53 protein-coding genes (2 of these 53 running past the window's edge) are annotated in these 56,984 nt (G+C 61.6%); 22 read left to right on the forward strand and 31 right to left on the reverse strand.

The genetic code is table 11. From position 1 onward, the window contains the following. Positions 1-204 carry the 3' portion of a DUF6124 family protein gene (locus M5B97_RS18740; protein WP_248732289.1) on the forward strand. The gene continues 48 nt to the left of window position 1, outside the view, so 204 of the gene's 252 nt are visible here — the last part of the coding sequence; the start codon falls outside the window, past its left edge; it ends in the stop codon at positions 202-204. A 35-nt stretch (positions 205-239) separates the two neighbouring features. Here the strand turns inward: M5B97_RS18740 and M5B97_RS18745 are convergent, their stop codons facing one another. After that, positions 240-974 (reverse strand): cobalt-precorrin-6A reductase, encoded by a 735-nt coding sequence (locus tag M5B97_RS18745; protein ID WP_248732290.1) that lies wholly within the window; start codon positions 972-974, stop codon positions 240-242. After that, positions 971-2,176 (reverse strand): precorrin-6y C5,15-methyltransferase (decarboxylating) subunit CbiE, encoded by a 1,206-nt coding sequence (gene cbiE, locus M5B97_RS18750; RefSeq protein WP_248732291.1) that lies wholly within the window; start codon positions 2,174-2,176, stop codon positions 971-973. Before cbiE ends, M5B97_RS18745 begins: the two co-directional genes overlap by 4 nt. Before the next feature lie 38 nt (positions 2,177-2,214). Between cbiE and cobG the strand changes: the two genes are divergently transcribed. From cobG to M5B97_RS18775, 5 genes are all read left to right on the forward strand, one after another. Then, complete coding sequence (gene cobG, locus M5B97_RS18755; RefSeq protein WP_248732292.1) at positions 2,215-3,561, forward strand: precorrin-3B synthase; 1,347 nt, start codon at positions 2,215-2,217, stop codon at positions 3,559-3,561. Next, positions 3,554-4,180 (forward strand): precorrin-8X methylmutase, encoded by a 627-nt coding sequence (locus M5B97_RS18760; RefSeq protein ID WP_123716057.1) that lies wholly within the window; start codon positions 3,554-3,556, stop codon positions 4,178-4,180. Before cobG ends, M5B97_RS18760 begins: the two co-directional genes overlap by 8 nt. Continuing rightward, a complete protein-coding gene (locus tag M5B97_RS18765) occupies positions 4,180-4,911 on the forward strand; it encodes a precorrin-2 C(20)-methyltransferase (RefSeq protein WP_123716056.1) in 732 nt (243 codons plus the stop codon). The genes M5B97_RS18760 and M5B97_RS18765 overlap by 1 nt, the downstream gene beginning before the upstream one ends. After that, the gene (gene cobJ / locus M5B97_RS18770) at positions 4,911-6,548 is read left to right on the forward strand and encodes a precorrin-3B C(17)-methyltransferase (protein ID WP_248732293.1); all 1,638 of its coding nucleotides are present in this window, start codon (positions 4,911-4,913) and stop codon (positions 6,546-6,548) included. Before M5B97_RS18765 ends, cobJ begins: the two co-directional genes overlap by 1 nt. 236 nt (positions 6,549-6,784) lie before the next feature. Further along, positions 6,785-7,564 carry a hypothetical protein gene (locus tag M5B97_RS18775; protein WP_248732294.1) on the forward strand — a complete coding sequence of 260 codons (780 nt, stop codon included), beginning with the start codon at positions 6,785-6,787 and terminating at the stop codon, positions 7,562-7,564. On the opposite strand, the gene M5B97_RS18780 is transcribed toward M5B97_RS18775, so the two are convergent. From M5B97_RS18780 to M5B97_RS18840, 13 genes are all read right to left on the reverse strand, one after another. Beyond that, the gene (locus tag M5B97_RS18780) at positions 7,561-8,157 is read right to left on the reverse strand and encodes a MarC family protein (protein WP_060755028.1); all 597 of its coding nucleotides are present in this window, start codon (positions 8,155-8,157) and stop codon (positions 7,561-7,563) included. The two genes, M5B97_RS18775 and M5B97_RS18780, sit on opposite strands and share 4 nt — an antisense overlap. Positions 8,158-8,320: 163 nt before the next feature. Then, on the reverse strand, positions 8,321-11,092 hold the full coding sequence (locus M5B97_RS18785) for a hybrid sensor histidine kinase/response regulator (RefSeq protein ID WP_248732295.1): 2,772 nt from the start codon (positions 11,090-11,092) through the stop codon (positions 8,321-8,323). Positions 11,093-11,207: 115 nt separating this feature from the next. After that, positions 11,208-12,500 carry a phosphoribosylamine--glycine ligase gene (gene purD / locus M5B97_RS18790; RefSeq protein WP_248732296.1) on the reverse strand — a complete coding sequence of 431 codons (1,293 nt, stop codon included), beginning with the start codon at positions 12,498-12,500 and terminating at the stop codon, positions 11,208-11,210. A 170-nt stretch (positions 12,501-12,670) separates the two neighbouring features. After that, positions 12,671-14,278: a bifunctional phosphoribosylaminoimidazolecarboxamide formyltransferase/IMP cyclohydrolase gene (purH, locus tag M5B97_RS18795; RefSeq protein ID WP_123716052.1), complete on the reverse strand. Its 1,608-nt coding sequence runs from the start codon at positions 14,276-14,278 to the stop codon at positions 12,671-12,673. An 82-nt stretch (positions 14,279-14,360) separates the two neighbouring features. Continuing rightward, entirely contained in the window at positions 14,361-14,681 is a 321-nt protein-coding gene (gene fis / locus M5B97_RS18800) for a DNA-binding transcriptional regulator Fis (RefSeq protein ID WP_002555375.1), read from the reverse strand. Next, positions 14,678-15,691: a tRNA dihydrouridine synthase DusB gene (dusB, locus tag M5B97_RS18805; RefSeq protein ID WP_248732297.1), complete on the reverse strand. Its 1,014-nt coding sequence runs from the start codon at positions 15,689-15,691 to the stop codon at positions 14,678-14,680. Before dusB ends, fis begins: the two co-directional genes overlap by 4 nt. A 185-nt stretch (positions 15,692-15,876) precedes the next feature. Continuing rightward, positions 15,877-17,106, reverse strand: coding sequence for a DUF3426 domain-containing protein (locus tag M5B97_RS18810; protein ID WP_248732298.1), 1,230 nt, complete (start codon positions 17,104-17,106; stop codon positions 15,877-15,879). A 30-nt stretch (positions 17,107-17,136) separates the two neighbouring features. Further along, positions 17,137-18,015, reverse strand: a complete 879-nt coding sequence (prmA, locus tag M5B97_RS18815) for a 50S ribosomal protein L11 methyltransferase (RefSeq protein ID WP_134660954.1) — start codon at positions 18,013-18,015, stop codon at positions 17,137-17,139. A gap of 158 nt (positions 18,016-18,173) precedes the next feature. Continuing rightward, a complete protein-coding gene (gene accC, locus M5B97_RS18820) occupies positions 18,174-19,535 on the reverse strand; it encodes an acetyl-CoA carboxylase biotin carboxylase subunit (RefSeq protein ID WP_248732299.1) in 1,362 nt (453 codons plus the stop codon). 17 nt (positions 19,536-19,552) lie between these two features. Then, positions 19,553-20,017, reverse strand: coding sequence for an acetyl-CoA carboxylase biotin carboxyl carrier protein (gene accB / locus M5B97_RS18825; RefSeq protein ID WP_134660952.1), 465 nt, complete (start codon positions 20,015-20,017; stop codon positions 19,553-19,555). A 24-nt stretch (positions 20,018-20,041) separates the two neighbouring features. Next, positions 20,042-20,497 (reverse strand): type II 3-dehydroquinate dehydratase, encoded by a 456-nt coding sequence (gene aroQ, locus M5B97_RS18830; protein WP_010213488.1) that lies wholly within the window; start codon positions 20,495-20,497, stop codon positions 20,042-20,044. A 228-nt stretch (positions 20,498-20,725) separates the two neighbouring features. Further along, positions 20,726-22,687 (reverse strand): methyl-accepting chemotaxis protein, encoded by a 1,962-nt coding sequence (locus tag M5B97_RS18835; protein ID WP_123716046.1) that lies wholly within the window; start codon positions 22,685-22,687, stop codon positions 20,726-20,728. A 53-nt stretch (positions 22,688-22,740) separates the two neighbouring features. Next, positions 22,741-24,411 (reverse strand): PleD family two-component system response regulator, encoded by a 1,671-nt coding sequence (locus M5B97_RS18840; protein ID WP_248732300.1) that lies wholly within the window; start codon positions 24,409-24,411, stop codon positions 22,741-22,743. A 299-nt stretch (positions 24,412-24,710) separates the two neighbouring features. Here M5B97_RS18840 and M5B97_RS18845 point away from each other — a divergent pair, with 299 nt between their 5' ends. The 4 genes from M5B97_RS18845 to speA all read left to right on the forward strand — a co-directional run bounded on the left by M5B97_RS18845 (position 24,711) and on the right by speA (position 28,926). Next, positions 24,711-25,778: a DUF2333 family protein gene (locus tag M5B97_RS18845; RefSeq protein WP_134660950.1), complete on the forward strand. Its 1,068-nt coding sequence runs from the start codon at positions 24,711-24,713 to the stop codon at positions 25,776-25,778. A gap of 2 nt (positions 25,779-25,780) precedes the next feature. Continuing rightward, complete coding sequence (locus M5B97_RS18850; protein ID WP_248732301.1) at positions 25,781-26,317, forward strand: NUDIX hydrolase; 537 nt, start codon at positions 25,781-25,783, stop codon at positions 26,315-26,317. A 182-nt stretch (positions 26,318-26,499) separates the two neighbouring features. Beyond that, positions 26,500-26,871: a translation initiation factor Sui1 gene (locus tag M5B97_RS18855; protein WP_123716043.1), complete on the forward strand. Its 372-nt coding sequence runs from the start codon at positions 26,500-26,502 to the stop codon at positions 26,869-26,871. A 141-nt stretch (positions 26,872-27,012) separates the two neighbouring features. Further along, positions 27,013-28,926: an arginine decarboxylase gene (gene speA / locus M5B97_RS18860; protein WP_123716042.1), complete on the forward strand. Its 1,914-nt coding sequence runs from the start codon at positions 27,013-27,015 to the stop codon at positions 28,924-28,926. A 242-nt stretch (positions 28,927-29,168) separates the two neighbouring features. Here speA and M5B97_RS18865 read toward each other — a convergent pair whose 3' ends face one another. Continuing rightward, positions 29,169-30,512, reverse strand: a complete 1,344-nt coding sequence (locus M5B97_RS18865; RefSeq protein ID WP_248732302.1) for an MATE family efflux transporter — start codon at positions 30,510-30,512, stop codon at positions 29,169-29,171. 3 nt (positions 30,513-30,515) lie between these two features. Further along, entirely contained in the window at positions 30,516-30,809 is a 294-nt protein-coding gene (locus M5B97_RS18870) for a hypothetical protein (RefSeq protein ID WP_123716040.1), read from the reverse strand. Positions 30,810-30,988: 179 nt separating this feature from the next. Between M5B97_RS18870 and M5B97_RS18875 the strand changes: the two genes are divergently transcribed. The 5 genes from M5B97_RS18875 (at position 30,989) to M5B97_RS18895 (ending at position 35,389) form a co-directional block, all read left to right on the forward strand. Beyond that, positions 30,989-31,297 carry a MazG-like family protein gene (locus tag M5B97_RS18875; protein WP_034095697.1) on the forward strand — a complete coding sequence of 103 codons (309 nt, stop codon included), beginning with the start codon at positions 30,989-30,991 and terminating at the stop codon, positions 31,295-31,297. Next, a complete protein-coding gene (locus tag M5B97_RS18880) occupies positions 31,290-32,039 on the forward strand; it encodes a methyltransferase (RefSeq protein ID WP_123716039.1) in 750 nt (249 codons plus the stop codon). Before M5B97_RS18875 ends, M5B97_RS18880 begins: the two co-directional genes overlap by 8 nt. A gap of 24 nt (positions 32,040-32,063) precedes the next feature. Further along, on the forward strand, positions 32,064-32,666 hold the full coding sequence (locus M5B97_RS18885) for a DUF4136 domain-containing protein (RefSeq protein WP_123716038.1): 603 nt from the start codon (positions 32,064-32,066) through the stop codon (positions 32,664-32,666). A 44-nt stretch (positions 32,667-32,710) separates the two neighbouring features. After that, positions 32,711-33,268 (forward strand): DUF4136 domain-containing protein, encoded by a 558-nt coding sequence (locus M5B97_RS18890; RefSeq protein WP_123716037.1) that lies wholly within the window; start codon positions 32,711-32,713, stop codon positions 33,266-33,268. A 144-nt stretch (positions 33,269-33,412) separates the two neighbouring features. Beyond that, a complete protein-coding gene (locus M5B97_RS18895; protein ID WP_248732303.1) occupies positions 33,413-35,389 on the forward strand; it encodes a pilus assembly protein TadG-related protein in 1,977 nt (658 codons plus the stop codon). On the opposite strand, the gene M5B97_RS18900 is transcribed toward M5B97_RS18895, so the two are convergent. Both M5B97_RS18900 and M5B97_RS18905 read right to left on the reverse strand, forming a co-directional pair. After that, entirely contained in the window at positions 35,386-38,106 is a 2,721-nt protein-coding gene (locus M5B97_RS18900) for an ATP-binding protein (RefSeq protein ID WP_248732304.1), read from the reverse strand. The genes M5B97_RS18895 and M5B97_RS18900 overlap by 4 nt on opposite strands. Continuing rightward, complete coding sequence (locus tag M5B97_RS18905; protein WP_134660943.1) at positions 38,103-38,543, reverse strand: TadE/TadG family type IV pilus assembly protein; 441 nt, start codon at positions 38,541-38,543, stop codon at positions 38,103-38,105. The genes M5B97_RS18900 and M5B97_RS18905 overlap by 4 nt, the downstream gene beginning before the upstream one ends. 72 nt (positions 38,544-38,615) lie before the next feature. On the opposite strand from M5B97_RS18905, the gene M5B97_RS18910 reads away from it, so the two are divergent. Both M5B97_RS18910 and M5B97_RS18915 read left to right on the forward strand, forming a co-directional pair. After that, a complete protein-coding gene (locus tag M5B97_RS18910; RefSeq protein WP_248732305.1) occupies positions 38,616-39,089 on the forward strand; it encodes a prepilin peptidase in 474 nt (157 codons plus the stop codon). A gap of 119 nt (positions 39,090-39,208) precedes the next feature. Beyond that, positions 39,209-39,991, forward strand: coding sequence for a response regulator transcription factor (locus M5B97_RS18915; RefSeq protein WP_349292532.1), 783 nt, complete (start codon positions 39,209-39,211; stop codon positions 39,989-39,991). A gap of 58 nt (positions 39,992-40,049) precedes the next feature. On the opposite strand, the gene M5B97_RS18920 is transcribed toward M5B97_RS18915, so the two are convergent. Genes M5B97_RS18920 through cpaB form a run of 8 tightly spaced genes read right to left on the reverse strand, consistent with a single transcriptional unit; the run spans position 40,050 to position 47,456 of the window. Beyond that, positions 40,050-40,322, reverse strand: coding sequence for a DUF3613 domain-containing protein (locus M5B97_RS18920; RefSeq protein WP_123716033.1), 273 nt, complete (start codon positions 40,320-40,322; stop codon positions 40,050-40,052). Positions 40,323-40,324: 2 nt separating this feature from the next. Continuing rightward, positions 40,325-41,047 carry a tetratricopeptide repeat protein gene (locus M5B97_RS18925; protein ID WP_134660940.1) on the reverse strand — a complete coding sequence of 241 codons (723 nt, stop codon included), beginning with the start codon at positions 41,045-41,047 and terminating at the stop codon, positions 40,325-40,327. 10 nt (positions 41,048-41,057) lie between these two features. After that, positions 41,058-41,951 (reverse strand): type II secretion system F family protein, encoded by an 894-nt coding sequence (locus tag M5B97_RS18930; protein WP_248732307.1) that lies wholly within the window; start codon positions 41,949-41,951, stop codon positions 41,058-41,060. Position 41,952: 1 nt separating this feature from the next. Beyond that, positions 41,953-42,834 carry a type II secretion system F family protein gene (locus M5B97_RS18935; RefSeq protein WP_248732308.1) on the reverse strand — a complete coding sequence of 294 codons (882 nt, stop codon included), beginning with the start codon at positions 42,832-42,834 and terminating at the stop codon, positions 41,953-41,955. Positions 42,835-42,847: 13 nt separating this feature from the next. Continuing rightward, a complete protein-coding gene (locus M5B97_RS18940) occupies positions 42,848-44,116 on the reverse strand; it encodes a CpaF family protein (RefSeq protein WP_248732309.1) in 1,269 nt (422 codons plus the stop codon). Then, positions 44,113-45,303: a pilus assembly protein gene (locus M5B97_RS18945; RefSeq protein WP_248732310.1), complete on the reverse strand. Its 1,191-nt coding sequence runs from the start codon at positions 45,301-45,303 to the stop codon at positions 44,113-44,115. The genes M5B97_RS18940 and M5B97_RS18945 overlap by 4 nt, the downstream gene beginning before the upstream one ends. Beyond that, positions 45,300-46,520 carry a type II and III secretion system protein family protein gene (locus tag M5B97_RS18950; protein ID WP_248732311.1) on the reverse strand — a complete coding sequence of 407 codons (1,221 nt, stop codon included), beginning with the start codon at positions 46,518-46,520 and terminating at the stop codon, positions 45,300-45,302. The genes M5B97_RS18945 and M5B97_RS18950 overlap by 4 nt, the downstream gene beginning before the upstream one ends. Positions 46,521-46,535: 15 nt before the next feature. Continuing rightward, on the reverse strand, positions 46,536-47,456 hold the full coding sequence (gene cpaB, locus M5B97_RS18955) for a Flp pilus assembly protein CpaB (RefSeq protein WP_248732312.1): 921 nt from the start codon (positions 47,454-47,456) through the stop codon (positions 46,536-46,538). A 335-nt stretch (positions 47,457-47,791) separates the two neighbouring features. Here cpaB and M5B97_RS18960 point away from each other — a divergent pair, with 335 nt between their 5' ends. The 3 genes from M5B97_RS18960 to M5B97_RS18970 are packed head-to-tail and all read left to right on the forward strand — an operon-like array spanning position 47,792 to position 48,670. Next, on the forward strand, positions 47,792-47,980 hold the full coding sequence (locus M5B97_RS18960; protein ID WP_248732313.1) for a Flp family type IVb pilin: 189 nt from the start codon (positions 47,792-47,794) through the stop codon (positions 47,978-47,980). 35 nt (positions 47,981-48,015) lie between these two features. Further along, positions 48,016-48,204, forward strand: a complete 189-nt coding sequence (locus M5B97_RS18965) for a Flp family type IVb pilin (RefSeq protein WP_248732314.1) — start codon at positions 48,016-48,018, stop codon at positions 48,202-48,204. A 58-nt stretch (positions 48,205-48,262) separates the two neighbouring features. Continuing rightward, on the forward strand, positions 48,263-48,670 hold the full coding sequence (locus M5B97_RS18970) for a response regulator (RefSeq protein WP_123716024.1): 408 nt from the start codon (positions 48,263-48,265) through the stop codon (positions 48,668-48,670). 85 nt (positions 48,671-48,755) lie between these two features. Here M5B97_RS18970 and M5B97_RS18975 read toward each other — a convergent pair whose 3' ends face one another. The 4 genes from M5B97_RS18975 to M5B97_RS18990 all read right to left on the reverse strand — a co-directional run bounded on the left by M5B97_RS18975 (position 48,756) and on the right by M5B97_RS18990 (position 54,816). Then, entirely contained in the window at positions 48,756-50,438 is a 1,683-nt protein-coding gene (locus M5B97_RS18975) for a POTRA domain-containing protein (protein ID WP_248732315.1), read from the reverse strand. A 185-nt stretch (positions 50,439-50,623) separates the two neighbouring features. Continuing rightward, positions 50,624-52,318: a collagen-like triple helix repeat-containing protein gene (locus tag M5B97_RS18980; protein WP_248732316.1), complete on the reverse strand. Its 1,695-nt coding sequence runs from the start codon at positions 52,316-52,318 to the stop codon at positions 50,624-50,626. A gap of 303 nt (positions 52,319-52,621) precedes the next feature. Beyond that, entirely contained in the window at positions 52,622-53,470 is an 849-nt protein-coding gene (locus tag M5B97_RS18985; protein WP_248732317.1) for a MaoC/PaaZ C-terminal domain-containing protein, read from the reverse strand. 2 nt (positions 53,471-53,472) lie between these two features. Further along, the gene (locus tag M5B97_RS18990; RefSeq protein ID WP_248732318.1) at positions 53,473-54,816 is read right to left on the reverse strand and encodes a 3-oxoacyl-ACP reductase; all 1,344 of its coding nucleotides are present in this window, start codon (positions 54,814-54,816) and stop codon (positions 53,473-53,475) included. Between the two features lie 114 nt (positions 54,817-54,930). Here M5B97_RS18990 and M5B97_RS18995 point away from each other — a divergent pair, with 114 nt between their 5' ends. Continuing rightward, positions 54,931-56,208 (forward strand): acetyl-CoA C-acetyltransferase, encoded by a 1,278-nt coding sequence (locus tag M5B97_RS18995; RefSeq protein ID WP_248732319.1) that lies wholly within the window; start codon positions 54,931-54,933, stop codon positions 56,206-56,208. Positions 56,209-56,332: 124 nt separating this feature from the next. Continuing rightward, on the forward strand, positions 56,333-56,984 hold the 5' portion of the coding sequence (locus M5B97_RS19000; RefSeq protein ID WP_123714318.1) for a PA4780 family RIO1-like protein kinase. It continues 245 nt past the right edge of the window; only the first 652 of its 897 coding nucleotides appear in the window; the start codon lies at positions 56,333-56,335; its stop codon lies beyond the right edge, outside the window.

Genomic DNA, 56,984 nt, shown 5'->3' on the forward strand with positions numbered 1-56,984 from the left:
GATGGAATCAGCACCGAAGACCTGTTGGTCAACCTCAGCGAAACACTCGCCTCGGCCAATGCACTGAGTTGTGACATTGCCTTCAACCTGGAAGGCGCACCACGTGAAGAATTGCTGGGCGTTGCGCAGTTGATAGAACTGGCGCAGTTGCTCGCTGGCAGGGTGCACGATGGCTTCGGCCAGGCGACAGCAGCAGGCCGCTAGCAGCACAGTACAAGTGTGGGAGGGGCGGTGCGACATTAAGTTGTTGTTGCTCCGCGAGTGTGTATTGCCTGTAGCAGCGATGACACTGCCGTGAATTCTCGATCCACTGCAGCCAACACCGGCCGCTTCAACACCAGCACCGGCATACCTCGCTCCCGCGCTACTTCCAGCTTCGGCTCCGTCGCAGCGCTACCGCTGTTCTTGCTGATCAACACATCAATCGCGCGCCGTTCAAACAACGCGCGTTCGTCTTCGATTAAAAACGGCCCACGCGCACCGATTACTTCACACCGCTCATTCCCCGGATACACATCCAGCGCGCGCAGCGTCCAGAACTGGTCAGCCGGGATTTCATCGAGGTGCTGCAACGGTTCGCGGCCCAATGTGAACAAGGGGCGTTTGAAGGGTTTCAGGGCTGCGATCAAGTCGGCCCAATCGCTGACCTCACGCCAATCATCCCCGGCCTGCGGCTGCCATGCCGGACGCCGCAGCGCCCAGCAAGGGATGCCACTCAACTGTGCAGCCTCGACGGCATTGCGGCTGATCTGTGCCGCGTAGGGGTGGGTCGCGTCGAGAATCAGGCCAATCCCTTCGTCCCGAATAAACGCCGCCAGACCCTCGGCCCCGCCGTAGCCGCCAACCCGCACCTGGCAGGTGAGATCGGCAGGCACACGGCCCACGCCCGCCAAACTGTAGATATGCTCCGGCCCCAGCGTACGGGCGATGGCCAGCGCCTCGGTCACACCGCCCAACAGCAAGATGCGTTTCATAGCGGCTTGACCACTTCCAGCAAGGTAATCGGCAACGCCTGGCGCCAGGTATCGAATTCCCCGAGCGGTTGCGCCTGCGCCACATGGATGCGGGTCAACTCACCGCCATGTTGCGCACGCCAGTTCATCAGGGTCATTTCACTTTGCAGGGTCACGGCATTGGCGACCAGCCTTCCACCAGGCCGCAGCTGTTGCCAGCAGGTGTCGAGCACGCCGTCGCGGGTCACGCCGCCGCCGATGAAGATCGCATCCGGCGCTTCCAGGCCGTGCAGCGCTTCGGGGGCTTTGCCGCGGATCAATTGCAGGCCGGGCACACCCAGGGCATCGCGGTTGTGTTCGATCAGGCCCTGGCGGCCTGCATCGGCTTCAATGGCCAGCGCGCGACAACTGGGGTGGGCACGCATCCACTCGATACCGATGGAGCCGCTGCCCGCGCCCACATCCCACAGCAGTTCGCCGGGCATCGGGGCGAGGCGGGCCAGGGTCATGGCGCGCACATCGCGCTTGGTCAGTTGGCCATCGTGTTTGAAGGCAGAATCCGGCAGGCCGGCAAGGCGCGACAGGCGCGCAGTAGCGGCGTCGGCCATGCAGTCGATAGCGACCAGGTTCAAATCGGCGACTGAGGCGTGTTGCCAATCAACAGCCAGCCCATCCAGACGTCGCTCATCCGTGCCGCCCAGGTGTTCAAACACGCTCAATCGGCTGAGGCCAAACCCGGATTCAGCCAACAACGAGGCAATCAAAGCCGGGCTGCGGCCGTCATTGCTCAACACCAGCAACCGCACACCACTGGCCAAGTGCGCATTCAGCGCGGCCAGCGGCCGGGCCACCACGGATAACGTCACCACGTCCTGCAATGGCCAGCCCAACCGCGCCGCCGCCAGGGACACCGACGACGGCGCCGGCACTATCAGCAACTCCTCAGCCGGCAGCTGTCGCGCCAAACTGGCGCCCACGCCATAGAACATCGGGTCACCACTGGCCAGCACGCACACCGGTTGACCCCGCTGCGCCAGCACCGCTTCCAGGGAAAATGGGCTTGGCCACACCTGGCGCTCACCCCGGATACACACCGGCAACAGGTCCAACTGGCGCGGGCTGCCTATAATCCGCGTGGCGCGCAACAGGGCATGCCGGGCATTTCTGCCCAGCCCCTTGAAGCCGTCTTCACCGATGCCTACTACCGTCAGCCAGGGCGACATATAAATTCCTTGAACGACATCCGACGGGCAGGCTTTTCATGCCGCCGGACAAAGCAGGCATAATACCGCGCCTTTACCCGTCAACCGGTAGCCCCGTGAACCCAACGCCCGCTGTGAATACCTTGCGCCCCTCGGCTTGTCCGGGGTTGCTGCGTATTGTCCAGGCGTTGGATGGCGGCATTTGCCGGGTCAAATTGGCGGGTGGTTCGATAACGGCCGCCCAGGCCAGGGCCGTGGCGGACGCAGCCCTGGCCCATGCCGGTGGGGTGATCGAGGCGACCAACCGCGCCAACCTGCAGATTCGCGGGATCGGTGCCGAACAGGATGCCTTGATCGCGAAGCTGCTGGCTGCCGGCCTTGGCCCCAGTAACGCCAGTGGCGATGACGTGCGCAATTTGATGCTCAGCCCCAGCGCCGGTATCGACCCGCAGATGCTGTTCGACACTCGCCCTTTGGCCGATGAGATCCTCGCCACTTTGCAAACCCATCCGCGCTTCCATGAGCTGTCGGCCAAGTTCGCGCTGCAATTGGATGGTGGCGAAGCCCTGGCGATGCTCGAACATCACCACGACCTCTGGCTGTCGGCGTTCGTACGCGATGGCCAGACGCTCCTCGCGTTCGGCCTGGCCGGTTGCCCGGGGCTGGATGCGCCGTTGGCCGCCGTCCCGCTGGAGCAGGGGCATGCCCTGGTGGTGGCTGTCCTGGAAGCGTTCCTCGATCTGGCGAGCCCTGCGCAAACCCGTATGCGCCATCTGCCTGTGGATAACGTGCTGGGTCATCTCAACCTGCCCCTGCTGCCCATCGATGGCTTCAAGCGTTCGCCCAGCGGTGCGTCGCTGCCTATCGGAACTTATCCACAGGCGCAAAAGAATCAGTTTTATGTCGCCGCCCTCGCACCTCTGGGACGCCTGGATGCGACGATGCTCGAGGGCGCCGCACAACTGGCCAGCGACCTGGGAGATGGCACCTTGCGTTTCACGCCCTGGCAAGGCGTGCTGCTGCCCAACGTCGAAAAACCTCACGCCGTGACCCAACGCCTGGCGCAATTGGGCTTTCTCTGTTCAGTCGACCAACCGTTGGCGCACATGATTGCCTGCACCGGCTCCAGCGGTTGCGGCAAAGCCCTGGCCGACACCAAGGCCGACGCCGTGCAACTGGCCGCGTTGTACCCCGGTCATGACGTGCATCTGTCCGGCTGCCCCCGTTCCTGCGCCGCCGCGCACACCGCGCCGGTCACCATGCTGGCCGTAAGCCCAGGCCGCTACGACGTCTATTTTCGTGACCCAGCCCAGCCCGGTTTCGGTCGACTGCACGCGCACAACCTTTCCATTGAAGCGACGGGCGCTTTGTTACGCGCCCGCCCACGGAGCAACACCGATGATTGATTACATCCGCGACGGTCAGGAGATCTATCGCAACTCCTTTGCCATTATTCGCGCGGAAGCCAGGTTGGACCGTATTCCGGCCGACCTGGAAAAACTCGCGGTGCGCGTGATTCATGCATGCGGCATGGTCGAGGCCATCGACGGCCTGCAGTATTCCGAAGGGGCGGGCAAGGCCGGGCGCGATGCGTTGGCCGCTGGCGCGCCGATTCTGTGCGATGCGCGGATGGTCTCCGAAGGCGTGACTCGAGCGCGCCTGCCGGCCAATAACGAAGTGATCTGCACCCTGCGTGACGACAGCGTGCCGGCGTTGGCGCAGGCGTTGGGCAACACCCGTTCCGCCGCCGCCCTGGAGCTGTGGCGCCCGCACCTGGAAGGTAGCGTGGTGGTGATCGGCAATGCGCCGACCGCCTTGTTCTACTTGCTGGAAATGCTCGACGCCGGAGCGCCGAAACCGGCATTGATCCTGGGGTTTCCGGTGGGGTTTGTGGGGGCCGCCGAATCCAAGGCCATGCTCGCTGCCGATAGCCGTGGCGTGCCCTTTGTGATCATGCAGGGTCGCCTGGGCGGCAGTGCGATGGCCGCCGCTGCGGTCAACGCCTTGGCCACGGAGATCGAATAATGCAGGCTCGCGGACGTTTGATCGGCCTGGGCGTCGGCCCCGGCGACCCGGAACTCATTACCGTCAAGGCCCTGCGCCTGCTGCGCGAATCGCCGGTGGTGGCGTACTTCGTGGCCAAGGGCAAGAAGGGCAACGCCTTCGGCATCATCGAAGACCACCTGGTGCCGCAGCAGACCCTGATGCCGCTGGTGTACCCGGTGACCACCGAGGTGCTGCCGGCACCGATGTCATACGAACAGGTCATCAGCGATTTCTACGACACGGCCAGTGTCGACGTCGCTGCGCACTTGGATGCCGGCCGCGATGTGGCGGTGATCTGCGAAGGCGACCCGTTCTTCTATGGCTCCTACATGTACCTGCACGACCGCTTGGCCGAACGCTATGAAGCCCAAGTCATCCCGGGTGTGTGTTCGATGCTCGGCGGTGCTTCGGTGCTCGGCGCGCCGTTGGTGTACCGCAACCAGAGCTTGTCGGTGCTTTCGGGCGTGTTGCCCCACGACGACCTCAAACGCCGCCTGGCGGATGCCGATGCGGCAGTGATCATGAAGCTGGGGCGCAACTTTCCCAAGGTGCGCCAGGTGCTGGAAGAGCTCGGCCTGGCCGGGCGTGCGTTATACGTGGAGCGCGCGACCATGGCCAACCAGAAGATCGTGCCGCTGGATCAGGTTGATCCTGCTTCGTCGCCGTACTTCTCGCTGATCATCGTACCCGGTGAACGGTGGCAAGGTTGATGAGCCCGGCGATTGTCATCCTCGGCCAGGGTAGCCTGACCACTGCGCGCAGGATCCAGCAGGTTTACCCCGGCGCTGTGATCCACGGCCTGGCCGCTCGTGTCGAAGGGGCAGACCAGGTCTACAGTGAGTTCGGCGCGACCCTGCGCCAACTCTATCAACAAGGCACGCCGCTGATTGCGCTGTGCGCCGCTGGCATTGTGATCCGTACCCTGGCGCCGCTGCTGCTGGAAAAAGGCGAAGAGCCTGCCGTGCTGGCTGTTGCTGAAGACGGTAGCGCCGTGGTGCCGTTGCTCGGCGGGCTGGGCGGTGTGAATGTCATGGCGCGGGAAATCGCCGCGGCGCTGGGCGTGGCCGCTGCGATCACGACCAGCGGCGAGCTGCGTTTCGGCACCTGCCTGCTCAACCCGCCCAAGGGTTATGAGTTGGCTGATCTGGAACTGGGCAAGCGATTTGTTTCGGACCTGCTGGCCGGCGAAAGCGTACGTATCGAAGGTGCGGCGCCGTGGTTGGACCTGGCCAATCTGCCCCAGGACCCACAGGCCCGCCTGTCGATTCATGTGGGCAGTGCCGAGCGCAACCCGGCGCGCCATGAATTGCTGATTTATCCGAAGAACGTGAGCGTGACTTGCACCCCAGGCGTGCAATTGGCCGAGCGTGTGCGCACGGCATTGCATGAAGCGGGCATTGCCGTGCAATCCCTGGCGTGCCTGCTGGCCAGCGAGATGCACATGGCCGACGCGTCGTTGCAGGAAGCGGCGTTGGAGCTGGGCGTGCCGTTGCGTTTCGTCAGCGTCAGCCGGGAGGCCGATATCGTCATTGATGTTGCCGAGCAACCGTTGGACCTGTCGCAAGTCGGCCGTGCCCGTGGCCGCCTTGCCGTGATCGGCCTTGGCCCGGGTGCAGCGGAATTGATGGTGCCGGCGGTCAAGGCTGAGCTGGCACGTTGCACCGACGTGCTGGGTTACGAAACCTACGTGCGCATGGCTGGCCCGTTTCGTGACGATCAGGTGCAGCACTGCACCGATAACCGCGAAGAAATGCAGCGCGCGCGCCATGCCTTCGAACTGGCGGCTCAAGGTCGCTCGGTGGTGGTGGTTTCGTCCGGTGACCCTGGCGTGTTCGCCATGGCCGCCGCGGTGATCGAAGCCTTGCACGAGTCCAGCGACCCGGCGTGGCATCAGGTCGACCTGGAAATCCTGCCGGGCGTCTCGGCGTCGCTCGCCACCGCGGCCCAGGCGGGCGCGCCGTTGGGCCATGATTTCTGCGTGATGTCATTGTCGGACAACCTCAAGCCGTGGTCGATCATCGAAAAACGCCTGGACCTCGCGTCCCAGGCCGATCTGGCGTTGGCGTTCTACAACCCGATTTCCCGTTCGCGCCCTTGGCAGCTGGGGCGTGCGCTTGAAATCGTTGCCGTGCACCGCACGCCTGAAACACCGGTGGTGCTGGGCCGCGATATCGGTCGCCCCGGGCAGACCCTGCGTGTCACCACGTTGGGGCAACTGACCCCGGAGCAGGTGGACATGCGCACCATGGTGTTGATCGGCTCCTCCACCACCTGCACATTCCCCCGTGCCGGTGGCGGTACATGGGTGTACACACCACGCTGGTACGGCGAAAAACCCGCCTCCTGAAAACGGCTCGCCGGTTGCCGGAAAGCTCCGAATGACCCAGGGATTTTCCTGGCGTCGTTCGGAGCTTTTTCTTTTTTTGGCGACGAAACCCGGACGCTTGCCGGGCACGCGGCGTTATTGCTGGGCAGTGCGGTTCGACGTGCAGGGGCAAGGGATTTTTATCGTCTGGAAAGCCCATCGGCCAGTGCACTAGGGTGGACATAAGCCCCGAGTCGGGGTGTTTGTGGAGAATCAAAATGGAGCGACATCACAGAGGGATCAGCAGTACAAAAAGGCGCAAGTTGATTGCGGCCTACAAACTGCCGGGCGCACCAGGCAAGCAGGCGGCGTTACCGCCAGACACCGAGGACGATTTCAATGCGGCCGTGGTAAACAACGGCGTCATCTCGTTTGCCGAAGGCCTGTCCGGCTTGAACAGGGAGTACGTGCGTAAAAGCTATTTGCTGGCCAGCAGCTACGTCAGCGATGTGTTGAAAGTGCACCGCGGTACCGAGGCCTGGTACGACGAATTCATCAAGGTGATGGTCAGCCTGGGGTGGTTGCCGGTACGCAGCAGCTTCGAGCGGGTTTCTCGTTCGGGGAAGGGCCTGACCGTGCAATTGGCGGCGCTGAACATGATTGCCGCCATGCTGGCGTCGAGCTCCTTGGCCGGGCCGCTGCTCACAGCGCTGCCGAAACTGGCGGCCGATGCATTGGAAGCGTTGAAGCAGACGCCTGCGTCGTTCGAGTTGTTCAAACGCAACAGCTCTGTGCACCAGGGCGGTGATTTTGGCCTGGCATCCTGTGCCGAGACCGAGGGAGGATTGATGATGGTGCTGGTGACCTACAGCACCCACGGCGTGAGCAAACAGGTGGGGTTGCCATTCCTGGAGTGGGACAGTTCTTCGTTCGAGGCCTTCAGCGGGCAGACATGCCTGGTACTGAACACTACTGTGGTCAACGAAAAGACCCTTCAGCTGATGCGCGAGAGTGCGGGAGACAAGGTGCAGCTGGCTATCGCCAAGTACCGGATCTAAGGCACCAGATAGCCACGCACGCCAGTGAAGATGATTTGCGCGGCCAGCGCGCAGACGAACAACCCCATCAGCCGGCTGACAATCTGTAAGCCCTGGTCGCCAAGAATGCGTTCGATACGGTTGGACAAATACAGCACCACGCCCACCGTGAGGCTGGCCAGGGCGATGCTGAGGATGGCCATGATCTTGTCATCCCAATGGGGTTGGCTCACGCCCATGACCAGCAGGGCGCCGATGGTGCCGGGGCCGACCGTGAGGGGAATGGTCAGCGGCACGATGGTCACGTCCTGCTGCACATTGTCGGCTTGCACTGCCGATTTGCCCTGGGCCATGCCCAGGGCGGAAATGAACAGCACGCTGCCGGCGCCAATGCGGAAAGCATCCACAGTGATACCGAACACACTGAAAATCACCCGGCCGAACAGGTAGAGCAGCACGCTGGATACCAGTGTCGCCAGGGCGACTTTCCACGCCAGGCGACGACGCTCCTTGCTGGAATAACCACGGGTAAGGCTGATAAAACAGGACAGCACGAAGAACGGGCTGTAGAGCACGAGCATTTTCAGGTAGACGCTGAATAACACGTGGAGCATGTGCGTGGCTCGCGGTGAGGGGAAGTGCGTGCAGTCTATCAGGCGATACCTACCAAATGTGGAAGGGGGCTTGCGCCCGATAACGCTGTGCCGGCCAACGTGTCTGTCGTTGAACCGCCGTCATCGGGGCCAGCCCCCTCTCCTATGTCGATGGTATTTCAAGTCAGGAAGGGGCGTGCTCCGGGCGCTGCTGCCGCTGCGCCACCCAATACTCCACCAGCTCACGCAACTGCGACAACTCCACCGGCTTGGCCATATGCCCATCCATCCCGGCCAGGCGTGCACGTTCTTTATGTTCCGACAGAATGTGCGCCGTCAGCGCCACTACTGGTGTGCGAATGCGCTGGTGGCTGACTTCCCACGCGCGCAGTTGCTGGGTCGCCGAAAACCCATCGAGGATCGGCATTTCACAGTCCATCAATACCAAGTCATAACGCTGGGCTTTCATTGCCTCCAGCGCTTCTTCGCCGTTGCTGGCGGTGTCCGGGTTGAGGTTGAGTTTGCCGAGCATGCCGCGGATCACTTTGGTGGAGATGCTGTTGTCTTCAGCCACCAGGATGCGGAAGTCCGCAGGTACGGTGATGGCTGCCGGGGCATTGAGCACAGGGCGTGGCGGGACGTTGCCTTTGCTGCGCTGTGTCAGTTCGTCGGCCAGGGTGGTCTTGAGCGTGTACCCGGCGACGGGCTTGGCGAGAATGCGCTTGATCCCGCTGTTGCGCGCAATGATCTTGCTCGGCGCATTGCTGATGCCGGTCAGCATGATCAACAGGATGTCGTGGTTCAGGCTCGGGTCTTCCTTGATCTTGGCCGCCAACTGCATGCCGGTCATGCCAGGCATGTTCTGGTCCAGCAGCACCACATCGAAGTAATCGCGCAGGTGCGCCTTGGTGCGCAACAGGGCCAGGGCCTCTTTGCCGGAGGGCGCGGCACTCACGTTCAGGCCCCAGGCCGAGCATTGCTGCACCAGCACTTTGCGGCAGGTGTCGTTGTCGTCCACCACCAGCACCCGTGCGCCCTTGAGCGGGCCATCGAGGTCGGAGGTCGGGTGTTCCAGGCGTTCCGGGTCCAGCGGCAGGGTCAACCACAGGGTACTGCCCTGCTGGCTGCTGCTCTTGATGCCGAACTCGCCGTTCATCAGCAGAATCAGTTGGCGGGCGATGACCAGGCCCAAATGACCACTTAAACGGGTGGCCGAGAGGAAGTTCTTGCTGTGCAGTTCACTGTGCAGCAGGGCATCGCGTTCGACGGCTTCCATGGGCACGCCGCTGTCTTGCACGGCAATGCGCAGGCGCGGCTTGGGGCTGCGCTCGTCCAGGGCGACGACGATCAGCACTTCGCCTTCGTCGGTTTTTTGCAGGGCGTTTTCCAGCAGGCTCAACAGCGCCTGGCGCAGCCGTGTCGGGTCGCCACTGATCACTCGTGGCACTTGGGGCTGGATAAAACTGATCAGTTCGACGTTTTGCTGCTCGGCCTTGGCACGGAAGATACTCAGGCAGTCTTCGATCAGTGCATTGAGGTCGAACTGCACGTCATCCAGCTCGATCTGCCCGGACTCCAGTTTGGAGATATCGAGGATCTCGTTGATCAGCGTGAGCAGTTCATTGCCGGCGCTGTGGATGGTCTGCACATAGTCCCGTTGCTTGACCGACAACGGCGTACCCAGCAGCAGTTCGGTCATGCCCAGCACACCGTTCATGGGCGTACGGATTTCATGGCTGATCTTCGCCAGGAACTCGGCCTTGGCCGCGATCTCGGCGTTGCTGGCGGCCAGGTCACGGCTGAGGCTGAAGCGGGTTTCAACAATCGCGCGCTGACGTTCGCCCAGGGCCAGGCTCATCAATAGGCCACTAAGGCAGATAAAGCTCAACAGGGTGACGATCAAACCCTGGGGCGCCACCAGTGTCAGGCCGAGCAGGGCGGGCAGGATGATCAGCGTGCCCAGGTTGAACACCACCATGGCCGCCACGAACAAGCGTGCCGGACGATAGCCTTTCTGCCAGTGGTAGGCCGAGATGAACAGCATGCTCAAACCGGCCAGCGCGACCAGGGCATAGGTGATGATGTTCAGCGGCAAGGTGTTGACGAACAAAAGCAGCAGGCCGCACAACACGATGAACAAGATATCCGCCATCAGCAGCTTGTTCAGCGGATGCGGGCCCAGTGGCATGAAGAAACGGTAGGCAAACATCAATCCGCAGGGGGCGGTCAGCAACAGCGCGAGGTAGGCGCCCGGGGTCTGGATCGCATGCCAGTTCGGTAGCCAGGGCCCGACCAGGTTGAGCAACAGCAGCAGGCTGAGCATCAACAGGAATTCGCAGGCGGCAAGCCATAGGCTGCTGCGCGAGCGGTGGTAGGCGAAGCGCGTGAGGTTGTGCAGGATCAGCATCAGGAGGACGCCGAACAGCAGCCCGTAGATCAGTGTCTGGTTCTGGTTGGCCGCCGCCAGCACGGCCGGCTCCAGGGTGATATACGGGCGCAGTTCATGTTCCGATACCAGGCGCAGGTAGACATCGAGGGGCTTCTGGCTCTGGGGCATCGGCAGCATGAAATCGCTGCTGGGCAGTGGCCGTTCCACCTGGGGTTGGCGGGTGCCGGTGGTCTGTTGTTCCACCAGCGTGTCGCCGTCCAGCACATAGAGGCTCAGATGGGCCAGGTCCGGGGCGAATACCCGCAGCACTTGTTCGTGTTTGCCGGGTTGCAGCTTGAAGCGCACCCACAACGCGCCGTCCGGTTCCGCAGCGGTAATCCGGTCCAGTTCGATGGGGCTGAATTGATTGGTATAGCGGGCGGAGCGGATGTCGCTCAGTTGCAGGTCGGCCTGTTCATCAAGCAATACTGCCCAACCACTGCCTTGCGCCGCGGCCTGGGCCGGGAACAAGCAGAGCAGTGTCAGCAGGCTGACTGTGAAACCTATGGCGATCCTGAGCCAGCGCACGGCGAAATCCCTTCGTAGGTTGATGCACGGGTTAACTATGCGCGGGGCGACATGGGTAGGGCAAGGGCCGAAGGCCCTTACCTAACCGAACGGATAGCTACTGGATTATAGCGGCTCAGTTGTTCTCGCCACGCTCACGGGCAATGGCGCGGTAGCCGATGTCCTTGCGGTAGAAACAGCCTTTCCAATCGATTTTCGCGGCCAGTTTGTACGCTTGTTGTTGCGCAGCGTCGACACTGGCACCCATTGCTGTGGCGCACAGCACACGGCCACCGGCTGTCACGACTTTACCATCCTTGAGCGCGGTGCCCGCGTGGAACACTTTGCCTTTCAGCGTAGCCGCCGCGTCCAGGCCCTCAATCACATCGCCCTTGGCGTAGTCGGCAGGGTAGCCACCGGCCGCCAGCACAATGCCGACGCTCGGGCGTGGGTCCCACTGCGCTTCAATCTTGTCCAGCGCCTGCGCCAGGGCCGCTTCCACCAGCAGTACCAGGCTCGATTGCAGACGCAACATGACCGGCTGGGTTTCCGGGTCGCCAAAGCGGCAGTTGAATTCGATGACTTTCGGGTTGCCGGCTTTGTCGATCATCAGGCCGGCGTACAGGAAACCGGTGTACACGTTGCCTTCTTCGGCCATGCCGCGCACCGTCGGCCAGATTACCAGGTCCATGACGCGCTGGTGCACCTCGCTGGTGACCACCGGGGCAGGGGAGTAGGCACCCATGCCGCCGGTATTCGGGCCAGTGTCGCCGTCGCCGACGCGCTTGTGATCCTGGCTGGTAGCCATTGGCAGTACGTTCTTGCCGTCGACCATCACAATGAAGCTGGCTTCTTCGCCGTCGAGGAATTCCTCGATGACTACGCGCGAGCCAGCTTCACCAAAGGCATTGCCGGCGAGCATGTCGCGCACGGCGTCTTCGGCTTCCTGCAGGGTCATCGCAACGATCACGCCTTTACCGGCGGCCAGGCCATCGGCCTTGATCACGATAGGCGCGCCTTTTTCACGCAGGTAAGCCAGTGCCGGCTCGATCTCGGTGAAGTTCTGGTAGTCGGCGGTCGGGATCTTGTGGCGTGCCAGGAAATCCTTGGTGAACGCTTTGGAGCCTTCCAGCTGGGCTGCACCGGCGGTTGGGCCGAAGCAATCCAGGCCACGACTGCGGAACAGGTCCACGACGCCGGCAACCAGCGGCACTTCCGGGCCGACGATGGTCAGGGCAACGTTCTTTTCGGCGAAGTCGGCCAGTTGCTCGAGGGCCAGCACGTCGATGGCGACGTTTTCGCACTTGGCTTCAATCGCGGTGCCGGCATTGCCGGGGGCCACGAATACTGTCTGGACGCGTGGGTCCTGGGCAACTTTCCAGGCCAGGGCGTGTTCACGGCCGCCGCTGCCAATGATAAGGACGTTCAAGTCAGACTCCTTCGGAGGAAGTTACAAGCCGCAAGCTGCAAGTTGGAAGCGATCTTCAGCGCTCCGAACTGCAGCATCCAGCTTTGAATTAGAGAGGCTGCAAACGAGAGCAAAAGGGACACGGTCCGGCTTTTACTTGCCGCTTGCAGCTTGAAACTGGCTGCTCCACGTTAGTGACGGAAGTGGCGCATGCCGGTGAAGACCATGGCGATGCCCGCTTCATCCGCGGCGGCGATCACTTCAGCATCGCGCATCGAGCCACCCGGTTGGATCACGGCGGTCACGCCGGCTTTCGCGGCATTGTCCAGACCGTCACGGAACGGGAAGAACGCGTCGGAGGCCATCACTGAACCTGCGACCTGCAAACCGGCGTGTTCAGCCTTGATCGCGGCGATACGCGCCGAGTTCACGCGGCTCATCTGGCCGGCGCCGACACCGATGGTCTGGCGGTTCTTGGCGTAGACGATGGCGTTGGACTTGACGTATTTGGCCACTTTCCAGGCGAAGATCAGGTCGTTGATCTCGTGCTCGGTCGGGGCGCGTTGGGTCACCACTTTCAGGTCGGCGCTGCCGATCATGCCGATGTCGCGACTCTGTACCAGCAGGCCGCCGTTGACGCGCTTGTAGTCCCAGGCCGCGGCCCGCTCGGCCGACCATTCGCCGCAGGCCAGCAGGCGCACGTTGGCTTTGGCGGCGACGATGGCACGGGCCTCTTCGCTCACGCTTGGCGCGATGATCACTTCGACGAACTGACGATCGACGATTGCCTTGGCGGTCTCGGCATCCAGCTCACGGTTGAAGGCGATGATGCCGCCGAAGGCCGATTCGGTATCGGTCGCGTAGGCCAGCTCATAGGCCTGGCGAATGCCGCCTTCAGCGTCCGGGCTCACGGCCACGCCGCACGGGTTGGCGTGCTTGACGATCACGCAGGCCGGCTTGACGAAGCTCTTCACGCATTCCAGCGCGGCGTCGGTATCGGCCACGTTGTTGTAGGAAAGCTCTTTGCCTTGCAGTTGGGTCGCAGTGGCGATGCCCACTTCGGCCGGTTTGGCTTCCACGTAGAACGCCGCGCTCTGGTGCGGGTTCTCGCCGTAGCGCATTTCCTGGGCCTTGATGAACTGGCTGTTGAAGGTGCGCGGGAACTGGCTGCGGCCTTCTGTGCTCAGGGTTTCGGCTGCCTGGTTCACGGTGCCCATGTAATTGGCGATCATGCCGTCGTAGGCGGCGGTGTGTTCGAAGGCCTTGAGCATCAGGTCAAAGCGCTGGGCGTAGGTCAGGCCACCGGCTTTCAGGCTTTCCAGCACTTGGCCGTAGTCGCTGGCGTTGACCACGATGGCCACGTCTTTGTGGTTCTTGGCGGCGGAGCGCACCATGGTCGGGCCGCCGATATCGATGTTTTCGATGGCGGTCGGCAGGTCGCAGCCGGGCTTGTTGATGGTGGCTTCGAAGGGGTACAGGTTAACGGCAACCAGATCGATCGGCTTGATACCGTGCTCGCTCATGATGGCGTCATCGATACCGCGACGGCCGAGAATGCCACCGTGGATTTTCGGGTGCAGGGTCTTGACCCGACCGTCCATCATTTCTGCGAAACCGGTGTAGTCCGCGACTTCTACTGCGGCCACGCCGTTGTCCTGCAGCAGTTTGAAGGTCCCGCCCGTGGAAAGGATTTCCACGCCCAGAGCTTCCAGCTCCCGGGCAAATTCGAGGATCCCGGTCTTGTCGGAGACACTGATCAAGGCACGGCGGATCGGAAGGCGGGTAGTCTGGTCGGTCATTTCAATTTCCATCAAAAGCAAAGGAAGTCAGCAAAAAAGGCGACCGGTTTTACGCGGGCGCCTTTCTGGTTTGATTGAATGCTTACAGCAAATCGTATTGCTTGAGCTTTTTGCGCAAGGTGCCCCGGTTGAGGCCCAGCAGCTCACTGGCTTTGGTCTGGTTGCCCTTGACGTAGTTCATCACGCTCTCGAGCAAGGGCGCCTCGACTTCCGAGAGCACCAGGTTGTACACGTCCGTGACGGAAGCGCCCTCAAGGTGGGCGAAATAATTGTGCAGCGCCTTCTCGACACTCCCGCGAAGGGTCTGGCCTTCTTCGCTCGGCGTGTTGAGGTGCTGTTTCAAATTGACGTTGTCGCTCACGGGTGTCGTTCCACTCACTAAAGTCTCGGTCATCATCGTCATGCGGCCACCCCTTCTTCGTCCCCTGTCCTCAGGCTCTTTTCACGCTCGCTGAAGTACTCTCGAACGGTGGCGACCTGTGCTTGCGTATCATCCAAACGATTGAAGTGGGCGCGAAACTCCCTGGCGCCCGGCAGGGTTGCGAGATACCAGCCGACATGCTTGCGAGCAATGCGTACTCCCATCACGTCTCCATAGAAGGCGTGCAGGGCGGCCAGATGCTCTAGCAGAATACGTTCCACCTCGATCAGCTCCGGTGCCGGCAAGACCTCGCCGGTACGCAGGAAATGGTCGATCTCACGGAAAATCCACGGCCGCCCCTGGGCGGCCCGGCCAATCAACAAACCATCGGCACCGGTTGCGTGCAGCACGCGCCGGGCTTTCTCGGCTGAGTCGATATCGCCGTTGGCAAAGACCGGCATCGACACCGCCTGCTTGATCGCGGCAATGGTGTCGTACTCGGCTTCACCGGTATAAAGGTCGGCGCGGGTGCGGCCATGCACCGCCAGCGCTGTAATTCCTGCCTGTTCGGCGATCTTCGCCACCGTCAGGCCGTTCTTGTTGTCCCGGTCCCAGCCGGTGCGAATCTTCAACGTGACCGGCACATCCACTGCGGCAACAACGGCCTGCAGGATCTCGGCAACCAACGCCTCATCTTTCAACAGTGCGGAACCGGCGGCCTTGTTGCAGACCTTCTTGGCCGGGCAGCCCATGTTGATGTCGATGATCTGCGCACCCAGTTCCACATTGGCCCGGGCCGCATCCGCCAGCATCTGCGCATCACCACCGGCGATCTGTACCGAGCGGGGCTCGGGATCACCTTCGTGGATCATGCGCATCCGCGATTTGCGGGTGTTCCACAAGCTCATGTCACTGGTGACCATTTCCGAGACTACTAGACCCGCGCCCAAACGCTTGCACAACTGACGAAAGGGCTGGTCGGTGACGCCCGCCATTGGGGCGAGAATCAAGCCGTTCTGCAATGTGTATGGGCCGATGCGTACCGCCGACATAGGACTTCCCTGTTGTGGGGCCGGATCATTAGAGTTCGAAAAAGGGTTGGCATGATACCCGCTCTCGATGACTGGATAAAGGCTGAATTGGATAAAATCTGAACAGCTATTTCTTTATCGCCGTCGGTTTGGTCGGCGGCGATGCAGTCAATAATCCGTCGTCAAACCTTGGGCTGTGCAGCGTGTCACTCGGGCGAGTGAAAGCTCAGGCTGTAATTCACGGCTTTATTGCCTGGGTCAAGGATGTCCAGGGAGATATGGATCGGGGTCTGCGAGGGCATTTCGCTCACGCCGGCCAACTCGCCGTTCAGGTATTCGGCGGGCTTGAAGCGACGACTGGCGATCAGGTTGCCGTTCAAATCCGCGAAACGCAGCTCCAGTAGAGGAAACGGCTGGGAGAACGTCGCGCGGTTATAGATGATCGCATCCACCACCAGCGCTCCGGCGAATTCCGGATGGCTGCGCACCACCAGGTTGCTGCTCTTGATATGGGCAATGTCGACCCGTGATGGCACCGTGCATCCTAATTTCGGGCAAAACTGCTGGAACCAAGGGCGGTAGGCATCCTGGCGCGACAGGTCGTCGAATTGGTAGGCAATGTACTGGCCGGCGAGGCCGGCGGCGGCGATCAATACCAGCAGCAGCCAGAGCAGTCGACGGCCCCAGCCTGACGGACGTTTCTGCGTATACAGGTGCAGCGGATCATCTTCCAGGTCCTGGAGTACGTCATCGTGAACGCTTGCCTGCGACTGTGCCCGCTTGCGGCGGGGCTGCGCTGGTTCTTCGGGGGCGAGCTCATCCGCTTCGTCGCTGACTGGCGTCACCGGTGGGTCGAAAACGTCATCTTCGGGATGTGAGCTCAACGGCGGCTCATCATCCAGGTCATCGATAGCGTGCGACATGGACGGTTCGGTGCGCTGCCTGGTCGCAGGGGGTGGTGCGTCGTCAGTTGCCTGGGCGCGTTCTTCCGGCGGTTCGCTGAACAGGCTGGCGGCCCATTTTTCTTCCTCGGCCTTGGCGGTGTCGCGGCTGGCGCTGAGGGAGTCTTCTTTTTGCCGACGGTCGGCGCCGGCCTGGCGGCGCTCCGCGCTGAATGGCTGAGCATGCTGAATCTCGCGGCGTTCCAGCTTGGCCAGTTCTTCGTCCAGGTCCAGGTTGTCCAGGTCCAGCGCTTCGGCGGTCCACTGCTTCTGGCTGATGGCCCTGGGCGGCGCAGGTGCTGTCTCGACGGCTGCCGGTTGTTCAGGTTCCGGCGCAGGTGCCTGGGCGCGTTGCTCCAGCAACTGGCGGGCCGCATTGAACACTTGCAGGCACGAGCCGCAGCGAACCACGCCACGGGCCACGCTCAACTGGGCGTGGCTGACGCGAAAGCGGGCTTGGCAATGCGGGCACTGGGTGACGAAACTGTCGGTCATGCGGCCATCCGATTCAGGCAAGCGCTCATTCTAGCGCCGACGACCGCTGATGCGTACCCAGCCATCACGATTGGCGATCGGGTCCAGTTCGAAATCCTGAGCGTAAGCGGCAGCGACGTCCTCGCCTTGCTCGGCCAGGATGCCCGACAGCGCCAGGCGCCCGCCTGGCTTGACCAGGCTCGACAGTTGCGGCGCCAAGGCAACCAGCGGCCCGGCGAGGATGTTGGCCACCAGCACGTCGGCCTGCACCTGGGGCAATTGCTCCGGCAGGTAGAGTGGGAATCTGTCCTCGGCAATGTTGTTGCGCCCCGCGTTGTCGCGGGAGGCTTCCAGGGCTTGCACGTCAATGTCGGTGCCCACGGCTTCCTTGGCGCCCAGCAGCAGCGCGGCAATCGCCAGAATCCCCGAACCGCAGCCGAAGTCCAGCACGTTGCAGTCCTTGAGGTCCTGGCCGTCCAGCCATTCCAGGCACAGCGCCGTGGTGGGATGGGTGCCGGTGCCGAACGCCAGGCCCGGGTCCAGCAGCAGGTTGACTGCACCTGGCTCCGGCGCAGCGTGCCAGCTCGGCACGATCCACAGGCGCTGGCCGAAACGCATCGGCTGGAAGTTGTCCATCCAGCTGCGTTCCCAATCCTGGTCTTCGATCACTTCGCTGTGATGCTCCGGCAGCGGGCCACCGGTGAGCAGTTCCATATGCGCCAGGACGCTGGCGGCATCGGTGCCGTCTTCGAACAGGGCCAGCAGGTGGGTGTGGGACCACAGCGGCGTGGTGTTGAGTTCGGGTTCGAAGATCGGTTGGTCTTCGGCGTCCATGAAGGTGACCGAAACGGCGCCCACTTCGAGGAACGCGTCTTCATAGGTTTCGGCTTGTTCTGGGCTGATGGCGAGACGGACTTGCAGCCAAGGCATGGCGGGCACCTTTGAAAAAATGAGTGTACGACTACATGTGTCGCGAAAGCGCGCAAGTTTACGCGAGCGGCGGGCAGAAGACGACACCGCTGGTGATCTGCTAAAACCGGCCCACAAACAACAAAGCCGCCCTGAGGCGGCTTTGTTGGGTAGAGCACTTACTGGTTGGCCAGCTTGTGTTCCAGGTAGTGAATGTTCACACCACCTTCGCAGAAGCCTTCATCACGAACCAGGTCCCGGTGCAGGGGGACGTTGGTCTTGATGCCGTCAACCACGATTTCGTCCAGAGCGTTACGCATGCGGGCCATGGCCTCGTCGCGGGTCGCGCCCCAGGTGATCAGCTTGCCGATCAGCGAGTCGTAGTTGGACGGAACCTTGTAGCCGCTATACAGGTGCGAGTCGACGCGAACGCCGTTGCCGCCTGGAGCATGGAAATGCTTGACCAGGCCTGGGCTCGGCATAAAGGTTTTCGGGTCTTCGGCGTTGATCCGGCACTCCAGGGAGTGGCCGTGGATCTTCACGTCGTCCTGGGTGAAGGACAGCGCGTTGCCAGCGGCGATGCTCAGCATCTCCTTGACAATGTCGACACCGGTGACCATCTCCGTAACCGGGTGCTCTACCTGCACACGAGTGTTCATCTCGATGAAGTAGAAGCGGCCGTTCTCGTAGAGGAACTCGAAGGTGCCGGCACCACGGTAGTTGATGTCGATGCAGGCCTTGACGCAGCGAGCCAGGACTTCCTGGCGAGCCTTTTCGTCCAGGCCCGGTGCCGGAGCTTCTTCCAGCACCTTCTGGTGACGACGTTGCAGCGAGCAATCGCGGTCGCCCAAGTGCACGGCGTGGCCCTGGCCATCGGAGAGCACCTGCACTTCCACGTGACGTGGGTTGGTCAGGTACTTTTCCAGGTAGACCATCGGGTTGCCAAACCAGGCGCCAGCTTCAGCGCGGGTCTGCTTGGCCGCTTCGATCAGGTCTTCTTCCTTGTGCACCACGCGCATGCCGCGACCACCGCCACCACCAGCGGCTTTGATGATCACCGGGTAACCGACTTCGCGACCGATGCGCAGGGCGGTTTGCTCGTCTTCAGGCAGCGGGCCATCAGAACCAGGAACGGTTGGCACGCCGGTCGCAATCATCGCGTCCTTGGCTGACACCTTGTCGCCCATCAGGCGAATGGTATCGGCTTTGGGGCCAATGAAGGCGAAGCCGGATTTTTCCACCTGTTCGGCGAAGTCGGCGTTTTCCGCGAGGAAGCCGTAACCCGGGTGGATGCCATCAGCGCCGGTCACTTCTGCCGCGGCGATGATGTTCGGGATGTTCAGGTAGGAGTTCGAGGCCAGTGGCGGGCCGATGCAAATGCTTTCATCGGCCAGTTTCACGTGCATCAATTCGGTATCGGCCGTCGAGTAAACAGCGACGGTCTTGATGCCCTCTTCCTTACAGGCGCGCAGGATACGCAGCGCGATCTCGCCGCGGTTGGCGATCAGGACTTTTTGCAGTTTCTTCGCAGGGGTCAACATCGAAGGCGCTCCGCGGTTCAAACGATGGTGAACAGCGGCTGGTCGTACTCAACCGGCTGACCGTTTTCTACCAGGATGGATTCGATGACGCCGGCTTTTTCAGCGGTGATGTGGTTCATCATCTTCATCGCTTCAACGATGCAGATGGTGTCGCCCACTTTCACGGTTTTGCCGACTTCGACGAAGGCTGGCGAACCCGGAGCCGGGGTGCGGTAGAAAGTACCGACCATTGGCGACTTGACCACGAAACCATTCAGCGCTGGTGCGGCCGGGGCTGCAGGTGCGGCGGCGGCAACGGGTGCGGCGGCCGGAGCAGCGGCGGCTGGTGCCGGTGCCTGCATCTGTGGGGCGTAGTACTGTTGGGCCGGGGTCTTGCTGTGACGGCTGATCCGTACGGACTCTTCGCCTTCCTTGATTTCCAGCTCGTCGATACCGGATTCTTCCAGCAGTTCGATCAGTTTCTTAACTTTACGGATATCCATGAATCATCAACTCCCAAGGGTCGGTCAGGGGCGCTTGGCCGGTTGTTCAAGTTGTTCCAGGGCGGCCTCCAGGGCCAGTCGGTAACCGCTGGCGCCAAGGCCGCAGATCACTCCTACCGCTACGTCGGAGAAATAAGAGTGATGGCGGAAAGCTTCGCGTTTGTGCACGTTGGACAAATGCACTTCGATGAATGGGATGCTCACCGCCAGCAGCGCGTCACGTAAAGCAACGCTTGTATGCGTAAAAGCGGCTGGATTGATCAAGATAAAGTCCACGCCTTCGCCGCGCGCGGCATGGATACGATCAATCAATTCGTACTCGGCATTGCTTTGCAGGTAGAGCAGATGGTGGCCGGCTTCACGAGCCCGTCGTTCAAGATCAAGGTTGATCTGATCCAGGGTCACTGCCCCGTAGACGCCCGGTTCGCGGGTGCCGAGCAGGTTCAGATTGGGTCCGTGAAGAACCAGTAAGGTCGCCATCGGCTGTTCCTTGTTATTGATTGGGTACGGCAGAACCCGGCGACTATGCCGCAAAGCCTTTGTGACTGTCCAGTTCTATGCAGTAGGCGGCACGATTACCGAGGATTGCGCGAAATTTGTGACTGAAGCTTTGGATCCAGTCATGGCTGATACAGTCAGGAAGCACTGGAGATCCAATGTGGAGGGCAAGCCCTCTCCCACATTTGATTTCCATGATGGAAGGTCGTGTCAAACACGGAAGGCTTGCACGGCCGTATTGAGTTGCCCGCCGAGCACCAACAGGTGCTCACCCTGACGGCGCCCTTGACCGATGCGCAGCAAGTTATCCTCACCCATTTGGTGAATCCGCTCACTGTTATCGCGAATTTCACTGACTGCGCCACTCTGCTGTGCAGTCACATCGGCGATGCGCACTGCCGTCTCGGAGATGGTCTGTATCGCTCCGACGATTTCATCCAGCGCGCCATCCGCCGCCTGTGCCTGCTGGGCCGTGGCTTCGGCATGTTCGACCTGGGCGCGCATGCCTTGCACCGATTGGTGTGCGGCGGTTTGCAGGCCGGCGATCAGGTCTTGGATTTGCGCCGTGGCGCCCGCCGTGCGTTGGGCCAGGGAGCGAACCTCATCGGCGACCACGGCAAATCCGCGCCCGGCCTCACCGGCGCGAGCGGCTTCGATGGCGGCGTTGAGGGCGAGCAGGTTGGTCTGGTCGGCGATCGAGCGGATCACCGTCAGCACGCCGCCGATCGTGGCGGACTCCTCGGCCAGTTTTTCGATCATCTGCGCGTTTTGCTGAACCTCGCCGACCAGTGCATGCAGCCCGGTGAGGCTCAGGCCGATCACCCGCTGGCCTTGTTCCACCGCCTGGCCCGCGCTGCGACTGGCGTCGGCGGCCTGGCTTGCATCACCTGCCACTTGTTGGATGGTGGCTTCCAGCTCGCCCAGGGAGTCACGAATCTGCGCCGTATCGCCGGCCTGACGCTCGGCGCCGTCATGCAGGCCGCTGCTCAGTTCGGCGAGGGTACGGCTGCTGCCGGCGACTTCCTCGGCGTTGCCGCGAATGGTGCCGACCAAGTCCACCAGGTAGGCGCGCAGTCGGTTCAGGGAGGCTTCGATGTCGTGCAGCTCGCGGTTGGTCTTGCCCAGGGCGATCGGCTGGCTGAAGTCGCCTTCGGCCCAGGTCAAAAGGGCCGGGGCGAGATTGGTCAGTACCCGTGCCAGGCGCCGCTGCAGGGTATCGATCAACAGCGCGATCAGTAGGATCAGGCCGATCATCACGCCTTGCATCAGGCGCACTTCGCCCTGGATCTTGCCGTGCTGCGCGCGCACCACGGGTTCCAGGCCGGCGATGGCTTGCTGCACGGCGGCGATTTTCAAATGGGTGCTCGAGGCGAGGTTGGCGCGTTGCTGGATCTGCTCGCGCGTGCGCTTGAGTTCGGCAGGGTAGCGGGTCAGCAAGCTGTTGAGCTCGCGTTTGAGATCGACGCCAGTGTCTTGCGCTTCGGTCTTCTCGTTGTTTTCCAGGCCCATCATGGCGGAGAAGTCGTCGGCGCCGGATTCGGTACTGGCTTTGACGCCAAGCAAGGGCAGTTGCGCCAACAGGTCGGCCTGGGTGCGGATGCTGGCCAGTTCTCGCTCTACATCGTCGGCCAGTTCGGCGCGTCCGCTGCTGACCAGCTTGTCGCGAGCCAGGGACAACTTGCCCAGATGCTGGGACGCGTCCAGCAGGGGCGGCAGGTAGCGCGCCGCCTCAGGCGAGTTGACGCCTATGGCGTACTGGCTCAGTTGTTCCAGGTTCGCCCCCATTTCGCGTTCGGCTTGCAGCAACAGCGCCTGCGGGTCACCCGCCAGTTTGCCGGCGGCCAGCAGGTCGGTTTTGCTGAAGGTATCAAGGTCGACGAGGCTGGGGCGAAGGTTCTGGGCGAGGTCCGCCGGCAGTTCATCCAGATGTTGCAACAGGCCTTCCAGGCTCTGGTTGGCGCCGCTCAGCCGCAAGGCGTCGCCGCTGGCCAGGTAATCGTCGATATTGCGCGCGGCCTGGTTCTGAAAAGTCTGGGACAGCCCCAGGTAACGTTCCATCAGCAGGTAAGGTCGCTCCAGCGCCCGTTGCGACCACCACAGTGTCGCACCCAGTGCCAGGCACACGGCCACCAACAGAAGGGTATTGAGATTGGTCAGCAGCTTCAGGCGCATGCGTGGTTTCAACCGACAGCAAAAGATAAGTGCCTGAAGTTATTGCGTTTCTGTTACACAGTTATGACGGTATCACTGGATTCCGGTGAAAAGATGGCACTTTGCCTCGATGTGCGCGCAGCCAGTACGCGGTTGCGTCCTGCGCCTTTGGCACGGTACAGCGCCTCGTCGGCCTGGGCGGCCATCATCAGGCTGTCGGAGCCGTCGCACAGCTCAACCAGGCCGGCGCTGAACGTGCACCACAAATCCTCGGGTTGGGCCGGGTAATGAATTTCGGCAAAGCGCCCGCGGATTTCATCCAGCACCTTGCAGGCCGACTCCAGGTCGGTGTCGGGCATCACGATGGCGAATTCTTCACCGCCGTAGCGGCCGATATAGTCGGTCTTGCGCAAACGCTGCTTGAGAAACAGCGCCAGGCTCTTGATCACACGGTCGCCCATGGGGTGGCCGTGGCTGTCATTGACCCGTTTGAAGTGATCGATATCGAGCATGGCGAAGCTCAACGGCTTGTTCTCGCGGCGCGCGCGGAAGCTGCAGTCTTCGAGCAATTGCAGGATATGGGTGTGGTTATACAGGCCGGTCAGGCTGTCGCGCACCATCCGCGCCTTCAAGTTGCGCGCACGGGCGGCGCGATTGCGCACGGTGGTAATCAGGTGACGTGGCTTGATCGGCTTGGTGAGGAAGTCGTCGCCGCCTTCGCTCATGGCGTCCAGTTGTTTGTCCAGGTCATCCTCGGCCGACAGGTAGATGATCGGCACGCTGACGTAGCGGTCGTTATGACGGATCACCTTGGCCAGTTCGGTGCCTGTGCAGGCGGGCATGTACATGTCGAGGATGATCAGGTCCGGCTGGAAATCCGCCAGTTCAGCCATGGCCTGGATCGGTTCGATCAGCGTGCGGGTGACGATGCCTGCACTGTTGAGCAGCCGCTCGGTGTGCAGCGCCTGGGCGCGCGAGTCGTCGATGATCAGCACTTTATAGGGCTCGTACTGGGCGACGCAGGTCAGCACTTCGATCTTTTCCAGCAGGCTTGAAGCTTCCAGCGTGCCGGTAAGGAACTCCTGGCCACCGGCGCGTACGGCGGCCAGGCGGGTCGGCGTGTCGGTTTCATGCAGGCTGAAAAACAGCAGCGGCAGCTTTTGCTCCAGGCCCTCCTGGGCTTCGGCGGCGAGTTTGAGCCCCTGGCCTTCGCCGCAAAAGTCCACGTCCATCACGATGGCGGACGGCAGGCGCTCGGCCATCGACGCACGAAAGGCCGCGACGCTGTCCAGGGATTGGGCGCTCATGCCGAAAAACTCCAACTGCTTGGCCAGGCGCTCGGCGCGGTCGTGATCGGCCAGCATCACGTAGATCGGCTTGCGCATCGGCGGCAGGAACGTTTGGTCCAGCTGGTCGCCCTGGCGCAGGCCGGTGCGTGACAGGCGTTGCATCAGGCGGTTGAGTTCGGTGATCAGGTGGCTGCTCAAGCGCCCGCGATTTTCGTCCACAGCCTTCAGGGATTCGCCGATATGCCGCGCCAGCTGACTATGCTCCGGCTGTTCGAAGCGTTCGGCAAAGCGCAGCAGGCGCAGGTTGGCCTCGCTGAGTTCGGAAAAATCGGCGTTCGACCATTCGCTTCGTTGCAGGCGTTGCCAGATCTCAAGAATTTGACGTGCCTGATGAATTACCCGCTGGGCAAAATGGTGCTTGAGACGCTCACGGCTGGGGTCTTCTGGCTCGGTCATATCCTGACTACTAGTAAGGGTGCATGCTGAGGTCGACTGATGGCTCTATGCTAGCACCTCTTATCTGTTGCATGAGTGTCATACGTCAATTAAGTGCAAGTCTTGGCGATTCAGTTTTTGACTTCATGGTCGCGCAGCTAAAAAAGCGTTCATCCTTTATAGTCGAACACTCTCCGAACGCCACTTTCGTTTAAAAGGCCCGCACCGACGGGCACGATGGGGTAGGGTTGTGGTCGGAGTGTTTGAACGCACCCTGACAAGTGATGTGCATGAACTCAAGTGATTGAAAGGATATCGCCATGCTGGACTGGAAAAACCGTGAAGGCAGTGCCAAAGGCCCCGCCCCTGAGCCCAAGTCGGCCAACCGTGGCTACTTTCGCAACCTGCTGATGAGCAAAGCCTTGCTCAGCGTGTTGGGCTTGTACCTGTTGGTCACCGGTGCCCTGGGTTGGTACTGGAGCGAAGAGCCGGCGCTGTTCCCGGTCCAGCAAAATGCCCAGCTTGCCGCCGAGAAGGAAGGCAAGCAGATGGTGGTGGGCTACACCACTGTCGAAACCCTCAAGACAGTGGTCGGCACGTTGCTTAACAAGCCCGGCGGCTACATTTCCAACGACCGCTTCCCGCCTGGCCTGTGGATGGACAACATGCCGAGCTGGGAATACGGGGTGCTGGTGCAGGTACGTGACCTGACACGCGCCCTGCGTAAAGACTTTGCCCGCTCCCAGTCGCAGTCGGCTGAAGACGGCGACCTGGCCAAGGCCGAGCCTCGCTTCAACTTCGACAATAAGAGCTGGGTGCTGCCGTCCAGCGAGTCTGAATATCAGGAAGGTATCAATTCCCTGAGCCGCTATGAAGCGCGCCTGTCCGACCCGAACCAGAGGGGCGCGCTCTTCTACGCCCGAGCCGACAACCTGAACAACTGGCTGGGTGATGTCGCCACTCGCCTGGGCTCGCTGTCGCAACGTTTGTCGGCCAGTGTGGGCCGGGTGAAGCTGAACACCGCATTGAAAACCGAAGCCCTGGCGCCGGGTGAAGTGCCGCAGGTCGATGAGGAAGTGGTGGAAACGCCATGGATGCAGATCGACAACGTGTTCTACGAAGCCCGTGGCCAGGCGTGGGCGTTATCGCACCTGCTGCGCGCCATTGAAGTCGACTTTGCAGACGTCCTGGCCAAGAAGAACGCCACTGTGAGCGTGCGTCAGATCATCCGTGAGTTGGAAGCCTCGCAGGAAACCGTTTGGAGTCCTATGATTCTCAATGGCAGTGGTTTCGGCATTCTCGCCAACCACTCGTTGGTAATGGCCAACTATATTTCCCGGGCAAACGCTGCAGTGATCGATTTGCGTCAGCTCCTCAACCAGGGTTGATGATGGACGCTATTCAAAGGGAGGCCGCACACCGCGCGGCCTCCGACGCTGAACTGATCTGTTGGGTCGACGAGCAGGACAACCTGCTCGGGCACCTCGTCCGGTCAGACCTTCGCCAGCGCGGCCTGATCGGCCGCTGCACCTTTATCTTTTTGTTCAACTCCCGAGGGGAGCTGTGTGTGCATCGGCGCACCTTGAGCAAGGCGCTGTATCCCGGGTTCTGGGACACGGCGGCTGGCGGGATGGTGGAAAAGGATGAGAGCTACGCCGTTTCGGCTCGGCGCGAGCTTGCCGAGGAACTGGGTGTAACGGGTGTGGAACTGGTCGAACACGACCATTTCTACTTTGAGGATGGCGACAGCCGGCTCTGGTGCAGATCCTACTCCGCCGTGTGGGACGGCCCCCTGCGGTTGCAGCCCGAAGAGGTCATGGAAGCGCGCTTTTTACCCATTGAAGATGTCCTGCAGGAGGCTGAACAAAAGCCTTACTGCCCGGACGCTCAAGAGGGCTTGCGGCGCTATCTGGCCTCGCGTCGCTAAAGTTGTATAAATTGGCGCCATTTGGCTCTTAGCAAGTCGGCTTTTTGTGGTTACACTGCGCGACTTTTCACCCGAACCACCCTTTGCGGTTCGGTAGCGCTGCCCCTGCCTGAGTGGGGCTTCGCGGTCGGCGGCCTCTTCGCAGGTGCCGATCTGTCTTTGTCCTCCCAAGAGGATTGCCGGTGGCCAAAAAAGCCGCATCCTTCGCCGCCCTTGGTGGCCTGGTATTTTCCACCGATGCAGGTCGACACTGCCCGGACTGTAGTCAGCCCGTGGCCGCTTGCACCTGCAAACAGACCCTGATTCCTGAAGGCGACGGTATTGCCCGTGTACGACGCGAGAGCAAAGGCCGTGGCGGCAAGACGGTGACGACCATCACCGGCGTACCGCTGGCCGAAGATGCTCTGAAGGAACTGGCCACTACGCTGAAAAAGCGCTGTGGTACCGGCGGGGCGTTGAAAGACGGCGTCATCGAGATCCAGGGCGATCACGTCGAGTTGCTGTTGGCCGAGTTGATCAAGCTCGGGTACAAGGCCAAGAAGTCCGGCGGCTGAAAGCCTCTTCCCGACCTGTGTCTAAACTCTGTCCTGCGAGCGGGGTCTACCTTTCTTGCAGGCAAATCGTCATTTTCATTCTTTAGACTGCGCCAGCCTCACATGGGGCGGTGCCTTCGACTTCATTTATAGGGGACTTCGATGTCCGTACGACGCACACGCAAAGACGATGGCAGCCAATGGACAGTTGCGGACAGCCGCAGCGTTTACGGGATTCGCCATTGGGGGGCCGGGTATTTCGCGATCAATGATGCCGGTCGCGTTGAAGTCCGTCCGAACGGCCCGAACAGCACACCCGTCGATTTGTACGAGCAAGTCGACGAGTTGCGCAAAAGCGGCTTGTCTTTGCCGCTGCTGGTGCGTTTTCCCGACATCCTGCAAGACCGCGTGCGCCAACTGACCGGTGCGTTCGATTCGAACATCGAGCGCCTGGAATACCAGAGCAAGTACACCGCGCTTTATCCGATCAAGGTGAACCAGCAGGAAGCGGTGATCGAAAACATCATCGCCACCCAGAACGTATCCATCGGCCTGGAAGCCGGTTCCAAGCCGGAGCTGCTGGCCGTACTGGCCCTGGCGCCGAAAGGCGGCACTATCGTCTGCAACGGTTACAAAGACCGCGAGTTCATCCGCCTCGCGCTGATGGGCCAGAAGCTCGGCCACAACGTGTTCATTGTGATCGAGAAAGAATCCGAAGTCGGCCTGGTGATCGAAGAGGCCGCGAGCCTCAAGGTCAAGCCACAGGTTGGCCTGCGCGTGCGTCTGTCGTCGCTGGCGTCGAGCAAGTGGGCGGACACCGGAGGCGAGAAGTCCAAGTTCGGTTTGTCGGCCGCGCAGTTGCTGTCGGTGGTCGAGCGCTTCCGCGCTGCCGGCCTGGATCAGGGCATTCGTCTGCTGCACTTCCACATGGGTTCGCAGATCGCCAACCTGGCCGACTACCAGCATGGGTTCAAGGAAGCTATTCGTTACTACGGCGAACTGCGCAACCTCGGCCTGCCGGTGGATCACATTGACGTCGGCGGCGGCCTGGGCGTGGACTACGACGGTACGCACTCGCGTAACGCCAGCTCCATCAACTACGACATGGACGATTACGCCGGCGTAGTGGTGGGGATGCTCAAGGAATTCTGCGACGCGCAGAGTTTGCCGCACCCGCACATCTTCTCCGAAAGCGGCCGCTCCCTGACGGCGCATCACGCCATGCTGGTGGTGCAGGTCACCGACGTCGAGAAACACAACGACGACGTGCCGCAGATCGAGAACAAGGAAGCGCTGCCGGAGACCGTGCAGTGGCTGGTCGACCTGCTCGGCCCGACCGACATCGAAATGGTCACTGAGACCTACTGGCGCGCCACGCACTACATGAGCGATGTGGCCACCCAGTACGCCGACGGCAAACTGACCCTGGCCGAGAAAGCCCTGGCCGAACAATGCTACTTCGCCGTGTGCCGCCGCCTGCACAACTCGTTGAAGGCCCGCCAGCGCTCGCACCGCCAGGTGCTGGACGAACTCAACGACAAGCTGGCCGACAAGTACATCTGCAATTTCTCGGTGTTCCAGAGCCTGCCGGACACCTGGGCTATCGGCCAGGTGCTGCCGATCCTGCCGTTGCACCGTCTCGACGAAGAGCCGCTGCGCCGTGCGGTACTGCAGGACCTGACCTGCGACTCCGACGGCAAGATCAAGCAGTACGTCGACGAGCAGTCAATCGAGACCAGCCTGCCGGTGCATTCCTTGAACGAAGGTGAGGACTACCTGCTGGGTATCTTCCTGGTGGGCGCCTACCAGGAAATCCTGGGGGATATGCACAACCTGTTCGGCGATACCGACTCGGTGAACATTTACCAGCGTGAAGACGGTTCGGTGTACAGCGCCGGGATCGAGACCCATGACACCATCGAAGACATGTTGCGCTATGTGCACTTGTCGCCGGAGGAGTTGATGACTCACTACCGCGACAAGTGCGCCAGCGCGAAGATCAGCGCGAGTGAACGTACCCAGTTCCTTGACGCATTGCGCCTCGGGTTGACTCGCTCGTCTTACCTGTCGTCGTGAGGCGATAGCGTTTTAGCAAAAAACCGCCTTCTCAGGTAATGCCAGTCAGTTAAGCGATAGAGCGGACAACGAGTAACCTGTGGCGCGAGAGCTTGCTCCCGTTGGACTGCGTAGCAGGCCCAGCCTTTTCAAGCCTAAAGCTGGGGCCGCTTCGCGACCCAGCGGGAGCAAGCTCCCTCGCCACAGTGATCTATGCTCCTCCTTAACTGAATGGCATTTACCTTCTCAGGTGGGTTTTTATTTCATGGCTCGGCCAACCACCGGTTCTGAGTGTTCAGGCGCCAGCCGATGAATGCCAGGGTCAGGCTGCGCAGCGCCATAAAGAGCAGGAAAGTTATCCACAGGCCGTGGTTGCCCAGGCCCTGCAACGCCCAGGCGAATGGCAGTGCGAGCAAGACGGTCAGCAACATGCCATTGCGCATTTCCCGTGCCCGCGTTGCGCCGATAAACAGACCGTCCAGCAGGTAGCTCCATACGGCGATCAGCGGCAGTACCGCCAGATAAGGCAAGTAGCGGTCGGCAGTTTCGCGCACGCTGGCGATATCGGTTTGCATGGCGATAAACAGGTGGCCGCCGAAGGTGAACAGCAAGGCGAACCCCGTACTGGCGATCAATGACCACCCGCCGGCAACCACCAGTGAACGACGCAACGCCTGGCGATCATGGGCCCCAATGGCATGACCGCACAGTGCCTCCACTGCGTGTGCCAGGCCGTCCAGCGCGTGAGCCGTCAGCAGCAGGCCGTTGAGCAGCAGCGCATTGGCCGCCACGGTGGCGTCGCCCAGGCGTGCGCCTTGCACCGTGATCATGAAAAATACCGATTGCAGGGCGAGGCTGCGGATGAAAATGTCGCGGTTGACCGCCAGCAGTGGGCGCCAGCTTTGCCACCGCTTCAATGCAGCCCAGGCGATATGCCCGGGGTAGGCACGCAGGGCTTTCTGCGTCATCGCCAGGCCGAGCAGGGCGCCGGTCCACTCGGCCACGACGGACGCCCGCGCCGAACCGACGACGCCCCAATCCAGACCGAGCACGAACCACAGGTTCAAGGCGATGTTGACCAGATTGGTGGTCAGCAGGATCGCCAACGGCGCACGGGCGTTCTGTGTGCCGAGGAACCAGCCGACCAGCGCATAGCTGGACAGCGCGGCAGGCAGGCCGAACAAGCGCGTGTGGAAGAACTCGCGGGTCAGTTCAGTCAGTTCGGTGGACGGTTGCATCCACTCCAGCGCCAGATGGCTCAGGGGAATGCCTACCGTGCCCAGCAGTATCGCCAGGCCCAGCGCCAGCAACAGACCTTGCAGCAGGATTTGTCGCAACGCCGCGCCATCCCCGCGCCCGCTGGCTTGCGCGGCAAACCCGGTGGAGCCCATGCGCAAGAACCCCATGGCCCAGGCGAGAAAGGTGTACAGGCTGGCGCCGACAGCCACGGCACCCAGTTGATGGGCGTGGGGCAGGTGGCCGATGACCATGCTGTCTACCAGGGCCACCAGCGGCACCGAGATATTGGACAGGATCATCGGTGCAGCCAAGGCCCAGACGCGGCGATGAGTGGGGCGATGGCGCCAGTCGGTGAGTAAGGCTTTCAAGTATTAATGCACGACCCAGCTGAGCAGCCAGAGGCCCAGCATCAGCCAGATAATCCCGGCGATGATCGACGCCCGCATAAACGCGCGCACTGCCGAGTACAACAGCATCAGGCCGATGATCAGGGTAATGATGCTGATGATCGAGGTGTCCATGCCCAGCGTGCGCGACAGCCCATCGATGAAGTTGCCACCCGCGTGGGTCAAGGCGCCGAATAGCCCGCTGAGCCCGTCGACGATAAAGCGGATGATGGAACCGAGCGCCTGGCCCAACCATTCGAAAAAGCTTTCTACCTGCATGTGTGTGTCCTGATGAGAGGGTGGGCGTTGCTGTGCCTTTGGTTGCGATTGCGCCAGGCGAGTTCCCTATAAGCATAGAGGTTTGCCGTGGTGTAATCATGGGCTGTGTTTGGTGTCGATGGATTCACTTGCCTTGATGGCTCATCCGCCCGAAGCTATACGCCTTCAGGAGCCCGCGCATGAACCTCGAACACCTCACCGAACGCCTGCATCGCATCCGCGATACCAACGATTGGAAGCAGTTCCACAGCCCGAAAAACCTGGCCATGGCCGCCAGTGTGGAAATGGCCGAGCTGGTGGAGATTTTCCAATGGCTGACCGAAGACCAGTCGCGCCAGTTGCCCGCGGACAAACTCGCCCACGCCGGCCAGGAAGTCGGCGACATCGTACTGTACCTGTTGTTGCTGTGCAGTGAACTGGGGCTGGACATGAACGAGGTGGTGCGCGCCAAGCTGGCCGACAGCGAACGGCGGTTTATCCATGAGTGATCGTCATTTCGACCAACTTGCCACGCGTTTCGCCGAGAAGATTTATGGCGGCGCCAAAGGCGCGATCCGCCTGGCAGTGCTACAGGCCGACCTGAGCGAAGCCCTGCCGGATCGCCCGTTGCGCGTGCTGGACATCGGTGCGGGCCTTGGGCACATGTCGCTATGGCTGGCCGAGCGCGGCCACCAGGTGACGTTGGCCGAACCTGCCGAGCCGATGCTCGAGGGTGCCCGTCAACGCTTCGCCGAGGCCGGGCAGACCGCGACTTTTATCCATGCGCCCTGGCAGGACTTGCTCGGTCAACTCACCGAACCCTACGACCTGGTGCTGTGCCATGCCGTGCTGGAGTGGCTGGCCGAACCCCATGCGATCCTGCCGGTGCTGCACCAGCTCACCGTGCCTGGCGGCTGGTTGTCGTTGGCGTTCTACAACCGCGATGCGCTGATTTATCGCAACCTGCTCAAAGGCCACTTCCGCAAGATGCGCAAGAACGTCATGGCCGGCGAAAAGCAGAGCCTCACGCCGCAACAGCCGCTTGATCCTCGTGAGTTGGCGGCGCAACTTGAGGGGCTGTGGCAAGTCGAAAGCCAAAGTGGCGTGCGGGTGTTCCACGACTATATGCCGGTGGAGTTCCAGGCCCGTGCCGACTTGCAGGATGTGTTGGAGATGGAACTTGCCCATCGTCGTCACCCAAGCTTTGCCGGACTTGGGCGTTATTTACACTGGATCTGCCGTCCGGTTTAAGCGGCCCAGTTTGCGGAGGTCGAAATGCGCCGTCTCTGTTTGATCCTGTTGTCTCTCGGTCTGGGGGCCTGCTCCAGCCCCAACCCTTATGTGCCGAGCTCGGCGCCGATGCCGCCGGCTCCGGCCCGGGCGGCCAATACCTTTGATGCCAGCGCCTACCCGGCGCCGGTGCGTGACTACGGTGCCTATCGCAGTTGGGCCTGGCTCAACGGCCAGCTGCCGGCGGGCTCGGCCTGGGTCGACTCGGCGCAGATCGCCGAGGCGGTGGTGGGAGCCCTCGATCAGCGCGGTCTGCGCCCATTGCATGACAACCGTGCGCCAGACCTGCTGGTGAGTGCCGATGTGCGCCTGGAAAAGCGTCTGCGGCAGGTGCAGGACGATTATGGCTACGGCTACGGCGGCTATAACCGCTACGGCAATGGCTACGGCATGTACAACACGGTGCCTGTGGTGCGCACCTATGAAGTGACCGTAGCGGTGGCGCGGATCAGCCTGTTCGACGCGCGTACCCGCCAGCCGGTCTGGAGCACCAGCGCCGAAACCACCAGCCAGGGCAGCTTGAGTGAGCGAGCTGAGGCGTTACGCGAAGCGATGCAGAAGGCAATGACTGCCTATCCACCCAGTTAGCAGCTATTCTCATCTCAGGCTCGAACGTCTTTTGGAGAACATCCATGTTTCGTCGCATTGCTGCACTTGCCGTTGTTGTATTGCTGGGCGGCTGCCAGACCAGTCAGGTCAACCATGACTTCGACGCCAGCCGCGACTTTGGCGCCTACCGCAGTTGGGCCTGGAACGACCCGGCGCTGCAATACCGCCCGGATGATCCGCGTATCAAGAGTGACCTGACCGAACAGCGCATCCGCCAGGCCGTGGGCGAACAACTCGACCAACGCGGCCTGCGTCCTGCGGCGGCAGGCAGTCATGCCGACGTCAAGGTGCAGGCCTACCTGATCGTCGAGGATCGCCAGCAGCAAGTCACCACCAATTACGGTGGCGCCTGGGGCGGCCCGTGGAATGGTTATTGGGGGGCGCCGATGTACAACGAAACGCGCAACATCACCTATAAAGTGGCGACCATCCAGATTGACCTGCTCGACGGCAAGGACGGCAAACTGGTGTGGCGTGGCAGTGACGAACAGATCATGGCCAGCACGCCGAATCCGCAGGACCGCAGCAATGCCATCCGCTCGACCGTGGGCAGGATTCTTTCCAACTATCCACCCCACTGAAAATCCTCGCACCGCACCTCGCACTGCACCTCACACCGAGGATCTTCTGCACCCTCAGACGCAGCGTTTGCGTCAGCCCTGTCTACACTCATCTACAGCACAGGAGAGTAAGCGCTCGGCGACCCGCCGGCACAGGAGTGCTCGATGTCTCCCCGATTTCCAGGTAAGCAGCGTGGCGCCATTGGTCTGATGGCGGTGGGTGTGTTGGCGTTGGCATTGGTTTGCACATTACTGGTGATCGACAGTGGTCGTTTGTATCTGACCAAGCGCCAGTTGCAAGGCGTGGCGGACACCGCGGCGCTGGAGGCCGTCAGCCGTGGGGGGACGTGCCAGGCCGGTTTGAGCGCAGCGGCCTTTGCTGCGCAAAGTGTGGCGCGCAATAATTTTGTACTGGGTAACGGCAATACATTGGTGGCCCGCTGCGGTTCGGTGATTACCGGCGCTTCGGGCATGCGCACCTTCAGCGCAAACCCGGCGCTGTCGTCAGCCATTCAAGTGGTGGTCAGCGAGACCGTCCCAACCAGCGTCGCGGCAGGCGTCTGGGCACTGACCTCCGGTAGTCCGCTGAGCCTCAACACTGTATTGACCGCCACGGCAGTGGCGGCGATCCCCACGCCGCCCTTGGCCCAGCTCTCCATCAGCAGCACGCTGGCCAGCGTCAACACGAGCAGTGCCAGCCTGTTGAACCCGTTGTTTTCCGGGCTGCTCGGCGGCAACGTCAACCTGACGGTCGCGGGTTGGAATGGCCTGATCAATACCAATATCAACCTGCTCAGCTACCTCAACCAATTGGCGATCAACCTCAACGTGACCGCCGGCAATTACACACAGTTGCTCAACACCAACGTCACTGCGACACAGTTGATTCAGGCCGCGATCAACGTGCTGACCGCCAACGGCGCGACAGCGGATGTATTGACCGCCCTGGGCAACCTGCAATTGGCTGCAATCAATCAGGCACCGCTGGCGCTTGGGCAGATCCTGCAGTTGCAGACGGGCGTCACCGCGGCGGCGCTCAACGCCAACCTTCAGGTCTTCCAACTGGTCCAGGGCATCGTGCAACTGTCCAACAGCCAGAGCGCGGTGGCGGCGACCTTGCCGGTAAGCCTGCTCGGGTTGGCCAATATCACCACCCAGGTCAAGGTCACCGAGCCGCCGCAATTGTCGGCTATTGGTAATCCGGCACTGGCGGCAGCCAACCCGCAGGGGCCGAATGCGATCTACGTGCGTACGGCTCAGGTACGTACCGAGGTGACCGTCAGCTTGCCGGTGTTGAACGGTCTGTCGGGGATCAATACGGCGGTGAATAACCTGGCAGGGCCGCTGACGCCGGTGATCAACGGCTTGTTGAGCTTGAACCTGGTGACCACCATCAATTCGGCCCTGTGTTTGCTGGGGGCTGGTTGCCAGCAGTTGGATTTGCAGGTGCTGCCGGGCAACCTGTCACTCAATATCGTGTTGGATGCCGGTGGCGCCAGCAGTTATGTCACCGCCTACAGTTGCCCAACCGGCAGCGCCGGCACCAAGAGCCTGACCGCCAGCACCACCACTTCGCTGGCGTCGTTGAACGTAGGCAATATCACCAACGCGTTCTCCACCACGCAGCCAATGACGGTGGCCCCCCTGGCGCTGATCGATATCGGCACCAAGACCTGCCATGAGATCCTCGGTATCGGTAGCTGCGATGCCCGTGTGCCGTTTGCCGGTGGCGGCATCGGGATCAAGGTGCAAAGCCTGATCGCCGGCAGCGTCCAAACCCAGGTGTTTTCCAGCACCGCGCCGTTCGCCACGCCGCCCAATGTGGGGCTCGCGCCGTCTTATCAGGCCGCCACACCGTCCACCGATGTGGTCAGCAGCCTTTCCTCCACCCTCAACGGCGTCGGTATCACGGCCTATCAGCCGGTGGGCAATAACCCGGTGGGCAGCCTGATAGCGAACACGGTGTCGCTGCTCAGTGGCGTCAGCACCATCGTCACGCCGGTGGTGGACGGCCTGTTGGGCCCGCTGCTGAACCCGATTCTCAACAATCTGTTGAACAGCTTGGGCATCAGCCTTGTGAACGTAAATGTCGGCGCTAACCTGACCTGTGGCCAGACCGGGGAAGCCTACCTGGTGATTTAAGCATCGACGGCCCTGGGCAGTTCCACGCAAAAGCGCGCGCCCTGTTCACCATTGCTGACGCTCAGGCGACCGCCCATGTTTTCCACGATACCGTAGCTCACCGACAAGCCCAGCCCGGTGCCCACGCCAATCGGCTTGGTGGTGAAAAACGGTTCGAAGATCCGCTCCAGCAGCCGTGGGTCGATGCCACCGCCGTTGTCTTCGACCCAGATGCGCACGTGCTGGCTATCGTGTTCGGTATGTATGTCGATCCACGGGCGCAGCTCGGGATTTCTCTCGCGCTGGCTGAGCAGCGCATCGCGCGAGTTGACCATCAGGTTGATCAGCACTTGCTCAAGCTGATCGACATGACCTTTGACCTGCACCGGTATATCCGCCTGGCTCAGGCGCACGTCTACGCCTTTGCCGCGTAAACCCTCACTGAGTAACGACAGGGTACCCTCGACCGCCTGGGCCGGGTCGAAAGGTTGTTGCTCGACTTCCGAGCGGCGGCCGAACACGCGCATATGGTCCACAACCCGCGCTGCGCGCTGCACCTGGGCGTCGATGCGCTGGAGTTTTTCAGTGAGGTAATCCACCTCTGCGTTGCCGGTGCTCAAGCGCTTGAGCACGTTGACGATGGCCATGCGCATCACGTTCAGCGGCTGGTTGATCTCGTGGGCCAGGCCCGTGGCCATTTCGCCGAGGGTGGCCATTTTCGCGCTTTGGGTCAGTTGTTGCTGGGAGCGGCGTACTTCAGTGTTGTCGCGGCCCACGGCCTGTACTTCCAGCAACGCGCCTTGCTCATCAAACACTCCACGGTCCGACCACACCCACCAGGCGTGCTCGCGCCCCGGCAGCTGCAGGTTGATTTCAGCCGTGCTGACTGGAAATTCCGGGGTCAATTGGTGGACGCGTTGTACAAACGCCTGACGCTGTTCGTCCGACAACCAGTTGCCCAGGTTCAGCCCTGGCAGCTGGCGTGGCAGGCATTCCAGGTAATTGGCCAGTGGCGTGTTGCCGAAGGTCAGGGTCAGGTCCGGACGGTAGCGGCAGATCATCGCCGGGGAGTCCTCCACCAGAATGCGGTAGCGCTCCTCGCTGTCCTTGACTTGTTGCGCCGCCAGCGTCGCCTCGGTGACGTCCAGCCACAGGCCAACCGCCTCCACCGGCAGGCCGAGGTCGTCGCGCAACAGCTTGGCTTCATCGAGCAGCCAGTGGTAAGCGCCCTGTTTGTCTTGCACCCGATAACGGCTGCGCACGCTGCCTTCGCGCAGCAACTGGCGGGTGCGTTGGAAGTACAGGTCGCGGTCGTCCGGATGCACCCATTGCACCAGGCTGTCGTGGTTGCATTCGTCCAGCGTGCGACCCAGCAGCGGCAGCAGGCTGTCGCTGAAAAAAACCGGATGCAGGGCGCCGTTCACATAGCGTTGCACGTAGATGATGGCGGGCGAGCTGGCGATCAGGTTTTCCAGGCGCGCATGGGCGACGTCGGCTTGTAACTGCTGGTTCTTGATGTCGCTGATGTCGAGCATAAAACCGATGCAACGGCGTTGCTCGCCGGTGCCCAGCACCTGGCCTTGGACGCGATACCAGGTGCTGTCGCTACGACTGAGGCGCACGCTGGCGAGCAGAGGCTTACCAAGGTTTTGCAGATCCCGCAGACGGCTCTGCAGTTCAAGACGGTCGGCGGGGTGGATCAGGTTCAGCCAGGTATCCAGGGCTTGTCGGGTCGGCTCTTCTTCCTGGCCCAGGTTACGCATCAATTGCGGGGCGAGTTGGATCTCGCCGCTGCCGGGCAGCAGCTCCCACCATCCTGTGCCCAGCAAACCTTGCAGGGCTTCCAGGCGCTCCAGCTGTTGGTGGTGGCGCTGTTCGCGCAGGCGGCTGAGCAAGGGCGCAGCGAGGGCGGCGGCGAGGTCAAGCCAGTCGCGATCACTGGCGTGGGGCTGACCGTGGTAGGCCCCGCACAACAACCACGCGGCGACGCCCTGGCCGTCGCGATAGGGCACAAGGAACCCGTCGGCGTTGCCGAACACGCTGTGTAAACGCGGGTGTTCGCCACGCCCATACGGCGCTTTGAGGGCCTGTGGTGCAGTGCCGTTGAGGCTGTCCAGGCAGGTGCCGAGGCGTTGCCCGGTATGCCAGAGCTGCGGCGCATCATGGTTGGCGTACTGGCCGTAGACCCGCCAGCCTTGGTCTTCCTGGTCGAGCAACGCGAGGCCCACACAGGGAATGCGCCAGCGCTGCGCCACGCTGCACAACTGTTCGTTGAACACCTCGGGCAAACGGCTGAGGCTGCACACCCGCAGGTGCTCGCTGACCAGGCTGGTGAGGTGGTGATTCTGTTCGCGTTGCTCGGCCAGTTGCCGGCCCCCGAGTAAATCGCTGATGTCCACCGCATGCAGCAGCCAGCCGTTGTCATATGGCTCAAGCGTGCCTCGGGTGTACAGGGTTTGCCCGGAGACACCCTGGAAATCCAGGTCGAGGCTGTGGCGTTGCCAGTCGGCCGGCACGCCTTCCAACGCCAGGGCGCTGTCGGCGCTGAGCAAGTCTTGCAACGGTAGCGTGACCGCGTGTGGGACGAGGTATTGACGTAAGGTGCCGCTGATTTCGAGCACGCGCCCTTGAGCGTCCAGGTGCAGGTGCAGCCCGGCATAAGCAGGCGCCGGCGTGTCGAGGGCCAACGCAGCACTGCGGCCGAGCAGGCGCCCGAAGAGTTTGTCCCCGGCGGTCAAAACTGCAGGCTCGACTGGGCCTGCAACGTCACCGGTAACTGCGGCACGGTGCCAATGCCAGGCAACACGATAAATGGCATCACGTTCTGGAGATTGGCCGTGGGGTAGCTGATTTTTACCGTTACCAGGCCGCTGACCAGCGTGGTGCTGACGTGTGTCGCTACATTGAAGTTGAAGGCGGGGGGGATCCACCCCAGGCGTGTGGCGACGGTGCTATTGGCCGTGTTGATCACTGCCGCGTCATAGCCTTGCATACTCGGGTCCAGGCCCACGACCAGGCGCACGGCTTCGGCGGTCGCCTGGTTGAACGACTGCTTCAGCAGCAGTGGCAGGCTATAGCTGACCATTGCGTAGAACACGGCGAAAAAAATCACGAACACGGCCACGAATTCTATCGCTGCCGTGCCTTTTTGCTGTTTGGGGAGGCTTGTTCTCATCACCGCGTCTACCCTGACGGCTACTACTTGATATCAGCATAGAATCAATCAGCCAAAAGGGATGTTTTTTACGTGATCCAGGGTGCCGTGGTGCTGGTGTGGTTGGGGCTGTGCGCGGTGCAGGACGCGCGGCAGCGCTTGCTCGCCAATCGCCTGACGCTGGGGGCGGCGCTGTTGGCATTGATCTATCTGCTGTGCAGGGGCAACACATGGCTGGGCTCGCCCGCCGGGCAGGGCCTGTTGGCGTTTGCGCTGGCGCTGCTGCTGACCCTTCCGGGGTACGCCCTGGGCCGCCTGGGCGCGGGGGATGTGAAATTGCTCGGGGCGTTGGCGCTGGCTTCGAATGCCGAGTATTTACTGGGGGCTTTTATCGGGGCAACAGTCGCCAGCGTGCTCTGGTTGATGCTTGCGCCGACGGTGTGGCCGCTTATGGGGCAAGGGCTTAAAAACCAACTTCTCTACTTGGCGCCGCACGCGTCAAAAAAACTGCCGTTCGCCCCGTTTTTGCTGGTGGGGTTCGCGCTTGCCTGGTGTTGGATCCATTAGTCGTCGCGGGTATTAACGCTATGTACATAGTCGGAAAGTACGTCTACGTTTAAGTTGTGTAGGAATATTCGTCGTAAAGGATGGGTCAAACTTTTGGCTTGCCAGGCATGGAGTCGCGCGTGAACAAGCTTACCTCTGCGGTAAAAGTGCTCGTAGTCGACGATCAACCGCTGATCGTGGAAGAACTCTGTGAGTTTCTCGAGAGCAGCGGCTTTCGCTGCGTCCCTTGTGAATCCAGCCAGCAAGCCTTGACGCGTTTCAGCCAAGATGTCGACATCGGCCTGGTGCTGTGCGATCTGCACATGCCGGAAATGGATGGCATCGAGTTGGTCCAGGCGTTGCAAAAGATCGCCGGTAAGCAGCGGGCCTTCGAAGCGATCATGTTGACCGGCCGTGCCGACAAGCAGGACGTGATCAAGGCCCTGCGTGCCGGATTCGCGGACTACTACCAGAAGCCGATCAATCTGCATGAATTGCTCGAAGGCTTGCAGCGACAGGAAGCCGCGTTGGAGGAGCGCAGGAAAGACCTGCAACTGGGGCACTTGAATCAGAAGCTGCAATTTCTGTCCGAATCCATCAATGACCTTTATCAGGACCTCGACAAAGTACGTCGCAGCCCAACCGGACCGGAGGGCGATGAGGTATCGGCCGCGGACGCCGCACCATTGGAAGTCCCGGCAATCTTCAACCAGCTGTCACCGCGCCAATTGGATGTGGCGCGGCTGGTGGGCAAGGGCCAGACCAACTATCAGATTGCCTGCGAATTGGGCATTACGGAAAACACTGTGAAGTTGTACGTGTCCCAGGTGCTGCGCTTGACCCATATGCATAACCGTACGCAACTGGCACTGGCGCTGTCACCTGGAAGTTCGGCGCTGCACCAGCGCGTGACGGCCCACTGATTGTTCTTTGAAATAGGGGAGGGGCTTGCCGCACCTCCCGCAGTTGGAACTGCAGCAACTACTGATGATTGCCGCCGGTTTGCCCCCCCACCTTCTGTTCGAAGAATTCCGGAATCGGATGCTTGTAGCTGTCCAGCAATCGTTGGGCGGCTTGATCGCGTTCGGCGGCGGTGGCTTTCTGCGGCGTGCTGGACGCAAGCTTGCCGCTGGACTGCAGCGTCAGCCAACTCTCGGTAACGGCCTGTTGCGGGGATGATGGGCCGGGCTCCATGGCCATGATGTGCAGGGGCAATGTCAGCACTGCCAGGCTTGCGAGATAAGGTAGTTTCATCATCAATTCCTCGGGTTGCCGGCGGCGTCACTGGCCTCGGCGATCTGATCTTTGGCCTTGGCGACGGGCGTGTTGGAACCCTTGAGTTTCTCGGCCCTGGCCTGGGCTTCGGTGACTTGTTCGGGGCTCAGCCCCATCTGGCTGACCAACTGGGCGGCCTGCTTCCAGTTGTCCTGATAGATCAGCAAGGTCACCAGATTGATCGCCGCCAACGGGTCGCTCTGCTTGAGTTCCATGGCGGTCATGAATTCGAAACGGGCGTCTTCCAGGCGCAGTTGGTTGAGGTACACCACGCCCAGGTCGTTGCGGATTTTTTCGTCGGTCGGCGCCAGCCTTGCCGCGCGCTGCAAGTGCGCCATGGCTTGCCCGTTGTCGCCCTTGGCTGAGGCGAGTTGGCCCAGGCCATGTTCACCTTCGGCGGCCATGCAGGTGCCGAGCAGGCTGCGGTACAACGGCTCGGCCTCGCTGCGGCCGAGCAACCGATAGGCCTTGGCCTGGCGCAGGCGCACCTGGGGCAAGTGCGTGGGCAAGTTCTGCAGGTTGGCCAGGCTGGCGTGCAGCTTGCCGTCGTTGGCCATTTCATCGGCCAGGTTCAGTGCCAATTCCTGGTCGGAACCGGGCTTGGGGCAACTGCCGCTGGCCGTGAGCGCGCTCCACGGGGTTTGGCCATTGCTGGCGCAACCGCCGAGCAACAACAGGCTCAAACCGGCTATCAATGCTTTCATGGAGCGCTCCTCATAAGTGACTCAACGCTTGGGATATGCCGATGAACGCCGGCCCCCCGAGTACGATCAGCAGGGCGGGAAACAGAAAAACCATCATCACCACCGACATTTTTGCCGACATTTTCGAGACGAATTCCTGGATGCGGGTCAGGCGGCGGTCGTCGAGCAACTGCTTGAGCGCCAGCAACGACTTCATCGCGCCGCCACCTTGCTGCACCAATTGCTGGAGGATGGTGCAGGTATCGGTAAATTCATCCACGGCCAGCAGCCGGGCGGTCTTGCCCAGTTCCTCGCTGAGTTCCAGGCCGGAGTCGACGCGGGTCAGGATCAGGTGCAACTCATGGGTCAAGGCCGGCAGCAGGCGCTGCGCTTCAATGCTTAACACGCGCAGCGCTTGTTCGACGGCCATGCCTGACTCGAACAGGATGCGCAGCAGAGGGATGAAGGTCGCCACCTCTTGGGCGATCTGCTGCTGCCGACCTTTGGCGACGCTGGAGAGGATGCGCTTGGGCAGCAGGTAGCCAATGCCCAGTGCAATCAGGGGCGCAAGCCAAGGCGAGGCGATGTGGGGAAACAGTACGCTCTGGGCCACCACCACAAGGCCCAGCAGTACCAACGGCGTGCCGATCTGCAAAGCGGCGAACATCGAGCGCTGGCTGGTTTTACGCCAGCCGACCCGGTTGAGCAGGACCTGGGTTTCGTTGTCCAGGCTCACCGAGCGTTGCGCCAGCTGGCTGCTGCCCAGTTGCTGCAACAGGCTGCCGAATTTAGCTTCGCGGCCCATCCGGCCCTGCAAGCGTTGGGCAACCAGGCGCTGGCCGCGCCGGTGCCGGATCAGGTTGGCGAGCACCAGCGCCAGGGCGGCGAGGAACAGAACGGCGCTGATCAGCAGGGCAATTGCCATGTCATACGCTCCGCAACATGCGCCATAAGGTGAAGCAGCCCATGAGCTGCATGGCCAGGGCCACGAACAACAGCAGGCGACCCGTGCTGTCGTTCCACATGGTCATCAGGTACGCGGGGTTCACTGCCAGGAAGTAGCCCACCATGGAAATCGGCAGGGCGGTGAGCACGTAGGCGGTCACCCGGGTTTCGCCGGTCAGGGCGCGCAGCTGGCGGGCAGCCTGCTCGCGTTCGCGGATCATCTTGATCAGGTTTTCCAGCAGTTCGCTGGCGTTGCCGCCATAGCGGTGGTTGACCTTCAAGCCCAACGCGAACAGGCGAAATTCGTCACGCTCGTAGAATTCGGCAAAGTCATGGATCGACTCCGGCAGGCTGACGCCCAATTGCACGTTGCGCTGGATACGCCCCATGGCCTGTTTCAGTGGGGCTTCGGTGATCTCGATGCCACCCAGCACCGCGTCGGCCAGGGTGCGCCCGGCCTTGAGACTGCGCACGGTGTGGTCGAGCAATGCCGGCAATTGTTCGATCATGCGCTTGATGCGCCGCTGATACCGCCAGGCGACGTACAAGCGCAGCAGCAGGGGAGGCACTACCAGCATCGCCAACAAGCCGGGCCAGCCGGCAACCATCAGCCCCAACAGGACGCCCAGCATCCACATCGCCAGCCACAGCCCCAGGCTGTCACTGGGTTTGCCCAGGCCCGCGCGCACGAACATGCGCTCCATGCCACTCCACTGGCTGGCCACTTCGGCGGGCTTCGGCTGGCCCTCGGCAAGACGGTCCAGTACGCGTTCGGTCTGGGCGCGGCGCAGGCCATGTTGAAACGATCGAATCGACAGGCCGGCCAGGATCAGGCAGATAAGCAGCAGAATGGCCCCAGTCATGGTCGAGCCCCTTTCAAGGTAATGTCGGTTCGCGGCGCAGTTTTTCACCGGCCGGGTTGACCGCTTCACGCAGGAAGCCGAAGCCGGTTCGCCGGTCGTGGCGGAACAGGGTGTTGGTCACGTACACGTCTTCGCGAATGCCCACCACCTCGACCACCTCGCTGACACAGCGGCGCCCGTCGGGCAGGCGGGTCAGTTGAATCACCACATCCAGCGCCGCACAGATCATTTGCCGCAGGGTTTTTTCCGCCACTACCCGGCCAGTCAAACCCACCAGGGTCTCCAGGCGCAGCAGGGCATCGGTAGCGTTGTTGGCGTGCAAGGTACTCATGGAACCGTCGTGGCCGGTGTTCATGGCAGTGAGTACATCGAGCACTTCCACGCCACGGATTTCACCCAGGATGATGCGGTCGGGGCGCATCCGCAGGGCGTTGCGGATCAGGTCGCTGGCCTTGACCTCGCCATGGCCCTCGGCATTCGGCGGACGGGTTTCCAGGCGCACCACGTGAGGGTGGCCCAGTTGCAGTTCGGCGACGTCTTCAATGGTCACCAGCCGCTCATGGGGGTTGATCAGTTGGCTGAGGATGTTCAGCAGCGTGGTTTTACCCGTGCCGGTGCCACCGCTGATGAGGATGTTGCAGCGTTTGCCCACGGCCTCCTGGAGGAAGTCAAAGATGTTCTGGTCGATGGTCTGCATGGCCACCAGGTCACTGCTTTTGAGCATGTCCTTGCGAAACTTGCGGATCGACAGACACGGTCCGTCCAGGGCAATCGGCGGGATGATCGCATTGACCCGGCTGCCATCGGGCAGGCGCGCATCGACCATCGGCGACGACTCATCCAGGCGTCGGCCGAGGGGCGCGAGGATGCGTTGCATCACGCGTTCCACATGGTGGGAGTCGATGAACCGCAGGTCGCTCTGGTGCAGCAGGCCGTCGCGCTCTATAAACACCCGGTGTGGGCCGTTGACCAGGATCTCGGTGACGGACGGGTCGCGCAGTAGTACTTCCAGCGGGCCGAAGCCGGTCAGTTCGTCGACGATTTCCTCGGCCAGGCGCTCCATCTCATAACGGGAAATCGCCAGGTGCATGCGGTTGATGTATTCGGCCACTTTGTCGATGACAAACTGCGCCAATAATTGACGCGAACCTTCCAGCAGGTTTTTCCCCGACTCTTCGATGGCATCGATGATGTAGCGATGGAACACCAGCTTGAGCCCGTCGTGCTCGGCGTTGCCGTTGAGGGCATGGGCGGGGGCACCGAAGAGTTTTTCACTGTTCATTTGCCGGCTCTCAGCAGGCGATCAAGCCAGTTGTGCGATGGTTTTTCCAGATTTGCCGAACGTTTTGCCAGGCGCTCACCGAGGATTTTCAGACCCTGGGTCAGGGGTTCTCGTGGCGCCAGGGCGAACAAGGTCTGGCCCTGATTTTTTGCGTTCAGGCGCACGTCCGGGCTCAGGGGCAGCACGGCAATCACCTCCAGGCCAAAGCTTTTGCTCAGGGTTTCGGAGTCCGGTGCACAGCTCTTGATATAGCCATCGACCAACAGTCTGGCGTGCTCCAACTTCATGCCTTTTTCGCGCCACAGGTTCAGTACAGCGAGGTTGCGTCTGCAGTCCAGCACACTCTGGTCGGTGTACCACAACAGTTTGTCGCAATGGCTGACAAAGGTGCGCAGGGCTTCGCTGTCGGGTTGGCCGAGAAGGTTCACCACAATGTGCTGGAAGTGTTGGCGCAGCGCGCTGAGCAGCATGTACAACTCGGCGGCGCTGGTGCGCTCCAGGGGCTCATCGTTGGTTGCGTAGGCAAGGATGCGCAGGCCGTCTTCGGCGCTGGTGAATGCGCTGTTGATCAGGGTGGTGTCCAGCCGCCGCAGGTGGCGCAGGGCGTCGCCGAAATGAAACGAGCTTTCCAGCCCCAACAGCGCCAGGCTGTCACCGCGGGGCAGGCCCAGGTCCAGCAGCAAGGTGTGCTGACCGCTCTTCTGTACGACCAGTGCCAGGTGGCTGGCCAGCAGTGCGCCGTCGGCATTGCTTTGGGTGCCGTACAGCACGGTCAGGCCACCCAGTTGGGTGTTGGTGGTGACCGGCGGCAGGCGTTTGCTCAAGCGCCGCACCAGCCCGGCCACTTCACTGGAACGCGAGCCGTAGGCGACAAAATCCCGTGCGCCGGCACGCATGGCGTTGAGCACCAACTGGTTGTCCATGCCGTCACCAAGGGCGACGATGGCGAGCATCGGCTTGGCTTCCAGGGCGCCTTCGATCAATGCGCTTTGGGCCACTACGTGTTCGCGGTCAAGGCCGATAAACACCAGGCTGGCGAAGGTCACATCGACCAGCGCGAGCAGTTCGTCCAGCGTGCTGCCGGCGCTGACCACTTGGCCAAGCGGCGCCAGCGCACCCTGCAGCCATTCCAGGTCCGTGGTGTTGCGGGTGATTGCCAGAAACGTCTGGCTCAGGCTATCGCTCATTGGGATAACCCGTTGAGTCGGTCGAAGTTGCCGTTTTCCAGGAAGTACAGGCGATACCAGTTCGGGTCGTAGTTGCGCAGCTTCTCGCCCGGCAAAGACGGCAGTTGGGCATTGGCCGCCAATGGCTGCACCAGGTGCGGGGTGACGATCATCAGCAGCTCCTTGTCCTGGCGGTTGATAGTGGAGTCGCGAAAGAATGCGCCCAGGATCGGGATGTCACCCAAACCGGGAAACTTGCTGATATTGGTGGTGTTGGTGCTGCTGATCAGCCCGCTGATCACGAAGCTCTCGCCGTCCGCCAGGGACACGCTGGTGTCAGTGCGGCGGATGGTCAGGGCCGGGACCTTGATATTGTCGATGACGACGGCGTTGGTGTAGTCCAGCTCACTGACTTCCGGTGCGACTTTGAGGGAGATCCGGTTACGGTCGATCACGGTCGGGGTCAAGGTCAGGCGAATACCGAATTCTTTGTATTCGATGGAAATGTTGTTGCTGGCGCTGCTGGGCACCGGGATCGGCACCTCGCCGCCGGCCAGGAACGTTGCACTCTGGCCACTCATCGCCACCAGGCTTGGACGCGCGAGGGTGTAGGCGAACCCGCTGCTTTCCAGGGCGTTGATCATCGCGGAGACCCGCCCCCCGCCAAACCCGATATTGAAGTTGTCGGGGCTCACCGGCAGTTTGAAGACGCCTTCGGAGGGGGATACCAGGCTGGGGCTGCCCAGGAAAAAGTTTTTACCATTGCCCAGAATCTTGGTACTTGCCTCCTTGAGCTTGGTGCGGCTGACCTCCACAAAACGAATGTCGGTCTGGACCTGGCTGGGCAGCAAGGGGTCTTCCGACGGTGACAATGACAGGCTGGTCAGGGCCGAGATGGCCTTGCTCTTGACGAATACCATGCTTTGGCGCGGGGTGTTCGAACAGGCGGTCCAGACCATCAGGCTGGTGGTGCCGGGGGCGATGCCGGTCAGCAGGAAACCACGGTCGCCGTTGAGGTGTACGTCGGCAATTTTCGGATCACCAATCGCCAGCCGAGTGATGGCCACCGGTGATTGCAGTGCCTGTTGCAAGCCTTCACCCACCGAAAGGGCAGCGGGTAGTTGACCCAGGCTGCCGCAATTGCCCGGGGCGGCCACGGCCAGGCCCACAGACAGGTTCGACAACAGCAGGGCACAGGCGATTTTCAGCGTGAACGCCGGTGCGAAACGTCGGCTCATGCGCAGCATCCTTGTTCAGTCGGGCGTTTGTTGGGTGACTTGATTGCCGCGGATTACCTCGACACCGGTGCGACGCGGGCTGCCCTGGGCGACTTTTTTCGGGGCCTGGGCAAAGGCCAATTGCGTGAACTGGTAGAGGTCGCGGTTGGCGCTCTGCAACTTGCCCGGCACATCGCTTTCGCCCGCCCAGTAATGGCTCAGCAAACGTTCGTCGGCACTGCGTACCGCCAGGCGTAAAGTGCCGGCTTGAGTGGCGAGCATCAGGCGGCTCAGCAGGGCCTCGGGCACCGCCAGCACCACCGTGCGAGACGGGGCATGACGTTGCGCTTTTTCCTCGGCGGTGAGCGCAGGCGGGGAGGCGGGGGTGCCGTCATTGCTCAGGCCCATTTGATCGCCGACGCTGAGCAAGCGCATGGCGGGTACCACCACCTGGGCTGACTGTTCGAGGTTGGCCGCATCCTGGCGCAGGTACAGCAGCACATCCACATAGTCGCCGGGGCTCAATTGGCCGGCTGCGCCAATCACTTCATCCACGGCAACGGCCAGGGCGCGTTCGTCAGGGCGAATCATTCGCGCCAGTGGGCCACCTGGGGTGAAGCTTTCTTCATTCAGCCAGGTGCCGGCGCGCAGGGCTCGCCAGGGGCTGCGGCCGACGGCCTGATCGACACTGGTCATGCTGCCGGCCGGTACGGTGCGCAGTTTTTCCACCGCGAGGTCGGCGGCATTCAGGGGAACAAAGGGCGGGACGTCGTGGGCCAATACCACGACCGGTTGGCGGGTCTGGTCTTCCACCACGGTAACGGCTTTTTCGACAGGTGCCGCCTGGGGGGGCGGTGCCGGTGCGGGCGTGCGGCTCAGGACCAATCCCCAATAGCCGGCAAACAGTGCACCGAGCAGAAGCACTCCGGCCAATACCATGCTGAGACGCGTGTTCATGACGGCGCTCCCTTTCCTGTTGCCCTGCACAACCGGCGTATCCGAGCAGGCTAAATTCGCAACTTGGTTGCTATGAACATGTGACTAACTATTTCGCTATTTTAAGGTAGTTCAGCTAGGACAAAATGCCATTACTGACAGCAAGATTTCTTGCGTATCGCTGGCAATGGCTTTGAAAACACGGATTTAAGGCGCCAATAAACGTAACCACTACTTTGTGATTAATCAGTTCTTACAGTTGTGAGGCTGGGGTTTGTTGACAATGCTCAGATGGCACATCGCAATTACCGTGCGGAGCAGTGTTTAGGGCGCCCGAGCGCCTGAGGAGAAGTACGATGATCCTTGAACTGTTGATAAAACTTCATATTCAGCTTCAGTTGCTTTTTCGGCGCAAAGACGGTGCGACAGCGATTGAGTACCTCATTCTGGTGGCAATCGTAGCGCTGGTGATTCTGGCTGCGGGCACAACCCTGGGGCCGAAAATCACGACTTTCTTCGGTAAGATCAACACCGCCTTGACCTGAGTCCCAGACCGTACCCTGCGACTGAGGAGAGTGCTATGGTCCTTGAACTGTTAATGAGAGTGCGTGCTCAGCTGTTTCTGCTTTTGTACCGAAAAGACGGTGCCACGGCGATTGAATACCTCATTCTGGTGGCAATCGTGGCGCTGGTCGTCCTGGCAGCAGGGGTGACGCTGGGGCCGCAGATCACCACCTTCATTAGTAAAATCACGACAGCCATAACGTGATCTCAGACAGCATCCTGTGAGTACTCACGTCATTGATTGGCAACGCCAGGTAGTACCCATGAATGCTGCAACCGGACCTTTTCGCCAACAAATCCTGTTGGTGGATGACGAAGAAGATGCCCTCGTAGAACTGGCCGAGTCGCTGGAGAACGAGGGCTTCGTTTGTTTCACCGCCACCTCCGTCACCTACGCCTTGCAGGAGCTGACCCTGAACCCGGACATCGCACTGGTCATCACCGACCTGAGCATGCCCGAGGAAAGTGGTATCTCGTTGATCAAGCGCCTGCGCGAACACACTGACCGGCAACACTTGCCGGTGATCGTGATGTCGGGGCATGCCCAGATGGATGACGTCAGCGATATGTTGCGCCTGCAGGTGCTGGATCTGTTTCGCAAGCCCATCTACCTGGTGCGCTTGATCGATACCCTCAACAACCTTTTCCCCCTGGTCAAACACCGATTGTAGTGAGCGGGCTCACTGTGCCGAGGGCGCTTGCTCACCGCTGCCTGCAGCGGGGTGCCTCGCACCCCGGCGCAGGCACGCTTGCGCGCTAGAGCTGATAGCTGAAACTCAGCGTATAGCGCGGGCGCCGGTTCAGGCTGTCCAGGGCGATATCCGACATTGGCTTGGAGGCTTCCAGTGCGATGTTGTAGTACTTGTTATCGCCAAAGCGCAGACCCACGGCTGCCGACGACATGTTATTGCCCTTGACCGGCAGTTCGTTGAACCAAGTCTTGGCACGGTCGAGCACGATGTAGGGTTGCAGCACTTTCACCCAATCACCGGCGCGGTTGAAGCTGTAGTTGATCTCGTACGCCACACCCCACCCCTTGTCCCCGGAAGCCTGGTCGTCGGGATAGCCGCGGCCGAAGTTCTGCCCGCCGAACGTGGCGCGCTCACTGTCGGGCAGGGTGGCGTCGCTCCAGTAGAGTGCGCCCGACAGCACCCCTTGCCAGTTATCGAAGAACTTGTCGCTCTGCACGCCGGAGAGGCGCAGGCGGAAGAAGTCGAGGTCCGGCGTCGTACCCGCCAGATCACTGTGCGTCCTGGCGCCCATGCCGTTGATGCCTTGGTACAGACCGGCACTGAGGATGCGCAATTGGCGAGCGTCGGATTTGCGCCAGTCGCCCTCGAATGCCAGTGCGCGCAGGTTGGTTTCGATGTCGAAGCGGTTGGGGTAGCCGACCAGTTGATAGCGTGTGGTCTGGTCCACTGCATACAGGCGCGTGCCCAGGGTCAAGGATTCGGTGGGCGAGGCGATCAGCGGATGGCTGAGGCCGATGGTGTAGCGATCGATCGACTGATGCGGCTTGAGCTCGAAGCCGCCATCGAGCTGGATGTTGTTGCTGGGGTCGGCGCGATAACGTTCGGCCCCCAGTACAAGCTGGCTGCCCTCGGCATTGATGAACTGGCTGTAGCCCACGCGGTAATAGTGCTTTTTGTCGTCGCCGGGCGGGAACAGGCCACTGACGTTAAGCTGTTCGCCCATGGATGTCTGGGCGTTGCTGGTGGCGGTGAGCAACGCTTGCGTGCCGCTGCGGTTGTCTTCCACCAGGCTCATGCTGGTGGTAAAGGGTTTGCGGCTGGCCTGGATCACCATGTGTGCGGCACCGTCCGTGGTACCTGGCGGCGGTACTTGCGCTTGCAGCGTCACGCCCGGGATACGGCCCATGAGCGTGGTATAGCGCTCGAACGTCTTGCGTGTGAGTGGGCGTTCGGCCAGGAGTTTATTCGCCAGCTTGTCGACATAGGCCGACACCGCGCCGATGTCGCCGCTTTGTTGGTAGTCCTTGATGTAGCCCTCCACCAGCACCACGCGCACCAGGCCGTTTTCAAAGTTCTGTTGCGGCAGGAAGGCATAGGACAGCAGATAACCGTCCTCCTGATAACGACGGGTGATGCTGCGTGTGGCTTCGATCAGTTGTGCAAGGTTGGTCTCATGGCCGATCAGCGCGGCGTAAGCTTTGGCGGTTTCGCTGAGCGGGTAGATCGAACCGCCCTCGATCTGCAACTTGCGGATGGTGATCCTGGTGTCCATCAACAGGGGCTGGCCCTGGGGCGCGGGAGCCTCCGGCACTTGGGTCTTTGGCGTGACCGGTCTGTAGGCGTCTGCGGGCAGGTTGGGTACGGGCAGGTTGCGGATGGTGTCGTTGCTGTTGAGGAAGTTGGGAAGGGTCTCGGCCTGGGCGTAGGCACTGAGGGTAAGTACTAACAACGGTGTCAGCACGCGCATAGGACACTCCATGGTCAACTGCAGCAGCGTCTTGGACCCGCCGGGTTCTGGGACTCGGTCCGGGAAGGCCAGGCTTCGCTCGATAAGACCGGCCCATAAAAAAGACGAGAGACTTATTCAGGGTCTCTCGTCTCAACCAAGCGTAGGCGCTGTAGGAGAGGCCGTCTAATCGGCCAGGTGCAATTCTAGTTTTTGCCGGTCAGGCCGTTCAACAAACCTCCCAGAGCGCCGGTTGTACCGGTGCTGCCGTTAGCCGAGGCACCGGCACTGGCACCGACGTTCAAGCCACCGAGCAGGCCACCGCCACTGGTGCTGGTTCCGCCGGTGACCAAGCCTCCCACCGACCCGACGGTGTTGCCGACCGCCGTTACAGTCGTGCCCACCGCGTTCGTCAACGGGTTGGCGTTGGCTGTGGTCAGGTTGGTGCCCAGGCTGCTGACGGCACCGCCGACTTGCGTAACCAAACCGTTGACCGGAGCACCGATGCCGCTCGTGGTACCGACGTTTTGCGTCAGGCTGGTGACGCCGCTTGTTACCGGGTTCAGCGCCGCGCCGACGTTGGTTGCCAAACCTGCTACCGGCGTCGTGGCAGCGGTGTTGGCAACGCCTGTGCCACCGATGACGGTACCCAGCGAGGCCACGGTATTGCCCAGTGCGCCGGTGGTGACACCTGCGGCACTGAGGGTACCGTTGGTATTGCCGGCATTCAGCCCGCTACCCACGTTGGCGACCACACCGCCAACCAGTTCCGGCAGGCCGGGAGCAGCGGCACCCCCTGCGGGTGCAACATAACCTCCTGACTTGTTGAGTACGCCACCGACGCCGGTCAGCGCACCGCCAACAAGCGTGGTGACAGGGTTGCCTGCGCCGCCGGCGCTGGCGACCTGGCCACCCGCACCGGTGACAGTGGAGCCGACTCTATTCAGCACACCGTTGAGCGGAGTGCCCAGGCCGGTAGCGTTACCCAAGTTGCCAGTGGTGTTCTCCACCAGTGAAACCACCGGTACCAGTACACTCTTGCCGAGTGTGTTGGTCGCGCTGCCCAGTGGCCCGGTGGTGCTGGCGGTACTCAGGGTATCGCCGAGCATGGTCACGGCTTGGCCGACATTATCCACCAGTCCACCCGCTGCGGCGCCGACGCCACCGGTCAAGCCACCGACTACTGGAACGCCACTCAACGTTGTGCGCAGGTTTCTGCCGGTACTCGACACGCCGGTGCCGAGGTCGGCAACGCCATCACCGACGCCGGCGATGGTGGTGCCCAATGCATTACTGTTGGTGCCCAGAGTGCCCAGGCCATTCGTCACGCCGCTGCCGATGCTGGTGACGGCGTTGCCGGTTGCAGTGACCAGGCCGCCAGCCGTCACACCGACGACTGGAACACCATTGAGTGTCGAACCAAGATCACCGACGGCCGCGCCGACGTTACCGACTGTAGTGCCCAGCGTGCCTGCAATCTGGCCTGTGACCAGTGGGGTGGTGGTGGAACCGGTGCCGCCACCCGTGCCGCCAGTGCCACCGCCCGTGCCGCCAGTGCCGCCACCCGTGCCGCCAGTGCCACCACCCGTGCCGCCAGTGCCGCCGCCCGTGCCTCCAGTGCCACCGCCCGTGCCGCCAGTACCGCCACCCGTGCCACCAGTGCCTCCACCGGTACCACCGCCGGTGCCGCCATCGGTACCGCCGCCAGTACCACTACCGGTACCACCGCCCGTGCCACCACCCGTGCCCGAGCCGCTGCCCGCACCGGAATCGGGAGAAGACGCCGCGACGCTGGTGTGATGGCCGCCGCCACCGCTGCTGCAACCACCGAGGCTCATCGCCATGATCAGGGCCAGCGCGGTACTTGCTTTCCATAGCACTGCTTGAGTTTGAGTTTTCATGATTGAGTTCCCTTGCACCTGTACAACCTTGGTTGTTTCAAACGTTGGCAATTTCTAGGGATTGCCATACGTTTGTCCGTGGGGTTATCACAGACCCGAGTACTCTTTCTCGCAACGCTCAACTTGGTATTAACGATTTATATAAACAGGCTTCTTAGTTGGCTTATTGACTAATACCAAGGGTGTAGGTGGAGGGCTGATTAAGAAATATATTTAATATTAATCAATGGCTTGAATAAAAAAAGCGGACGCCGGGGCATCCGCTACAACTAAGGGTGTATATATACAATTAACGGCTGTAACTTACGCAATAGGCCGCCACTTGCCGAACATATGTTGAATGTCGGCAGCACCGTTCAACTGCAACTCGCCGCTGGAACCCGCGGCGGTGCTGAGCAGTACTACTTCACTGGGCAGGCGCACGGGCTTTTTGAATTCGACGTCTATCTCTACATTGGCGGCGGGTAAATGCTCATGCAACGCGGCCAGCGTTCGGGCGGTATTCCACAGCCCGTGAGCGATAGCCTGGGGAAAACCGAAGAGCTTGGCCGTCAAGGCGCTCAGGTGGATCGGATTGTAATCACCGGATACCCGCGCGTACTGGCGGCCAATATCGGCGGGCGCTTTCCAGCGGGCCGCTTCGCTGACGTTGCCGGATACCGAGAAGTGTTCTTCCTGGGCTTCGCCCACTAGCTTTACGCCGCGACAAAGCATACGGCTATCGGCTTCCCACAACAGCCCCAGTGAGTCCTCGACCGTGGTCACGATATCAAAGGTTGCACCCTTGGCATGGGGCTGCAGGTTGTGTGCGTACACCCCAACCAGCACGTTGCTCACGCCTCCCAATGGGCGATGGATACGGATTCGGTTATTCAGGTGAACCAGCCCCAGCAGCGGAAAGGGAAAATGCCTGTCGGTGAGTAATTGCATCTGTAAACCGAACGCCAGGATATGGGGATAAGTACCTGGCAGTATCGAGCTGTCCGCAAACCCGCAGACCTTGCGATAGGCCGCGACGTGCGCGGGATTTACGCGAATGTGGCAGCGCAGGCCTTTATCGGGCAATGCATTGCCGGTGATCTTGCGTTTGAGTGCCGCGCGCCAGTACAGCGGCGGCAGAAACAGGGTGCTGCCGAGTGTCTGCCATTCCATGCTCAGGCTCCCAGCAGGCTTTGCCCGCACACGCGCAGTGCCTGGCCGCTGACCGCACCAGAGCCGGATTGGCTGAGCCAGGCCACGGCCTCAGCCACGTCCTGAGGCAGCCCGCCCTGGCCCAGCGAACTCATGCGGCGCCCGGCTTCACGCAGGGCGAAGGGGATGTGCGCGGTCATCTGGGTTTCAATAAAGCCGGGCGCCACTGCGTTGATGCTGATACCGCGTTCCCTCAACAACGGCGCCCACGCCTGGGCCAGTCCGATCAAGCCGGCCTTGCTTGCGGCATAGTTGGTTTGCCCACGGTTGCCGGCAATGCCACTGATGGATGCCAATAGCACCACTCGCGCGTTGTCATGCAGGGTACCGCTGTCGAGCAGAGCCTTGGTCAGCACTTGGGGGGCCTTGAGGTTGACCGCCAGTACCGCGTCCCAATATTCCGGGGTCATGTTCGCCAGGGTTTTGTCGCGGGTGATACCGGCATTGTGTACCAGGATATCGAGGCCGTCGGGCACCTGTTCGATCAGTTGCGTGGCGGCGTCTTCAGCGCAGATATCCAGCACCACGGTACGTGCCCCGAGGCGTGCGGCGAGGGCTTCGAGATCCGCCTTGGCCTGGGGTACGTCCAGCAGTATCACCTCTGCACCGTCACGGGCGAGGGTTTCAGCGATGGACGCGCCAATGCCTCGGGCGGCACCCGTGACGAGGGCCTTGCGCCCGGCCAGGGGGCGAGTCCAATCCTCGACCGCAGTGGCGCAAGCTTGCAGGCGGATGACCTGACCGGAGATATAGGCGCTCTTAGGCGAGAGGAAAAACCGCAGCGCACCTTCCAATTGGTCCTCGGCACCGTCGCCGACATACAGCAGTTGCAACACGCCGCCGTTGCGCAGTTCCTTGGCCAAGGAGCGGCTGAAACCTTCCAGGGCGCGTTGTGCGCTGGCGGCGAATGGGTCGCTGAGGCTCTCCGGCGCGCGGCCGAGGATCACCAGGTGCGCGCTGTTATCCAGGCTTTTCAACAACGGTTGGAAGAACTCGCGCAATTGCTGGAGCTGGTCGGTGTGTTGCAAGGCACTGGCGTCGAACACCACAGCCTTGAGCTTGGGGCCGTGGCCAGGAATCCACGTCGCCGTCTCGGTGCCGTAGCTGTAAATGGCATCGGTGAGTTTGTGGGCGAATACCTGCACCTTGGCCGCCAGCGGGCCGCCGCCGAGCAGCAGGGCACCTTCCACCGGCCGCAGGCGTCCGGCCGGCCAGCGTTCCAGGCGTACCGGCGACGGCAGGCCAATGGCGGCGACCAGGCGATGGCCGAGGCTTGAGTTGGCGAAGTCGATATAACGGTCAGACATGGAACGCTCTCCGAGTGCTGGGGTTCAAACGGTGGACCATCAATGGGTAACGGTCGTTCGATTGAGCCTAGGCTAGGCTTGAAGATTCCACCCACAACCATCAGGGAGCTTTCCATGACTCAATTGCGCCGTGTAGCGATCATTGGCGGTAATCGCATTCCCTTCGCCCGCTCCAATGGCCCGTATGCCACGGCGAGCAATCAGGCCATGCTGACCGCTGCCCTCGAGGGCCTGATCGAACGCTACGACCTGCACGGCCTGCGTATTGGTGAGGTGGTGGCCGGTGCGGTGCTCAAACATTCCCGCGATTTCAACCTCACCCGCGAGTGCGTGCTGGGCTCGCGCCTGTCGCGGCAAACCCCGGCTTACGATATTCAACAGGCCTGCGGTACAGGGCTTGAGGCGGCGCTGCTGGTGGCCAACAAGATTGCCCTGGGCCAGATCGAGTGCGGGATTGCCGGCGGTGTGGACACCACTTCTGACGCGCCAATCGGCGTGAATGAAGGGCTGCGCATGCTTTTGCTGCAAGCCAACCGCAGCCGGTCCATAGCGGATAAATTGAAACTCTTGTTACAACTTCGCCCCCATCACCTCAAGCCCGAGTTGCCGCGCAATGGTGAACCGCGCACCGGTTTGTCCATGGGGCAGCACTGTGAACTGATGGCGCAAACCTGGCAGATTCCCCGTGCCGAGCAGGACCAGCTTGCACTGGAGAGCCACCAGAAAATGGCCGCGTCCTACGCTGAAGGCTGGCACAACGATCTACTGACACCATTTTTGGGCCTGACCCGCGACAACAACCTGCGCCCGGACCTGACCCTGGAAAAACTCGCCAGCCTCAAGCCGGTGTTCGAGCGCAGCGACAAAGGCACGCTTACTGCCGGCAACTCCACGCCGCTCACGGACGGCGCGTCGTTGGTATTGCTGGGAAGCGAGGCCTGGGCCAAGGAGCGTGGCTTGCCGATTTTGGCGTACTTGCGCGATGGTGAAGCGGCGGCGGTGGATTTCGTCAACGGGGCTGAAGGCCTGCTGATGGCGCCGGTGTATGCGGTGCCGCGTCTGTTGGCGAGAAATGGCCTGACCCTGCAAGACTTCGATTACTACGAAATCCACGAAGCCTTTGCTGCCCAGGTGTTGTGCACACTTAAAGCCTGGGAAGATGCGGACTACTGCAAGACACGCCTGGGGCTGGATGCGCCGTTGGGTTCCATCGACCGCAGCCGGCTCAACGTCAAAGGCAGTTCGCTGGCCGCCGGGCACCCGTTCGCTGCCACGGGCGGGCGTATCGTCGCCAACCTGGCCAAATTGCTGAGTGCGGCGGGCAAGGGGCGTGGCCTGATTTCCATCTGTGCAGCAGGTGGGCAGGGGGTTACAGCGATCATTGAGCGTTGAAACTGGCATATTGGATGCATTCTTAAGTGATCAACGGTCGGTAGCCCCTCCCACCGGCGAGCCGATTGCCGTATAACGATTGCCACACGCGTGTTTGGTAATACAGGACCCACAATAAAAGCTGATGAAGACTCCTAAACGCATTGAACCCCTGATCGAAGACGGTCTGGTCGACGAAGTGCTGCGCCCACTCATGAGTGGTAAAGAAGCAGCTGTTTATGTGGTGCGCTGCGGTAACGAATTACGTTGCGCCAAGGTTTACAAGGAGGCGAATAAACGAAGTTTTCGTCAGGCGTCCGAATACCAGGAAGGCCGTAAGGTCCGTAACAGCCGTCAGGCCCGGGCCATGGCCAAGGGCTCCAAGTTCGGTAAGAAAGAAACCGAAGATGCCTGGCAGAATGCCGAAGTGGCGGCGTTGTTCCGCCTGGCGGGTGCCGGCGTTCGGGTACCGCAGCCGTTCGACTTCCTCGAAGGCGTGCTGTTGATGGAACTGGTGGCCGACGAATACGGCGATGCGGCACCGCGTCTGAACGACGTGGTACTGGAGCCGGACCAGGCGCGCGAATACCACGCCTTCCTGATCTCCCAGATCGTGCTGATGCTGTGTACCGGCCTGGTGCACGGTGACCTGTCCGAGTTCAACGTGCTGCTCACCCCGACCGGCCCGGTGATCATCGACCTGCCCCAGGCGGTGGATGCGGCGGGCAACAACCACGCATTCAGCATGCTGGAGCGGGATGTGGGCAACATGGCGGCCTACTTCGGGCGCTTTGCCC

The sequence above is a fragment of the Pseudomonas sp. MWU13-2517 genome (genome assembly GCF_023242545.1).
Classification (GTDB): domain Bacteria; phylum Pseudomonadota; class Gammaproteobacteria; order Pseudomonadales; family Pseudomonadaceae; genus Aquipseudomonas.

Bases quoted from the DNA above. Each gene is read 5' to 3' on its own strand.
- M5B97_RS18745 (WP_248732290.1), bottom strand. From the start codon at position 974: ATGAAACGCATCTTGCTGTTGGGCGGTGTGACCGAGGCGCTGGCCATC.
- cbiE (WP_248732291.1), bottom strand. From the start codon at position 2,176: ATGTCGCCCTGGCTGACGGTAGTAGGCATCGGTGAAGACGGCTTCAAG.
- cobG (WP_248732292.1), top strand. From the start codon at position 2,215: ATGCCGCCGGACAAAGCAGGCATAATACCGCGCCTTTACCCGTCAACC.
- M5B97_RS18760 (WP_123716057.1), top strand. From the start codon at position 3,554: ATGATTGATTACATCCGCGACGGTCAGGAGATCTATCGCAACTCCTTT.
- M5B97_RS18765 (WP_123716056.1), top strand. From the start codon at position 4,180: ATGCAGGCTCGCGGACGTTTGATCGGCCTGGGCGTCGGCCCCGGCGAC.
- cobJ (WP_248732293.1), top strand. From the start codon at position 4,911: ATGAGCCCGGCGATTGTCATCCTCGGCCAGGGTAGCCTGACCACTGCG.
- M5B97_RS18775 (WP_248732294.1), top strand. From the start codon at position 6,785: ATGGAGCGACATCACAGAGGGATCAGCAGTACAAAAAGGCGCAAGTTG.
- M5B97_RS18780 (WP_060755028.1), bottom strand. From the start codon at position 8,157: ATGCTCCACGTGTTATTCAGCGTCTACCTGAAAATGCTCGTGCTCTAC.
- purH (WP_123716052.1), bottom strand. From the start codon at position 14,278: ATGACCGACCAGACTACCCGCCTTCCGATCCGCCGTGCCTTGATCAGT.
- fis (WP_002555375.1), bottom strand. From the start codon at position 14,681: ATGACGATGATGACCGAGACTTTAGTGAGTGGAACGACACCCGTGAGC.
- dusB (WP_248732297.1), bottom strand. From the start codon at position 15,691: ATGTCGGCGGTACGCATCGGCCCATACACATTGCAGAACGGCTTGATT.
- M5B97_RS18810 (WP_248732298.1), bottom strand. From the start codon at position 17,106: ATGACCGACAGTTTCGTCACCCAGTGCCCGCATTGCCAAGCCCGCTTT.
- prmA (WP_134660954.1), bottom strand. From the start codon at position 18,015: ATGCCTTGGCTGCAAGTCCGTCTCGCCATCAGCCCAGAACAAGCCGAA.
- accC (WP_248732299.1), bottom strand. From the start codon at position 19,535: ATGTTGACCCCTGCGAAGAAACTGCAAAAAGTCCTGATCGCCAACCGC.
- accB (WP_134660952.1), bottom strand. From the start codon at position 20,017: ATGGATATCCGTAAAGTTAAGAAACTGATCGAACTGCTGGAAGAATCC.
- aroQ (WP_010213488.1), bottom strand. From the start codon at position 20,497: ATGGCGACCTTACTGGTTCTTCACGGACCCAATCTGAACCTGCTCGGC.
- M5B97_RS18835 (WP_123716046.1), bottom strand. From the start codon at position 22,687: ATGCGCCTGAAGCTGCTGACCAATCTCAATACCCTTCTGTTGGTGGCC.
- M5B97_RS18840 (WP_248732300.1), bottom strand. From the start codon at position 24,411: ATGACCGAGCCAGAAGACCCCAGCCGTGAGCGTCTCAAGCACCATTTT.
- M5B97_RS18845 (WP_134660950.1), top strand. From the start codon at position 24,711: ATGCTGGACTGGAAAAACCGTGAAGGCAGTGCCAAAGGCCCCGCCCCT.
- M5B97_RS18850 (WP_248732301.1), top strand. From the start codon at position 25,781: ATGGACGCTATTCAAAGGGAGGCCGCACACCGCGCGGCCTCCGACGCT.
- speA (WP_123716042.1), top strand. From the start codon at position 27,013: ATGTCCGTACGACGCACACGCAAAGACGATGGCAGCCAATGGACAGTT.
- M5B97_RS18870 (WP_123716040.1), bottom strand. From the start codon at position 30,809: ATGCAGGTAGAAAGCTTTTTCGAATGGTTGGGCCAGGCGCTCGGTTCC.
- M5B97_RS18875 (WP_034095697.1), top strand. From the start codon at position 30,989: ATGAACCTCGAACACCTCACCGAACGCCTGCATCGCATCCGCGATACC.
- M5B97_RS18880 (WP_123716039.1), top strand. From the start codon at position 31,290: ATGAGTGATCGTCATTTCGACCAACTTGCCACGCGTTTCGCCGAGAAG.
- M5B97_RS18885 (WP_123716038.1), top strand. From the start codon at position 32,064: ATGCGCCGTCTCTGTTTGATCCTGTTGTCTCTCGGTCTGGGGGCCTGC.
- M5B97_RS18890 (WP_123716037.1), top strand. From the start codon at position 32,711: ATGTTTCGTCGCATTGCTGCACTTGCCGTTGTTGTATTGCTGGGCGGC.
- M5B97_RS18895 (WP_248732303.1), top strand. From the start codon at position 33,413: ATGTCTCCCCGATTTCCAGGTAAGCAGCGTGGCGCCATTGGTCTGATG.
- M5B97_RS18905 (WP_134660943.1), bottom strand. From the start codon at position 38,543: ATGAGAACAAGCCTCCCCAAACAGCAAAAAGGCACGGCAGCGATAGAA.
- M5B97_RS18920 (WP_123716033.1), bottom strand. From the start codon at position 40,322: ATGAAACTACCTTATCTCGCAAGCCTGGCAGTGCTGACATTGCCCCTG.
- M5B97_RS18925 (WP_134660940.1), bottom strand. From the start codon at position 41,047: ATGAAAGCATTGATAGCCGGTTTGAGCCTGTTGTTGCTCGGCGGTTGC.
- M5B97_RS18930 (WP_248732307.1), bottom strand. From the start codon at position 41,951: ATGGCAATTGCCCTGCTGATCAGCGCCGTTCTGTTCCTCGCCGCCCTG.
- M5B97_RS18935 (WP_248732308.1), bottom strand. From the start codon at position 42,834: ATGACTGGGGCCATTCTGCTGCTTATCTGCCTGATCCTGGCCGGCCTG.
- M5B97_RS18940 (WP_248732309.1), bottom strand. From the start codon at position 44,116: ATGAACAGTGAAAAACTCTTCGGTGCCCCCGCCCATGCCCTCAACGGC.
- M5B97_RS18945 (WP_248732310.1), bottom strand. From the start codon at position 45,303: ATGAGCGATAGCCTGAGCCAGACGTTTCTGGCAATCACCCGCAACACC.
- M5B97_RS18950 (WP_248732311.1), bottom strand. From the start codon at position 46,520: ATGAGCCGACGTTTCGCACCGGCGTTCACGCTGAAAATCGCCTGTGCC.
- cpaB (WP_248732312.1), bottom strand. From the start codon at position 47,456: ATGAACACGCGTCTCAGCATGGTATTGGCCGGAGTGCTTCTGCTCGGT.
- M5B97_RS18960 (WP_248732313.1), top strand. From the start codon at position 47,792: ATGATCCTTGAACTGTTGATAAAACTTCATATTCAGCTTCAGTTGCTT.
- M5B97_RS18965 (WP_248732314.1), top strand. From the start codon at position 48,016: ATGGTCCTTGAACTGTTAATGAGAGTGCGTGCTCAGCTGTTTCTGCTT.
- M5B97_RS18970 (WP_123716024.1), top strand. From the start codon at position 48,263: ATGAATGCTGCAACCGGACCTTTTCGCCAACAAATCCTGTTGGTGGAT.
- M5B97_RS18975 (WP_248732315.1), bottom strand. From the start codon at position 50,438: ATGCGCGTGCTGACACCGTTGTTAGTACTTACCCTCAGTGCCTACGCC.
- M5B97_RS18980 (WP_248732316.1), bottom strand. From the start codon at position 52,318: ATGAAAACTCAAACTCAAGCAGTGCTATGGAAAGCAAGTACCGCGCTG.
- M5B97_RS18985 (WP_248732317.1), bottom strand. From the start codon at position 53,470: ATGGAATGGCAGACACTCGGCAGCACCCTGTTTCTGCCGCCGCTGTAC.
- M5B97_RS18990 (WP_248732318.1), bottom strand. From the start codon at position 54,816: ATGTCTGACCGTTATATCGACTTCGCCAACTCAAGCCTCGGCCATCGC.
- M5B97_RS18995 (WP_248732319.1), top strand. From the start codon at position 54,931: ATGACTCAATTGCGCCGTGTAGCGATCATTGGCGGTAATCGCATTCCC.